Origin of the sequence: Nocardia sp. NPDC004860, assembly GCF_040609015.1 — a bacterium.
Lineage (GTDB): Bacteria > Actinomycetota > Actinomycetes > Mycobacteriales > Mycobacteriaceae > Nocardia.
Window position 1 is genome coordinate 56,059 of the sequence record NZ_JBEXJI010000010.1, and the last position, 56,683, is coordinate 112,741.

52 protein-coding genes, 1 pseudogene and 2 riboswitches (1 of these 55 cut by a window edge) are annotated in these 56,683 nt (G+C 68.4%); of the genes and pseudogenes, 26 read left to right on the plus strand and 27 right to left on the minus strand.

All coding sequences use genetic code 11. The annotated features are described in order from the left end of the window. The 3 genes in view from ABZV44_RS20015 to ABZV44_RS20025 are tightly spaced (at most 30 nt apart) and all read left to right on the plus strand, a layout consistent with a single transcriptional unit that may run on beyond the window. A protein-coding gene (locus tag ABZV44_RS20015; protein WP_354838098.1) for an MsnO8 family LLM class oxidoreductase crosses the window boundary here: on the plus strand, positions 1 to 926 show its 3' portion. The gene continues 100 nt to the left of window position 1, outside the view; 926 of the gene's 1,026 nt are visible here — the last part of the coding sequence; its start codon lies beyond the left edge, outside the window; its stop codon occupies positions 924 to 926. After that, positions 923 to 2,041: an LLM class flavin-dependent oxidoreductase gene (locus ABZV44_RS20020; RefSeq protein WP_354838100.1), complete on the plus strand. Its 1,119-nt coding sequence runs from the start codon at positions 923 to 925 to the stop codon at positions 2,039 to 2,041. The genes ABZV44_RS20015 and ABZV44_RS20020 overlap by 4 nt, the downstream gene beginning before the upstream one ends. A gap of 30 nt (positions 2,042 to 2,071) precedes the next feature. Beyond that, positions 2,072 to 2,371 (plus strand): muconolactone Delta-isomerase family protein, encoded by a 300-nt coding sequence (locus ABZV44_RS20025; protein WP_354838102.1) that lies wholly within the window; start codon positions 2,072 to 2,074, stop codon positions 2,369 to 2,371. Positions 2,372 to 2,428: 57 nt separating this feature from the next. Here the strand turns inward: ABZV44_RS20025 and ABZV44_RS20030 are convergent, their stop codons facing one another. From ABZV44_RS20030 to metE, 5 genes are all read right to left on the minus strand, one after another. Further along, a complete protein-coding gene (locus ABZV44_RS20030; protein WP_354838104.1) occupies positions 2,429 to 3,301 on the minus strand; it encodes an alpha/beta hydrolase in 873 nt (290 codons plus the stop codon). Positions 3,302 to 3,382: 81 nt separating this feature from the next. Beyond that, positions 3,383 to 4,507, minus strand: coding sequence for a bifunctional 2-methylcitrate synthase/citrate synthase (locus tag ABZV44_RS20035; RefSeq protein ID WP_354838106.1), 1,125 nt, complete (start codon positions 4,505 to 4,507; stop codon positions 3,383 to 3,385). Further along, a complete protein-coding gene (prpB, locus tag ABZV44_RS20040; RefSeq protein ID WP_354838108.1) occupies positions 4,507 to 5,421 on the minus strand; it encodes a methylisocitrate lyase in 915 nt (304 codons plus the stop codon). The genes ABZV44_RS20035 and prpB overlap by 1 nt, the downstream gene beginning before the upstream one ends. After that, on the minus strand, positions 5,421 to 6,923 hold the full coding sequence (gene prpD / locus ABZV44_RS20045; protein WP_354838110.1) for a 2-methylcitrate dehydratase PrpD: 1,503 nt from the start codon (positions 6,921 to 6,923) through the stop codon (positions 5,421 to 5,423). The genes prpB and prpD overlap by 1 nt, the downstream gene beginning before the upstream one ends. Before the next feature lie 214 nt (positions 6,924 to 7,137). Then, positions 7,138 to 9,396 carry a 5-methyltetrahydropteroyltriglutamate--homocysteine S-methyltransferase gene (gene metE, locus ABZV44_RS20050; RefSeq protein WP_354838112.1) on the minus strand — a complete coding sequence of 753 codons (2,259 nt, stop codon included), beginning with the start codon at positions 9,394 to 9,396 and terminating at the stop codon, positions 7,138 to 7,140. A gap of 137 nt (positions 9,397 to 9,533) precedes the next feature. Beyond that, a riboswitch (cobalamin riboswitch) is annotated at positions 9,534 to 9,751 on the minus strand. Positions 9,752 to 9,924: 173 nt separating this feature from the next. Further along, positions 9,925 to 10,041: riboswitch (cobalamin riboswitch) on the plus strand. A gap of 38 nt (positions 10,042 to 10,079) precedes the next feature. On the opposite strand from metE, the gene ABZV44_RS20055 reads away from it, so the two are divergent. The 4 genes from ABZV44_RS20055 to ABZV44_RS20070 all read left to right on the plus strand — a co-directional run bounded on the left by ABZV44_RS20055 (position 10,080) and on the right by ABZV44_RS20070 (position 12,451). Beyond that, a complete protein-coding gene (locus tag ABZV44_RS20055; protein ID WP_354838114.1) occupies positions 10,080 to 10,295 on the plus strand; it encodes a CbtB-domain containing protein in 216 nt (71 codons plus the stop codon). A gap of 22 nt (positions 10,296 to 10,317) precedes the next feature. After that, positions 10,318 to 11,157 (plus strand): CbtA family protein, encoded by an 840-nt coding sequence (locus ABZV44_RS20060; protein WP_354838116.1) that lies wholly within the window; start codon positions 10,318 to 10,320, stop codon positions 11,155 to 11,157. Continuing rightward, entirely contained in the window at positions 11,154 to 11,726 is a 573-nt protein-coding gene (locus ABZV44_RS20065; protein WP_354838118.1) for a histidine phosphatase family protein, read from the plus strand. Before ABZV44_RS20060 ends, ABZV44_RS20065 begins: the two co-directional genes overlap by 4 nt. A 521-nt stretch (positions 11,727 to 12,247) precedes the next feature. Beyond that, positions 12,248 to 12,451: a zinc transporter Slc39a7 gene (locus ABZV44_RS20070; protein WP_354838120.1), complete on the plus strand. Its 204-nt coding sequence runs from the start codon at positions 12,248 to 12,250 to the stop codon at positions 12,449 to 12,451. 48 nt (positions 12,452 to 12,499) lie between these two features. Here the strand turns inward: ABZV44_RS20070 and ABZV44_RS20075 are convergent, their stop codons facing one another. Further along, a complete protein-coding gene (locus ABZV44_RS20075) occupies positions 12,500 to 13,621 on the minus strand; it encodes a HoxN/HupN/NixA family nickel/cobalt transporter (RefSeq protein ID WP_354838122.1) in 1,122 nt (373 codons plus the stop codon). Between the two features lie 122 nt (positions 13,622 to 13,743). Here ABZV44_RS20075 and ABZV44_RS20080 point away from each other — a divergent pair, with 122 nt between their 5' ends. Continuing rightward, the gene (locus ABZV44_RS20080) at positions 13,744 to 14,220 is read left to right on the plus strand and encodes a transcriptional repressor (protein WP_354838124.1); all 477 of its coding nucleotides are present in this window, start codon (positions 13,744 to 13,746) and stop codon (positions 14,218 to 14,220) included. Positions 14,221 to 14,262: 42 nt separating this feature from the next. On the opposite strand, the gene ABZV44_RS20085 is transcribed toward ABZV44_RS20080, so the two are convergent. Next, positions 14,263 to 14,532, minus strand: a complete 270-nt coding sequence (locus ABZV44_RS20085) for a hypothetical protein (protein WP_354838126.1) — start codon at positions 14,530 to 14,532, stop codon at positions 14,263 to 14,265. 37 nt (positions 14,533 to 14,569) lie between these two features. Further along, on the minus strand, positions 14,570 to 15,049 hold the full coding sequence (locus tag ABZV44_RS20090; RefSeq protein ID WP_354838128.1) for a hypothetical protein: 480 nt from the start codon (positions 15,047 to 15,049) through the stop codon (positions 14,570 to 14,572). A gap of 89 nt (positions 15,050 to 15,138) precedes the next feature. Here ABZV44_RS20090 and ABZV44_RS20095 point away from each other — a divergent pair, with 89 nt between their 5' ends. Next, on the plus strand, positions 15,139 to 16,056 hold the full coding sequence (locus ABZV44_RS20095) for a helix-turn-helix transcriptional regulator (protein WP_354838130.1): 918 nt from the start codon (positions 15,139 to 15,141) through the stop codon (positions 16,054 to 16,056). Next, entirely contained in the window at positions 16,043 to 16,255 is a 213-nt protein-coding gene (locus ABZV44_RS20100; RefSeq protein ID WP_354838132.1) for a DUF397 domain-containing protein, read from the plus strand. Before ABZV44_RS20095 ends, ABZV44_RS20100 begins: the two co-directional genes overlap by 14 nt. A gap of 273 nt (positions 16,256 to 16,528) precedes the next feature. Here the strand turns inward: ABZV44_RS20100 and ABZV44_RS20105 are convergent, their stop codons facing one another. From ABZV44_RS20105 to ABZV44_RS20130, 6 genes are all read right to left on the minus strand, one after another. Then, on the minus strand, positions 16,529 to 16,972 hold the full coding sequence (locus ABZV44_RS20105) for a hypothetical protein (protein WP_354838134.1): 444 nt from the start codon (positions 16,970 to 16,972) through the stop codon (positions 16,529 to 16,531). A 154-nt stretch (positions 16,973 to 17,126) separates the two neighbouring features. Further along, positions 17,127 to 17,516: a peptidase inhibitor family I36 protein gene (locus tag ABZV44_RS20110; RefSeq protein WP_354838136.1), complete on the minus strand. Its 390-nt coding sequence runs from the start codon at positions 17,514 to 17,516 to the stop codon at positions 17,127 to 17,129. 83 nt (positions 17,517 to 17,599) lie between these two features. Further along, on the minus strand, positions 17,600 to 18,568 hold the full coding sequence (locus ABZV44_RS20115; RefSeq protein ID WP_354838138.1) for a short-chain dehydrogenase/reductase: 969 nt from the start codon (positions 18,566 to 18,568) through the stop codon (positions 17,600 to 17,602). Continuing rightward, positions 18,568 to 20,067, minus strand: coding sequence for an NAD(P)/FAD-dependent oxidoreductase (locus tag ABZV44_RS20120; protein ID WP_354838140.1), 1,500 nt, complete (start codon positions 20,065 to 20,067; stop codon positions 18,568 to 18,570). The genes ABZV44_RS20115 and ABZV44_RS20120 overlap by 1 nt, the downstream gene beginning before the upstream one ends. A 14-nt stretch (positions 20,068 to 20,081) precedes the next feature. Further along, complete coding sequence (locus ABZV44_RS20125; RefSeq protein ID WP_354838503.1) at positions 20,082 to 21,101, minus strand: PDR/VanB family oxidoreductase; 1,020 nt, start codon at positions 21,099 to 21,101, stop codon at positions 20,082 to 20,084. A 155-nt stretch (positions 21,102 to 21,256) separates the two neighbouring features. Next, entirely contained in the window at positions 21,257 to 22,150 is an 894-nt protein-coding gene (locus ABZV44_RS20130; protein WP_354838142.1) for a metal-dependent hydrolase, read from the minus strand. Between the two features lie 98 nt (positions 22,151 to 22,248). Between ABZV44_RS20130 and ABZV44_RS20135 the strand changes: the two genes are divergently transcribed. Then, a complete protein-coding gene (locus tag ABZV44_RS20135) occupies positions 22,249 to 22,863 on the plus strand; it encodes a helix-turn-helix domain-containing protein (RefSeq protein WP_354838144.1) in 615 nt (204 codons plus the stop codon). A 12-nt stretch (positions 22,864 to 22,875) separates the two neighbouring features. On the opposite strand, the gene ABZV44_RS20140 is transcribed toward ABZV44_RS20135, so the two are convergent. Beyond that, on the minus strand, positions 22,876 to 23,292 hold the full coding sequence (locus tag ABZV44_RS20140) for a PaaI family thioesterase (protein WP_354838146.1): 417 nt from the start codon (positions 23,290 to 23,292) through the stop codon (positions 22,876 to 22,878). 218 nt (positions 23,293 to 23,510) lie between these two features. Here ABZV44_RS20140 and ABZV44_RS20145 point away from each other — a divergent pair, with 218 nt between their 5' ends. From ABZV44_RS20145 to ABZV44_RS20160, 4 genes are all read left to right on the plus strand, one after another. Next, the gene (locus tag ABZV44_RS20145) at positions 23,511 to 26,648 is read left to right on the plus strand and encodes a BTAD domain-containing putative transcriptional regulator (RefSeq protein WP_354838148.1); all 3,138 of its coding nucleotides are present in this window, start codon (positions 23,511 to 23,513) and stop codon (positions 26,646 to 26,648) included. A 448-nt stretch (positions 26,649 to 27,096) separates the two neighbouring features. After that, on the plus strand, positions 27,097 to 27,723 hold the full coding sequence (locus ABZV44_RS20150; RefSeq protein ID WP_354838150.1) for an NAD(P)-binding domain-containing protein: 627 nt from the start codon (positions 27,097 to 27,099) through the stop codon (positions 27,721 to 27,723). Between the two features lie 163 nt (positions 27,724 to 27,886). Further along, entirely contained in the window at positions 27,887 to 28,780 is an 894-nt protein-coding gene (locus ABZV44_RS20155) for a class I SAM-dependent methyltransferase (RefSeq protein ID WP_354838152.1), read from the plus strand. 42 nt (positions 28,781 to 28,822) lie between these two features. Next, on the plus strand, positions 28,823 to 31,387 hold the full coding sequence (locus ABZV44_RS20160; RefSeq protein WP_354838154.1) for an FHA domain-containing protein: 2,565 nt from the start codon (positions 28,823 to 28,825) through the stop codon (positions 31,385 to 31,387). Between the two features lie 99 nt (positions 31,388 to 31,486). On the opposite strand, the gene ABZV44_RS20165 is transcribed toward ABZV44_RS20160, so the two are convergent. Next, positions 31,487 to 32,872, minus strand: coding sequence for a serine hydrolase domain-containing protein (locus ABZV44_RS20165; RefSeq protein WP_354838156.1), 1,386 nt, complete (start codon positions 32,870 to 32,872; stop codon positions 31,487 to 31,489). Between the two features lie 331 nt (positions 32,873 to 33,203). On the opposite strand from ABZV44_RS20165, the gene ABZV44_RS20170 reads away from it, so the two are divergent. Both ABZV44_RS20170 and ABZV44_RS20175 read left to right on the plus strand, forming a co-directional pair. Further along, complete coding sequence (locus ABZV44_RS20170) at positions 33,204 to 34,241, plus strand: alpha/beta hydrolase family protein (protein WP_354838158.1); 1,038 nt, start codon at positions 33,204 to 33,206, stop codon at positions 34,239 to 34,241. A gap of 215 nt (positions 34,242 to 34,456) precedes the next feature. Continuing rightward, a complete protein-coding gene (locus ABZV44_RS20175; protein ID WP_354838160.1) occupies positions 34,457 to 35,491 on the plus strand; it encodes an alpha/beta hydrolase family protein in 1,035 nt (344 codons plus the stop codon). Between the two features lie 65 nt (positions 35,492 to 35,556). Here the strand turns inward: ABZV44_RS20175 and ABZV44_RS20180 are convergent, their stop codons facing one another. The 3 genes from ABZV44_RS20180 to ABZV44_RS20190 form a co-directional block, all read right to left on the minus strand. Continuing rightward, positions 35,557 to 37,164: an NAD(P)/FAD-dependent oxidoreductase gene (locus ABZV44_RS20180; RefSeq protein ID WP_354838162.1), complete on the minus strand. Its 1,608-nt coding sequence runs from the start codon at positions 37,162 to 37,164 to the stop codon at positions 35,557 to 35,559. 118 nt (positions 37,165 to 37,282) lie between these two features. Continuing rightward, the gene (locus ABZV44_RS20185) at positions 37,283 to 37,606 is read right to left on the minus strand and encodes a metalloregulator ArsR/SmtB family transcription factor (RefSeq protein ID WP_354838506.1); all 324 of its coding nucleotides are present in this window, start codon (positions 37,604 to 37,606) and stop codon (positions 37,283 to 37,285) included. A 46-nt stretch (positions 37,607 to 37,652) separates the two neighbouring features. Beyond that, on the minus strand, positions 37,653 to 38,894 hold the full coding sequence (locus ABZV44_RS20190) for an MFS transporter (protein WP_354838164.1): 1,242 nt from the start codon (positions 38,892 to 38,894) through the stop codon (positions 37,653 to 37,655). Positions 38,895 to 39,003: 109 nt separating this feature from the next. Between ABZV44_RS20190 and ABZV44_RS20195 the strand changes: the two genes are divergently transcribed. After that, entirely contained in the window at positions 39,004 to 39,762 is a 759-nt protein-coding gene (locus ABZV44_RS20195) for a hypothetical protein (RefSeq protein WP_354838166.1), read from the plus strand. Between the two features lie 5 nt (positions 39,763 to 39,767). On the opposite strand, the gene ABZV44_RS20200 is transcribed toward ABZV44_RS20195, so the two are convergent. Both ABZV44_RS20200 and ABZV44_RS20205 read right to left on the minus strand, forming a co-directional pair. After that, on the minus strand, positions 39,768 to 40,550 hold the full coding sequence (locus tag ABZV44_RS20200) for an SDR family oxidoreductase (RefSeq protein WP_354838168.1): 783 nt from the start codon (positions 40,548 to 40,550) through the stop codon (positions 39,768 to 39,770). A gap of 212 nt (positions 40,551 to 40,762) precedes the next feature. Next, positions 40,763 to 42,373, minus strand: coding sequence for an HNH endonuclease (locus tag ABZV44_RS20205; protein ID WP_354838170.1), 1,611 nt, complete (start codon positions 42,371 to 42,373; stop codon positions 40,763 to 40,765). A gap of 87 nt (positions 42,374 to 42,460) precedes the next feature. Here ABZV44_RS20205 and ABZV44_RS20210 point away from each other — a divergent pair, with 87 nt between their 5' ends. Beyond that, positions 42,461 to 42,949: a hypothetical protein gene (locus ABZV44_RS20210; protein WP_354838172.1), complete on the plus strand. Its 489-nt coding sequence runs from the start codon at positions 42,461 to 42,463 to the stop codon at positions 42,947 to 42,949. A gap of 26 nt (positions 42,950 to 42,975) precedes the next feature. Here the strand turns inward: ABZV44_RS20210 and pabB are convergent, their stop codons facing one another. Continuing rightward, positions 42,976 to 45,108: an aminodeoxychorismate synthase gene (gene pabB, locus ABZV44_RS20215; protein ID WP_354838174.1), complete on the minus strand. Its 2,133-nt coding sequence runs from the start codon at positions 45,106 to 45,108 to the stop codon at positions 42,976 to 42,978. An 88-nt stretch (positions 45,109 to 45,196) separates the two neighbouring features. On the opposite strand from pabB, the gene ABZV44_RS20220 reads away from it, so the two are divergent. After that, positions 45,197 to 46,252 (plus strand): phosphotransferase family protein, encoded by a 1,056-nt coding sequence (locus ABZV44_RS20220; RefSeq protein ID WP_354838176.1) that lies wholly within the window; start codon positions 45,197 to 45,199, stop codon positions 46,250 to 46,252. 21 nt (positions 46,253 to 46,273) lie between these two features. Further along, a complete protein-coding gene (locus tag ABZV44_RS20225; protein ID WP_354838178.1) occupies positions 46,274 to 46,855 on the plus strand; it encodes a DinB family protein in 582 nt (193 codons plus the stop codon). A gap of 3 nt (positions 46,856 to 46,858) precedes the next feature. On the opposite strand, the pseudogene ABZV44_RS20230 reads toward ABZV44_RS20225, so the two are convergent. After that, positions 46,859 to 47,068 (minus strand): annotated as a pseudogene (locus tag ABZV44_RS20230) (agmatine deiminase family protein); the annotation flags it as partial. Continuing rightward, positions 47,067 to 48,257, minus strand: coding sequence for a serine hydrolase domain-containing protein (locus ABZV44_RS20235; RefSeq protein WP_354838180.1), 1,191 nt, complete (start codon positions 48,255 to 48,257; stop codon positions 47,067 to 47,069). The gene ABZV44_RS20235 and the pseudogene ABZV44_RS20230, both read right to left, overlap by 2 nt. A 162-nt stretch (positions 48,258 to 48,419) precedes the next feature. Between ABZV44_RS20235 and ABZV44_RS20240 the strand changes: the two genes are divergently transcribed. The 5 genes from ABZV44_RS20240 to ABZV44_RS20260 all read left to right on the plus strand — a co-directional run bounded on the left by ABZV44_RS20240 (position 48,420) and on the right by ABZV44_RS20260 (position 53,359). Further along, positions 48,420 to 49,847, plus strand: a complete 1,428-nt coding sequence (locus ABZV44_RS20240; RefSeq protein WP_354838182.1) for an amino acid permease — start codon at positions 48,420 to 48,422, stop codon at positions 49,845 to 49,847. Between the two features lie 74 nt (positions 49,848 to 49,921). Next, on the plus strand, positions 49,922 to 50,734 hold the full coding sequence (locus tag ABZV44_RS20245) for a serine hydrolase domain-containing protein (protein WP_354838184.1): 813 nt from the start codon (positions 49,922 to 49,924) through the stop codon (positions 50,732 to 50,734). A 120-nt stretch (positions 50,735 to 50,854) separates the two neighbouring features. Next, positions 50,855 to 51,388: a DUF3145 domain-containing protein gene (locus tag ABZV44_RS20250; protein WP_354838186.1), complete on the plus strand. Its 534-nt coding sequence runs from the start codon at positions 50,855 to 50,857 to the stop codon at positions 51,386 to 51,388. Positions 51,389 to 51,402: 14 nt separating this feature from the next. After that, positions 51,403 to 51,804, plus strand: a complete 402-nt coding sequence (locus tag ABZV44_RS20255; RefSeq protein ID WP_354838188.1) for a hypothetical protein — start codon at positions 51,403 to 51,405, stop codon at positions 51,802 to 51,804. A gap of 163 nt (positions 51,805 to 51,967) precedes the next feature. Next, a complete protein-coding gene (locus ABZV44_RS20260; protein ID WP_354838190.1) occupies positions 51,968 to 53,359 on the plus strand; it encodes an FAD-binding oxidoreductase in 1,392 nt (463 codons plus the stop codon). 79 nt (positions 53,360 to 53,438) lie between these two features. Here the strand turns inward: ABZV44_RS20260 and ABZV44_RS20265 are convergent, their stop codons facing one another. The 3 genes from ABZV44_RS20265 to acpM all read right to left on the minus strand — a co-directional run bounded on the left by ABZV44_RS20265 (position 53,439) and on the right by acpM (position 56,609). Then, the gene (locus ABZV44_RS20265) at positions 53,439 to 54,869 is read right to left on the minus strand and encodes a carboxyl transferase domain-containing protein (protein WP_354838192.1); all 1,431 of its coding nucleotides are present in this window, start codon (positions 54,867 to 54,869) and stop codon (positions 53,439 to 53,441) included. 172 nt (positions 54,870 to 55,041) lie between these two features. Next, positions 55,042 to 56,292 (minus strand): KasA/KasB family beta-ketoacyl-ACP synthase, encoded by a 1,251-nt coding sequence (locus ABZV44_RS20270; protein ID WP_354838194.1) that lies wholly within the window; start codon positions 56,290 to 56,292, stop codon positions 55,042 to 55,044. A gap of 11 nt (positions 56,293 to 56,303) precedes the next feature. Further along, entirely contained in the window at positions 56,304 to 56,609 is a 306-nt protein-coding gene (gene acpM, locus ABZV44_RS20275; protein WP_033086997.1) for a meromycolate extension acyl carrier protein AcpM, read from the minus strand. Between the last annotated feature and the right edge of the window lie 74 nt (positions 56,610 to 56,683).

Genomic DNA, 56,683 nt, shown 5'->3' on the forward strand with positions numbered 1-56,683 from the left:
AACGCTTCGGCTACACCCGCTACTGGGTCGCCGAACACCATGCCATGTACTCGCACGCCATCTCGGCGCCCGAGATCCTGGTGACCGCGATCGCCTCGGCGACCTCGACGCTGCGGGTCGGATCGGGCGGGGTGCTGCTCACACACTACAGCCCGTTCAAGGTCGCCGAGACGTTCCGGACGCTGACGGCCCTGCATCCGGGCCGCATCGACCTCGGCATCGGACGGTCCACGGGCGCCGACGAGGTCGAGACCCTCGCACTGCGCCCGTCGCCCGAGGCCGGACGCGGACCGTCGATCGACGCGAAGGTCGAACAGCTGCGCGCCCATCTGGCCGGCTCCCCGGCCGTCGACGGGGCGCGCCGCGCCCCACTCGCGGTCCCGCTCGACGCGCCCGCACCGGATGTCTGGCTGCTGGGCAGCAGCCCCGGGAGCGCCGTGTCGGCGGGCCGGGCCGACATCGACTACGCGTTCGCGCATTTCATCAATCCGGGGGCGACCCGGGAGTCCATCGAGGCATACCACCGGCTCGCGCCCGGACGGTCGCCGATCGTCGCGATCACGGCGGTGGTCGCTGATACCGAGGCCGAAGCCGCACGACTGTACTCGGCCCAGCGCGCGGTGCGTAATCGGTTGTTCCGCAACGATGTCCGGCCGATTCCGGAGCCGGACACCGCGCTGGCAGAGCTGGCCCGCTACGGCGACATCCTCGAAAACGAGAACTTCGAATGGCCCCGGTACTTCTGGGGCACGCCCGACCGGGTCGGTGACCGAATCCGTTCGCTCGCCGCGAGTCTCGACGTCGAGGAGATCATCGTCGTCACCACGGTGCACGACCATCAGGCGCGGGTGCGCAGTTACGAACTCCTGGCCGCCGAGTTCGCGCTGCCGGCTCCCACCTCTTCACTCCAGGACGTGACGCGATGAAGTTCGGCATCAACCTCTTTCCCACCGTCGGCCCGCACGACCAGGCCCCGGTCGACTACTACGATCACGCGCTGTCGATCGCCGTCTATGCCGAAGAGCTCGGCTACCACCACGTCAAGACCGTCGAGCACTACTTCTTCGAATACGGCGGCTACAGCCCGGATCCCACCACCTTCCTGACCGCAGTCGCCGCCCGGACGGAGCGGATCCGGCTGATCACCGGCGCTGTGGTGCCCGCGTTCGATCATCCGATCAAACTCGCAGCGCGGCTGGCGGTGCTGGACAACATCAGCCACGGGCGGCTCGATGTCGGTGTCGCACGGGGATTCCTGCCGGACGAGTTCGCGGCTTTCCAACTGCCCCTGGATGATTCGCGGCCACGGTTCGACGCCACCGTGGCGGCGATCGTGGAGCTGTGGACGGGATCCGACGTCACCGTCGACAACGGCTTCCACTCGTTCGGACCGGTGACGCTGCAGCCGCGTCCTTTTCAGAGTCCGCACCCGCGGATCCTGGTGGCCACGGCGATCACCCCGGAGTCCGCCGAGCGGGCCGGCGCGGCCGGGTACGGGCTGCTGCTGGTGCCGTCGATCAATCCGCGGGAGAAGGTGCAGGACATCATCGCCCGGTATCGGGCGGCCCGGGAAGCCGCCGGATTCGACCCCGCCACAGCCGAAGTGCATCTGAGCTATAGCTCGTTTCTCGCCGACGACGCGGGCGACGCGCGCAGCCTCGGCGAGCAGTTCGCGAACACCAACCACCGTGCGCTGGCCCGGGCCGTGTCCGGCTGGTCGACCGCCCGCAGCACCCAGTACGAGGGGTACGAGAAGATCGTCGACCGGGTCGCGGGCGGGACCTTCGCCGCCCAGCTCGCCGCCGACAAGACCATAGTCGGGACGCCGGCCCAGGTCGTCGATCAGATCGCTCGTATCAGAGAGGCGTTCGGCGACGTGACGATCAGCCTGCAGACGCCGCCCAGCACCGCGCCCGAGGCCGTCGTGCGGCGCTCGGTGCAACTCTTCGCCGAGGACGTGCTGCCGCATTTCTCGACGCCCGTCGCACTCGACGGCACAGCTCCCGGCGTCGCGGCCGCGGCCGTCGCGCCGGGCCGATAGAAAACACCCGCACCAGAAGGAGTTTCGAGCATGGCGCTCTTCGCCGTCTTCACCAAGCAGCACCCCATCGGCATCAGCGCCGACGAATTCCGGCACCGGCTGCCGGAGGGATTCGCACACCACGTCGATCTCGTGAAGCGTGGCATCATCAAGCACAGCTGGATCATTGCCGGACAGTCCGGCGGGCTGAATGTCTACGAGGTGGCCAGCCACGAGGAACTCACCGACGCGCTGTACGGCAACCCGCTGTCCTCGCACCTGGAGTTCGAGGTCTTCCCGCTGTCGGACCCGGGTGGGTTCGATGTCGACGAATTCGCCACGCGGGACTAGGACATGCGAAAGCGGGGTGGTCGCCGATCGGTGACCACCCCGCTCTCGTGCATGCGGCTAGCGGCCGCGGGCCAGGAACGTCTCGACGACGGAGCTGAACTCGGGCGCGTTGTCGACCCACGGATAGTGGCCCGCTCCCGCGATCGACACGTGCGTCGCGACCGGGAACAGGGCGGCGGCGGCGTTTCCGGCCTCCACACCGGTCAGCGCGTCCGCGGCACCCGTCACGACCAGGACGGGTGCGGTGACCTGCCCGAACGTCGGCAGGAAGCGTTCGGGCTCGGTGCGATCGCCATTGCCGTGGAAGTGCTTCCACGCCTCGAGCGAGAACTGTTCGCGCTGTGTCGCGGCATGCGCGCGCTGCCTCTCACCCCACCCGCCGTACGCGGCCGGGACGTAGCGGTCCAGGAGGTCGAGCACGGCCTCGGGCGGATCCTGCGGCCCGGCCGCCGCCAATTCCCCGGCAGCGGTAAGCACCTCGTCGAACCACGGCTCGTCCGCGCGGGCATTCAGCAGGCTCGCGATATCGCCACCCCCGCCGAAGAAGTCCGGTCCCGGCACGACCAGCACCAAGCGGGACACCCGATCCGGATGATGCCCGGCGTACACGGCCGCGACCACCGCCCCCGACGAGTGGCCGAGCACATCGATCGTCTCCACCCCGAGATGGGATCGCAGCGCGTCCACGTCCCGGGCGAGCGACGGATAGGCGTACTTGGCCGGATTATCCGGGGCCGCAGTGGATCCCGTGCCGCGTGCGTCGTACCGGATCAGGGTCCGGCTCGCGGCGAGCCCCCCGAGGTCCTCGAGATACCGCGAATCCCGCGGTCCGCCCGGCACCACGACCAACGGTGGCCCCGATCCGATCGCCTCGAACGCCAGCTCGGCCCCATCGAACGACACTGCGATGCCATGAGTCGAAGTAGTCATAGCCCGAACCTACGAACCCCGGGTCCACTCTCCCTACGCCCTCGCTACAGCCCCGCTGGAAGAGCCTCGTGGCGGGGTGTATCAGGCGACGACGGAACGTTGTGGGACGCCGACGTATTGGCTCAGGGGGCGGATCAGGGCGTTGGAGGCGCTCTGTTCGATGATGTGGGCGGTCCAGCCGGTGATGCGGCTCATGACGAAGATGGGGGTGAAGGCTTCGATGTCGAAGCCGAGTAGGTAATAGGCCGGGCCGGTGGGGAAGTCGAGGTTCGGCTTGATGCCGGTGGCCTCGTTCATCGTGCGTTCGAGGATGTCGTACATCCGCACCCAGGTGCCGCCGTCGGTGGCGGCGGCGATGTCGAGGAAGGCCTTTCGCATGGTGGGCACCCGGGAGTCGCCGTTCTTGTAGACCCGGTGGCCGAAGCCCATGACCTTTTCGTTTCGGGACAGCTTGGTGCGCATCCACTCCTCGGCCAGCGCCGGATCGCCGATCTCGAGCATGTCGTGCATGACCGCCTCGTTCGCCCCGCCGTGGAGCCGACCCTTGAGCGCGCCGATGGCGGCGGTGACGGCGCTGTAGATATCGGAGAGGGTCGAGGTGACCACGCGGGCGGCGAAGGTGGAGGCGTTGAAGCTGTGCTCCGCGTACAGGATCAGCGAGACCTCGAAGGCCTTCACCAGTCCGGGTGCCGGGATCTTGCCGAAGCACATGTTCAGGAAGTTCTCCGCGAAACCCAGATGTGAGTGCGGCGCAATGGGATCCAGGCCGTGGCGGCGGCGGTGATCGGCGGCCACGATGGTCGGCAGCACGGCCATCATGCGAAGTGCCTTGGCGCGGTTGGCTTTCGTCGAGTTGTCGTCCTCATCGGGATCTTCGGCGCCGAGATAACTGATGGCGGTGCGTACCACGTCCATGGGGTGGCAGTTGTCGGGCAGTTTGGCCACCAGCGACAGCAGCGAGCGGTCCGCGCGCCGCGAGGCACGTTCCTGCTGCAGGAACTGGGTCAACTGGGTGTCGTCGGGCAGTTCTCCGTACCAGAGCAGGTAGGCGACCTGTTCGAAGCTGCAGTGCGCGGCCAGATCCTGGACCGCGTAGCCGCGGTAGGTCAGAGAGTTGGTTTCCGGCACCACCTTGGAGATCGCGGTGGTGTCGACGACGACGCCGGCGAGACCCTTGTAAATGGTCGGTATCGCGGTCTCCGTCATTACTGATTCCTTCCAAGTGTGAAATTGAAGATGTCGGAATCGAATTCGTTGTAGCGCTCGTACTGCAGCAGCTCGTAGAGCCGGCTGCGGTGTTGCATGCGATCCAGCAGCCCGGACTGGGTACCGGTCGCCGCGATCTCCCGCAATCCGGTTTCGGTGGCGAACATCGCCAGCCGCAGCGTGGTCACCGGGTAGATGACGGCGTTGTAGCCGATCGATTCGAGCGTCCGGGCCGGAATCAGTTCGGACTTGCCGAACTCGGTCATGTTGGCCAGCAAGGGAATCGAGATCGCGGCGCGGAACTTCTCGAAGTCGGCCTCGGTGTGCAGCGCCTCGGTGAAGATCAGGTCGGCACCGGCGTCGGCGTAGGCCTTGGCCCGGTCGATGGCCGCGTCCATGCCCTCGATGCCCGCGGCGTCGGTGCGCGCACAGATCACGAAGTTCGGGTCCCGGCGGGCAGCCACGGCCGCCCGCAGGCGGCGCACCATGTCGGCGGTGGGCACCACCGCCTTGCCGTCGAGGTGGCCGCAGCGTTTGGGATTGACCTGGTCTTCGAGATGCAGTCCGGCGATGCCGGCATCCTCCATGACCGTGACGGTGCGCGCGGCGCTCATGGGTTCACCGAATCCGGTGTCGGCGTCGATGAGCACGGGCAGGTCGGTGACCCGGGCGATCTGCTGACCGCGCCCGGCCACCTCGGTCAGCGTGGTGAGCCCGATATCGGGCAAGCCCAGATCAGCGGAGAGCACCGCGCCGGAGACATAGACGCCCTCGAAGCCGATCTCCTGAATCAGCTTGGCCACCAACGGATTGAACGCACCCGGGAACCGCTGAATCGTGCCCGAGCTCAGCCCCGCTCTGAACGCTGCGCGCTTGTCTGCGGCCGAGGTGGCGGCGGCGAGCGGGCCGGTCATCAGAACAGCCCCTTCGGCAACCGGGGCGCGCGGGCGAGCACGTCCGACGAGACGGTGAACGTGAGCTCCGACAGCTCGTTCGCGGACAGCTCGCCCGCGCGCTGGGCCACCTCGAGGAAGCGATCCTGCTCGCCGGGCGCGATGACACCCTCGGCGAGAGTGCGGAACTTGGCGAGGTATTGATCCCGGGCGAAGGGACGCGCGCCGAGCGGATGCGCATCGGCGACGGCCAACTCGTCGATGATCACCTCACCGCTTTTCAGCGTGACCTCGGCGCGGGCGCCGAACGCCTTCTCGTTCGGGTCTGTCGAGTGGTAGCGCCGCGTCCACTCCGGATCCTCGGTGGTGGAGATCTTGTTCCACAGCTCGATCGTGTCCGGACGTTGCGCGCGCTCCGGCGCGTAGGAGCGCTCGTGATGCCAGGTGCCGTCCTGCAGCGCCACCGCGAAGATGTACATGACCGAGTGGTCGAGGGTTTCGCGAGAAGCCTTGGGGTCGAACTTCTGCGGATCGTTCGACCCGGTGCCGATCACGGAGTGGGTGTGATGGCTGGTGTGCAGCATGATCGACGCGATCTGATCGAGGTCACCGATCCGCCCCCGCATCCGCCGCGCGAGATCGATCGGTGCCTGGCTCTGGTATTCGGCCGAGTGCTCCTTGGTGTAAGTGTCGAGAATCCCGCGTTTGGGCTCACCCGGACCCGGCAGCGGCACCGAGTATTCCGCATTCGGGCCGCCCAGCAGCCAGGCGATCACACCGTCCTCGCCCTCCCAGATCGGTGCGGGCGCGCCCTCGCCGCGCATGGCGCGATCCACGGCCTCCACGGCCATCTTCCCGGCGAAGGCCGGTGCGTAGGCCTTCCAGCTCGAGATCTCACCCTTGCGGGACTGACGGGTCGCGGTGGTGGTGTGCAGCGCCTGACCGACGGCCTGGTAGATGGTCTCGGTGTCCAGGCCGAGGAGCGTGCCGATGCCGGCGGCCGCCGACGGTCCGAGGTGGGCGACATGGTCGATCTTGTGCTCGTGCAGGCAGATCGCGCGCACCAGGTCGACCTGGATCTCGTAACCCGTTGCGAAACCGCGGATCAGGTCGCGGCCGGTGCGTCCGGTGTGCTGCGCGACGGCCAGGATCGGCGGGATGTTGTCGCCCGGGTGCGAGTACTCGGCGGCCAGGAAGGTGTCGTGGAAGTCGAGTTCGCGCACCGCGACCCCATTGGCCCACGCCGCCCACTCCGGGGAGTACGAGCCCTCGACCCCGAACACGGTGGCGCCCGGCCGGTAGGGGTGGGCCAGCGCCTGCGCACGGGCATTGGCGACCGGGCGGCGGGCGATCGAGGCCGCCGCGACCGCCGCATTGTCGATGATCCGGTTGACGATCATCGCCTCCACCTCCGGAGCGACCTCCACGGCATCCGCGGCAACCTCGGCGATCCGCCAGGCGAGGTGTTCCTCTCGAGGGAAGGGCTCGGCGGAGCGGTGAGTGCGGACGAGATGGTGCTGCACGGGCGGGTCCTCCCAGACGTCGATTTCACCTGTACATTCCGGACGCTACCGAGCGCTGTATTCGGCTTGAATACCTCGCAATTGCCTACTTTTGCGGACCCGACCCTGCGAATCTGTGAAATTTGCGGGGACACCGTGTGTCGGCCGTGTCTTCAGCTGGGCCGTGAAAACGCCGCCGGGGCGCCCCCGTGGCACGGAGCGCCCCGGCGCGCGGTCAGCGCAGCGCCTGTGCCGCCGCGACCAGGTTGCGTAGCGAGGCGGTCACCTCATCGGTGTGACGCGTCTTCAGACCGCAGTCGGGGTTGACCCAGAGCCGTTCGGCCGGAACGGCTTTCAGTGCCAGGCTCAGCGACTGCTCGATCTCGTCCGGGCCCGGCACGCGCGGTGAGTGGATGTCGTACACGCCCGGTCCCACACCCAGGTCGAAGCCTGCGGCCGTGAGGTCGTCGAGCACCTCCATATGGGAGCGGGCGGCTTCGATCGAGGTGACGTCGGCGTCCAATTCCGCAATGGCGCCGATGATCTCGCCGAACTCCGAGTAGCACAGGTGCGTGTGGATCTGCGTGGCGTCCGCGACGCCGGAGGTCGCCAGCCGGAACGCGTCCACCGCCCAATCGAGGTAGGCGGGCTGGTCGGCGCGGCGCAGCGGCAGCAGTTCCCGCAGCGCGGGCTCGTCCACCTGGATGATGCCGATACCCGCGGCCTCGAGATCCACCGTCTCGTCCCGGATCGCCAGCGCTATCTGGCGTGCGGTGTCCGCGAGCGGCTGATCGTCGCGGATGTAGGACCACGCCAGGATGGTGACCGGCCCGGTGAGCATGCCCTTGACCGGCTTGGCGGTCAGCGACTGGGCGTAGGTGCTCCAGCCGACCGTCATCGCCGCCGGGCGCACCACGTCGCCGAACAGGATCGGGGGCCGCACGCATCGGGTGCCGTAGGACTGGACCCAGCCGTTCGCGGTGGCGGCGAATCCGTCGAGCTGCTCGGCGAAGTACTGCACCATGTCATTGCGCTCCGGCTCGCCGTGCACCAGCACGTCCAGGCCGATTTCTTCCTGCAGCGCAACGACTTCGGCGATCTCTGCTCGCATCCGCGCGTCGTACTCGGCCTGCTCGATCTCCCCGCGGGAGAGCTCCGCGCGCGCTACCCGGATCCGGCCGGTCTGCGGGAACGAGCCGATCGTCGTGGTCGGCAGCAGCGGCAGGTTCAGTCGTTGCCGCTGGAGCGTCCGGCGCTCTTCAGCCGGGGCGCGCCGGGCATCGGTCGCCCCGGCCAGGCGGGCCCGCACGGTCGCGTTGTGCAACCGGGTGTCGGATCGCCTGTCCCGCACGGCTGTTCGTGCGATCTCCAACTGCTCGCCGACCGCGTCCTGCCCCTCATGCAGGGCGCTCGCGAGCATCCGGATCTCCGCGATCTTCTCCGCGCCGAAGGCCAGCCACGAGCGCAGCCGCGGCTCCAGTGCGGTCTCGGTGTCCAGGCTGTACGGAACATGCAGCAGCGAGCAGGAGCTCGACACGGCGACCTGGGCGCCGCCCTCGCGCAGGGCGGCCAGCCGGGGCAGGGCACGATCGGGATCGACGCGCCACACGTTGTAGCCGTCGACGATGCCGGCCACGACGAGCGTGTCCCGAAGTGACTGCGCCGCAGCCACATCGGCGTCGTCGCCTGCGACCAGGTCGACGGCGATGCCCTCGACACCGGTCGCCGCCAGCACCGGCAGTGCCGCACCCAAACGGCCGAAATACGAGGCCACCAGCAGCGCGGGCCGCGCGGATACCTCGGCCAGCCTGCGATAGACGGTGTGCACCAGCGCCAGCTCGGTCTCGCTCAGGTCGGTGACCAGCACCGGTTCGTCGAGCTGCACCCACCGCGCGCCCGCCTCCGCCAGCAGGCCCAGCAGCCGCTCGTACAGCGGCAGCAGATCCGGCAGCCGGTCCAGTAGGTCGCTGCCGTCCACCGACTTCGCCAGTTTCAGGAACGTGATCGGTCCGACGATCACGGGACGGGCCGGGACACCCAGTGCCAGAGCCTCTTTCAGCTCGGCCAGCGGCTTGGCCGGATGCAGCGAGAACTCCGTCGCGGCCGAGAGCTCCGGCACCAGGTAGTGGTAGTTGGTGTCGAACCACTTGGTCATCTCCAAGGGCGCGACCTCGGCGGTGCCGCGCGCGGCGGCGAAGTACCGGTCCAGCTCGTCCTCGATGCCGCGCACCCGGCCGGGCAGCGCGCCCAGCAGCACCGCGGTGTCGAGCACATGGTCGTAGTACGAGAACGTCCCCACCGGAACCGAATCCAGACCGGTGTCGCGGATCCGCAGCAGCTGTGCGGCGCGCAGCCCCGCCGCGACATCGTGCAGCGTGGCGGCGTCGATCCGCCCCGCCCAGTACGACTCGACCGCGCGCTTGAGCTCGCGGTTGGGCCCGATGCGCGGCAATCCGAGCACCGTGGCGGTGAAAGTGTTGTCAGGGTTCAGCATTGATGAACTCCTTGGTCAGTAGCCGATGGCCGCCGCCCTCAAAGAACGCACGCTGACGGAGCCCGCAAAGCATCGATCCCGTGCCCAGGTCCCACTCGGCGTAGCGCCCAATCCACGAGGCGATGACCGCCGGATACGGCGTATCCGGCACAACGGGCAGGTCTTCGGACTCGTGGGCATCGACCCGGAAGGGTCGGCCCCGGCGCTCGAGGCCGGAGCTGGTCCTACTGGCCGTCGCTTCCCAGGCATCATTTCTCGCGCCCAGTGCGAATGACGGCTGTCGTTCCCACTCACCGCTGCGGGACAGTCCCGGATTCTCACCGGGTTCCCTCTCACCCGCTCGGCACGTGAATGCGCCGCCGGGCTTCGACGCCATCGGATGGATCAGGGGCTCCTCGACTCCACCTCCGGCGAACCAGCTGCGATGGCGAATATAGCGAAGGTTCTCACGACCCCGTTGCGCGGCCGGTGCGATCCCATCAGCTGGACGGTTACGCAGACCCGGATTGACCAGCGTGGATGTGCCCTCGTATGGTTGTTCGACGATGTCTCGAGGAATCCGGTGCAATTCCGGAGCGGTCGCGCCACTGTGAGCATCCCGGTAGGGGTGTGAGTCAGACCCTCGCATCGTGAATTCGATCGACTGTGGGGACGCGAAATCCCCCTGACTCAAAGGGGTCACCGTGGCTACGTCCTACGCTCCTCGTTCCGGTCTCGGCACCGGCGCTCTCGCCCTCCCCACCACCGCCCTGTGGCTGGTCGGCACCACCCTTCTCGCGCTGCTGGCGATCTACTTCATCGGCATCGACCAGGGTGCGGTGTCGATCTTCGGCAGTGACATGCACGTCCACGAGTTCGTGCACGACGGACGGCATTTCCTCGGGTTCCCCTGCCACTAGTCGCGGGAATCGAGTCACCACAATGGAAAAGCGAATCATCGGCCGAGGAGTCCTGCTGGGCGCACTCGGCGGATTGCTGGCGTTCGTCTTCGCCCGGATCCTGGCCGAGCCCATCATCAACCGGGCCATCGACTACGAATCCGGCCGCGACGACGCGCAGATGGCCCTCGACAAGGCCGCCGGAAAACCCATGGGCGACATGGGCGCCGAACTCTTCACCCGCTCCCAACAGGAGAACATCGGGCTGGGCTTCGGCGTGATCGTGTTCGGCGCGGCGCTGGGTGCGCTGTTCGCGGTCGTCTACTTCCTGGCGCTGCGCAAGGCCGGCAAGATCGCCCCCCGCACTCTTGCGCTGCTGGTGTCGGGCGGCATGTTCCTGGTGCTGTACGCGGTGCCGTTCCTGAAATACCCGGCCAACCCGCCCTCGATCGGGCATCCGGAGACCATCAAGGAACGAACGGCGCTGTTCGTGGGCATGATCGTGATCAGTGCGGTCGTCCTGTTCGCCGCCATCTGGCTGGGCCGCAAACTGGCGGCACGGCTGGGCAACTGGACCGCCGCCATCGCGGCTTCCGCCGCCTTCGTGGTGGTCATGGGTGCGGTCATGGCATTGCTCCCCTCCCTCGGGAAGCTTTCGGCCAATGAGGAGTACGGCGACTTCGCCACCGAAACCCCGCAGCCGCTGAAGGATCCGTCCGGAACGATCGTGTACCCCGGCTTCCCCGCCGACGATCTCTATCACTTCCGGCTGTATTCCTTCGCCGCCCAGTTGATCCTGTGGGCGGTCATCGGCGTCGGCTTCGCCTGGCTCGCCCCGCGTCTGCTCGGCGACCGCTCGACCACCACCGAACTGGCCGCATGAGCGCGGTCACCCGCCTCACCCTGGTGACGCACGCGATCACCGACGCCGTGCAGGCCGCCCGCTTCCCGGCCGACGAACCGCTCAACCCGCTCGGGTCGCGGTCGGCCGGGAAAGCGGGCGGCCTCCCCGGCCCCGAACCCGCCGTCGTCTACCACGCTCCGGAAATCCGTACGGCCCAAACCACTCACGGTCTGAGCTTGACCGGAACTCCTGAGCCGGCCCTCCGGGATATCGACCACGGCACCTGGAGCGGCCGGTCGATGGACGCACTCCCGCCCGACCAGCTGATGGCCTGGCTCACCGATCCCGCCTACCGCGCCCACGGCGGCGAATCCATCATCGGACTCCTCGACCGCGTCGGCTCCTGGCTGACCTCGCTGGCCGGCCGCGGTGATCGCATCGTCGCGATCACCCACCCCGCCGTGGTCCGAGCCGCGGTGCTGCTCACCTTGCACGCCCCCGCGGAGTCCTTCTGGCGCATCGACATCCCGCCGCTGACGGCCACCACGCTCCACCATCGCGCCCCCGCCTGGACCCTGCGGACCACCGCCCACGACCTCGTCGTTTGATCGTCGCCGGCGAGCGGACCTCCAGCGGCGGTCGATCGCGCGGGTTATCGGATCCCGACGATCACGCGGTCGTCGCCGTACTGCCACACGATTCCGGATTCGGCGAAGCCCGCCTCGCGGACGTCACCGATCACCTCGAACCGCTGTTCGTGATCGGGCATGTAGTGCTCCTGCTGACGATCCCATCGGCCAACCCAGTACCGTGCTCGCGACATATCGAGTTTGCTGGGCGTCACACGAATCCTCCTCGCAGGTAAGGTATTTCGCGCATTCTGCGACAACCGCGGCCTTCCCGGTCGACGCGCTTCGACGCTCCAGCATAAGTGTGTCGAACCCAATACAAGACCAATTCGTCCGGTTCGGGGCGAAAAGACATCTGCGGCCGCTTACGGACAGAGCCGCAAATGAGGGCACAACTCGTGCGCACCCGCCGATGGTCCGGGCATCCCGAATATCACCGCGGCGTGCTGGTATGCATGCAGTGCCGTAAAACTCACCCGATACAGAAAAGGAACCGGGATATGACCGACGAACACTCCCACGTCGAGCCCCATACCCACCCACACAGTCACGGCGCCCAGACCCATACTCATGCACACAGCACGCACGAGCATGACCACAGCGAACACGAACACACCCATACACACGAGGACGGGACCGTGCATTCGCATCGCCATGTACATCAAAGCGATCTACTCGACGATCACTCGCACACCCACGACTGAGCCGAACCGCACGGGAACACCGCTGCGGTGTGGCCGAGCGTCAGCCGGTCAGTCGTGGTGGTCGGTTCCGGGCTGGAGTCCGGCAGTCCATTTCTCTTCGATGCGTCCATAGCGCCAGGCGAGGATGGCGATGGCCCAGGTCGCGACGAACAGCCCGACGATGAGATAGCCGATCAGGTTGAGGTCCAGGGCGCTGATCCAGTCGAAGAAGCCCCCGGTCCAGCCGAATTGGTCGGCGAGCAGGCCGAGAAGTTCGATGGTGCCGATGATGAGGGCGACCGCGACCGAGAGCGCGGTGATGGTGATGTTGTAGTAGACCTTGCGTACCGGTTTGGCGAAGGCCCAGCCGTAGGCGAAGTTCATGAAGCTGCCGTCGATGGTGTCGAACAGGCTCATGCCGGCGGCGAACAGGATCGGCAGGCACAGGATCGCGTACCAGGGCAGGCCCGCCGCCGCGCTGGTGCCGGCCAGGACCAGCAGCGCGACTTCGGTGGCGGTGTCGAACCCGAGGCCGAACAGCAGCCCGATCGGGTACATCTGCCAGGGCTTGGTCACCGACTTCATCACCGGACCCAGCAGTCGGTTCACCAAACCACGTTGTGCGAGTTGGTTTTCCAGCTCGGCCTCGTCGAACTCGCCGCCGCGCATGCGCCGGAACACACGCAGGATGCCCACCAGCACAGCGATATTGATGATCGCGATGATGTAGAGGAACGTCCCCGAGATGGTCGTTCCGATCAGTCCGGTGTAGTGGTGCAGCGCCGAGGAGTCGTCCTCGACCGGCCCGACGATGGCCTGCACGCCGATCGAGAGCAGCAGGGCCAGACCGAAAACGACGCTGGAGTGGCCGAGGGAGAAGAAGAATCCGACCGACAGCGGTCGTTGCCCATCGTGCATGAGTTTGCGGGTGGTGTTGTCGATCGCGGCGATGTGGTCGGCGTCGAAGGCATGCCGCATGCCCAGCGTGTAGGCGGTCAAGCCGACGCCGACACCCAGGGTCCGGTCGCCCAGACTGAAATGTTGCGGAGCGACGAACGCGACCAGGGTGAACCAGCCCAGCACATGCAAGCCGATGATGACCCCGGCCATCGCGGCCAGCCGCAGCCATTCCGGGCGGGTCAACGCCAGCCGATCGGTGACCGCGCGAAAGGGTCTCAGGATTGCAGACATCACGATATGCCCTCTCCGCACGAGTCGAATTCATCGAAGGTAGAACGCATCCCGGCTTGTTGCAACTGATTGGCAAGACGGGGGTTGGCGGCTGAGCGGGTCGAAACGGCAGACTGGGGGCCATGGCGCGCGTTTCGCACCTCACTCACGCCCCGGCGCCGACCGGTGAGCACAACGCTCGCCATCTGCTGCGCAACCACGGACTGCGATGCACCGCACCGCGACTGGCTGTGCTGTCGATCCTGGACGGCTCGCGCGAGCAGGGACACCTGACCGTGGCCCAGATCCAGCAGGGCCTCGCCTCGGCCGGCCACGAGGTCGACCTCACCACCGTCTACCGGACCGTCGCGACCCTGGTCGACGCGGAAGTGCTGCACGCCTTGGTCATCGACGAACGGATCACCAGTTACGGACTCACCGACATCCCGCACCATCACGCGGTGTGCACCCGGTGTGGCGCGCTCGACGAGGTCCCCTCGGCACATCTCACCGTGGCCCTGGCCGAAGCACGCAACGGCAGCCGCTTCGCCCTGCCCGACACCGGCGGACTCACCTTGCACGGACTGTGCCCAGCCTGCCAGCAGGACACCGAGAACTGACCACGCAAGAGTCGCGGTCGAGTACTCGATGGTTTTGCGGGGTCAATTCATGTTCGCGATGTGGTGCCGGATGACGTCGTCGACCGGGTGACGAGCCGGGCCGGAATCCGGGGGATCGGCGCCGTCGAGAATGGAGTCGAGAATGGCGGCCCGGTCGAGAGTCGCCGGGACTCGGTGTGATTCACGCGCGCTGACAATGACCGCGTGCAACACCGTTGCATAGATCTGGGAGCGGGGCACGGTCAGTCGCCACCCGCACCTCTCACGCTCGCGCAAGCGGACCTCGACGATATCGAGAACATCCGTGATCACCTGAATCTCGACTCGGTCGTAGTCATCCCGGTCGCAGTCATCGCAGGGCATGGCGACCGCCGAGAAACACTGCACCCCAACCGGAGAGCGCGTCGCGTAGCACGGCGAACGGCGGTCTCCGGGCTGCTCGGGTTCGCGTAGCACGCGGGTCGTCCAGCACCATCCGTCCGGCCGCGACCAGCTCGGTCCGTGCCCGCCGCCGCACCCGGCAGGTATCCACCCCGCACCCGAGATGCAGCTGCATAGCCGCATGCGCTTGCGCGGCAGTGAGTTCACCGGGGTCCGAATAACACGACCACAACCCACGGATCGCATACCCGCCGCGAATGCGCTCGGCATTCATACGGTTGGACCCGGCAACCTTCCGCTCGCCTTCGATGCGGTCGATGATGGCCTGCACCGACCATTGGTTGTCGCTCGACATCTCGCTGCCTCCCTGCTGTCGTTGTGGTTCCAGCACACCACCAGCGATGCAGGGGATACAGTGATATTGGGTACCCGGCCCGAAGTCGTCCAAAGCTCCATGAGCCGACCCGTAAATCCTGTGGACCGCACCCGATTTCGTGCTCCGATCGACCCGATTTCACGTAGTGATGGGACGTCGACATGACCAATGCGTACGACGACGACACCGAGAACACTCCGAGTTCGACTCGGCCGAGGCGGCAATTAGGTCGGTTCCTACGCGAATGGCGCGAAGCCAATGGCTTTACCATCGCGAGCGCCGCGAAACTGGTCGATTTGTCCGCGTCGGCTCTGCAGCGTATCGAGGCGGGCCAGACCCAGAAGGTGCGCAAGCAAGACGTGCGTGCACTGTGTGAGATCTACGGGGTCGGCTCCGGTGATGCCGCTGCCGCAGCCGATTTGGCGGCCGTGGCCAGAATGCAAGGCTGGTATCACGCGTATGGCGGACTGTATTCGGACGCGTTCAACATGTATGTGGGGCTCGAAGCAGCTGCGCGGCGATTGACCACCTACCACGAGCACATTCCCGGACTGCTGCAGACGGCTGACTACGCCCGCGCCATCATCGGCGCGTATCCGGGATTCGCCGATTCCACCGACGTCGACCGCCGAGTCGAACATCGGCTGAGGCGACAGGCGATCGTTACTCGCAAGACCAATCCTGTTGTCCTGGAGGTGTTGCTGCACGAGTCGGCATTGCACCGGATGATCGGCAACCGGCAGACCATGGCCGCCCAGTTGCGCCACCTGGCCGAAGTATCGAAGCTGGACAACCTCATGGTGCGCATTCACCCGTTCGCGGCCGGGATGACCTGGGGAATGCCACGAGGATCGTTCACAGTCTTGGAGTTCGACGCCGGCGCCAGGCATGAACCAGTGGAACCGCCCATCGTGTATATCGAGGGCGGGCCGACCCAGGACGTGTATCTGGAAAAACCCGACGAAGTGCGACTCTATAGTGAGCTTGCGTCAGCGATTCGAAGCTCGGCACTGGACGATGGAACCACCCGGGAGTTGGTATGCCAGGTGACCAAGGAGTATGAGCGTGAGCAGCATTGATCCCTCCGAGCCCGAGTGGTTCAAAAGCAGCTACAGCGGCAGTCAAGGTGATTGCGTCGAGGTCGCGCATCTGGACGGCGGCATGGTCGGTGTCCGGGACTCCAAGAATCCGACCGGTCCGGCTCTGGTCTTCGGGCCGGGGGAGTGGGATGCCTTCACGTCCGGTGTGGTCGGCGGGAAGCTCGGTCATCCGGCCTGACCTGGATCGCCCTGATGCTGCGGTGACAGGTCAAGTAGATCATCGGGTTTCGGCCTGACGCGCAACTTCCGAGGCTCCGCACCGCGGCGACACCGATGTGGTCCGTGGCCGTGCGTGATGTCGATGGTGTGGATCATGGCGTGGCGGAGCTGGATTCGTTGATGGTCCGAGGCGCGTTCGAAGGCTCGGCCCGCTCCCCGTCGGAAACCAGGGAGCGGGCGTCTGACGATTCTTCTTGCCGGACCTAGGGTTCCGGGTCGGCCGAACCTTCGGCTAGCCGGAGATGCTGGGGAGCGGGCAGCCGAAACTGCCGGTGGAGCTGGCTGCGCCGACCTGAACGGTCAACGGCGTCAGGGGCATGGGGCTGTTGAAGCTGAAACCGGCTGTGGCGGTGAGGACGTGCTGGCCCGGGGTGGCCGGTGTCCACGAGACTTCGGCCGGGTTGCCGAGCAGGCTGGTGCCGACCTTGCCGGTGCCGATGGTGGCTCCGTTGTCGTAGAAGGTGACGGGCATCTCGTTGAACGCGCTGCTGCCGCCGCCGACCAGGTCGCCGCTGGTCAGCGTGTAGCTGCACCCGGTCTGCGGGTTCGAGCCCTTCAGTGTCACCTCGCCCATGCCGGCGGCCGCGGCGTCCGGAGCCGCGGCCAGCAGCAGCGCGCCCGTGCCCGCGACCGCCGTCACGGCGAGTTTCGCGTGGCGCACCCAGGGTGTTGTCATGACGTCCCTTTCACTACGAGATGTCCGCGCGGTCACGAACATCCGACGCGGTCCGCGACCACGCCGAGATAGTGAAATTAACATGCTTCAAAATTGATCGAGCCCGATTCGCGGCAGCCGGACCGGCAGCCGTCCGGCTGCGCGAAGCTCCTGGTCAGTCGCAGAGCTGAACCGCGTCGGTCTTCTTGTCGGCATAGCGCGAGAGAGTGCCACGCTCGTTGTCCTGAATGACCGCGAGGGTTTCCCAGTGGTCGCCCATCCAGTTGAGGAGGGTGACCTGCTGGCCGGTCCGGTTCCAGTACGAGGTGAGCAGATCGCCCTTGCCGGCATTCCCGATGTCGTGGAGGAAGCAGTCGGAGTTGGCCTGGACAACGAGGTTTCCGGTGCCGTCGCGACCCTCCCATCCGCAGAACCGGCCACCGGGGCAGTCGTAGGCGTAGGCGTGCGCGGGGGTGGCGGCGACCAGGGATGTGGCGGTGAGCGCGCCGAATGTCAAGGCGACGGCGGCGAGGGGCGCGAGACGCGCGGTGTTCGAGCGGGACACTGTTTCCTCCTCTGGCGGGACACCCAACTGCGGGTGCTGCCGGGAAGCGTATGGACAGCTGCCGGTTCCGGACGTCCGCCGAACTACTCACCGCGCCTACTCATTCGAAGCGGGCGGCCGGCACCTGGCTGGACCTGTATTCGCCGGACCTGCAATGGAATTGAACTCGGCGATGTCAGCCGGTTCTCGATACCGCGGCGCTCGACCTCCCGCAGCAGCGCGTGCACCCGCGGGTCACGGGCGAGGCGGGAATCGAGCACGGTATTGATCACGCCGCGCAGCAGCGAGTAGGGCATCCAGGCCAGCGGTGAAATGGCCTGCGGTGCGCGGTGCTCGATGGCGTCGGCGATGGTGCGCGCGGCGTGCTCGGCGGTGATGCGGGTGCTCAGCGGCCACGGCAGCAGCGCCTCGATGCGGCGGCCGAGTTCGTCCCGGTCGAGCGTCGAGTGGGTCATCTCGGTGTCGACGATCCCGAAATAGGCGACGCCCGCGGACGCCCCGTGCGGCGCCAGCTCGACCCGCAGCGCCCGGCCGAGCTGCTCCACCGCCGCCTTGCTGATCATGTACGGGGCGCCGCCCATCCCCGGAGCGAAAGCGGCGCACGAGGATACGACCTCGACATGCCCGCCTGCGGCGATGATGTGGCCCAGCGCCGGGTGCACGGTGTTGAACACACCGGTGAGGTTGATGCCGATGACCCGGTCGAACTCGGCGGGCTCCATGGTCCGCAGCGTCGCCGGCGGCGGCACCACGCCCGCGTTCGCCACCACGATGTCGAGATGCCCGAAGTAGGCGACCACCTGCGGAATCGCCTCGGCCATGGCGGCCCGGTCGGAGACATCCGCGATCACCGGCAGAGCCCGATCACCCAGGGCGGCGGCCAGCGAGGTGGCCGCCCTGGCATCGACATCGACGATGGCCACCGACGCGCCCCGCCGGTACAGCACCCCGGCGAGTTCGCGGCCGATACCCTGACCGGCCCCGGTGATGAGGGCGACCCGCCCTTCGGGACGGAAGGGGCCGGGGCCGGGGAGACAGCGCGGAGTGGACATCAGCGGCTCATTTCGTAGGAGTCGGAGTCGAAACGCCGGGTGCGCCGGCGGTATTCGAAGCTCCAGTTGGGGTACAGGCCGGCATTGCGGCCATCGGCGGTGGTGTAGTAGCTCTGGCAGCCGCCGGTCAGCCACACGGTGTCGGCGCTGCGGCGGTCCATCTCGTCGAGGAAGTCGTCCTGCACCTCGGGACGCAGCTCGATCCGGTCGATTCCCCTGTCGCGCATGGTCTTCACCGCATCCACGATGTAGGCGATCTGGGATTCGATCATGTAGACGGCCGATTGGTTCCCGGCCGCGCCGAACGGGCCCAGCGTGCAGAAGAAGTTGGGGAATCCTGCGACGGCCGCGCCCAGATAGCTCTGCGGCTCATGGTGATACAGGTCCGCGATGGACTGCCCGTGCCGTCCGATATAGCGGTGATACGCCGACGGAATCGAGGTGAAGCCGGTGCCGAAGATGATGGTGTCGACCGTGTGCTCGGTGCCGTCGCGCAGCACGATCGAATGCGGGCGCACCTCGGCGATGCCGTCGGTGACGACCTCGACATTCGGCTGATCCAGCGCGGGCAGATAGGCATCGGAGAAGATGGCGCGTTTGCATCCGATGACATAGTCCGGGGTCAGGGTCTTGCGCAGCGCGGGATCGCGCACCTGCCGTAGCAGCTGCAACCGGCCCAGCGCCTCGTATGGATGCCGGAACCGCCTGTCCACCAGCGAGATCAGGCCGAATCCCTCGATGGCGGCGTACCAGCCACCACGGATCGCCCTCTGGGCGAGAGGAATCCGCCGCAGCAGTGTTCGTTCCAACCCCAGCGTGCGCCGGTCCATTCGCGGCACGATCCACGGCGCGGAGCGCTGGAACAGCAGCAGCCGGTCGACCACCGGCTGGATCTCCGGCACGAACTGCACCGCCGACGCGCCCGTGCCGATCACGGCCACGCGCTCGCCGGTCAGGTCATGGTCGTGATCCCAGTGCAGCGAGTGGAAGGCCTTGCCCGCGAACCGATCCAGCCCCGGCAGCTCGGGATACTTGGCCTCCGCGAAGATGCCCGCCGCGGAGATCAGGACATCGGCGGTGAGCGCACCCCGGCTGGTCTCCACCCGCCACCGCGAGTGCGCCTCGTCCCAGCGGGCGTCCAGCAGCTCGGCACCGAATCGGATGTGCCGCACCACATCGTGGTCCGCGGCGACCCGGCGCAGATACTCCAGGATCTCGGCCTGCCGCCCATAGGTTCGCGACCAGTCCGGATTCGGGGCGAACGAATAGCTGTAGAGCTGTGAGGGGACATCGCAGGCGCAGCCGGGATAGGTGTTGGCCCGCCAGGTCCCGCCCAGATCCTCGGCGCGCTCGAGGATCACCAAGTCCTCGAAACCGGCCTCGCGCAGTTTGATCGCCAGGCCGATGCCCCCGAATCCCGCCCCGACGACAGCGATCCCGACATGCTCGGACGGTGCCGAATCTGGTTCGGCCACAGCTGTTTCCGTATCAATCGACATGAGTGTTCCCGCGTTCAGAGATCGAGCACGAGCGCGTCACCGCAGGCGCGGGACACGCAGAGCAACATCCGGTTCTCCCGCTCGGCCGCGGTGAGCAGCCGGTCGCGGTGGTCCACGTCGCCCGCGCGGACCCCGACCTTGCAGGTGCCGCAGAAGCCCTGACGGCAGGAGTAGTTCACATCGGGCAGCACCCGCCGCACCGCCGTGAGCGCCGTCTCCTCCGCGCCGACCCGGACCGTCCGGCCGCTGCGCGCCAGGGTGAGGTCGAAGGCTCGACCGTCGACCACGGGCGGCGCCGAAAAGCGTTCCGTGTGCAGCGATCCCGTCGGATCCAGCGTGAACCGGCAGCGCTGCGCCGCCGCCAGCATGGCGGGCGGACCGCACACGTACACGGCCGCACCGGGTGCCGCGCTCGCGATGATCGCGGCGACGTCGGGTGGTCCGAGTTCGTCGTCGGGCCGTATCTCCGCGTCGGGCAGCTCGTCCAGGAACGGCATCGTCGCCCGCGACCGCCCCGCGTACACCAGTCGCCCGCGCGACCCGGCGGCCCGCACCATCGGCAGGATCGGGGTGATGCCGATCCCGCCCGCCAGGAACAGATACGACGGCGCGTCCACCAGCGTGAAAGCATTGCGCGGCCCGCGAATTCGCATGCGGTCCCCGACCCGGAGCGACTCGTGCAGCTCGCGCGACCCGCCCTCGCCGTCCGGGATCAGCCGCACCGCGATCCGGTACCGCGTCCGATCCCGTGGATCTCCGCACAGCGAGTACTGCCGTTGCCGCCCCGACGGCAGGAACACGTCCACGTGCGCCCCGGGCCGCCAGCTCGGCAGGTCCCGCCCGTCCGGGGCCCGCAGCGCCACCGCGAGCACATCGGGCGCGGGCCGCTCCAGCCGCTCCACGGCCGTGGCCAACTCGAAACCGCTGCGGCGCACCGGATTCGACGGCGACAGCAGCCGTGCCGCGCGGCCGCTCACGAACAGCTGCTTGTAGGCGTCCATCATCCCGCCGAGCATCCGCAGGCTCGCGGGCATCGTCCCCGCATCCACCGGGTCGACCGCATGCGCCCGACCGGTCGCGCTCGCCTGGTCCGGGCTGCCGGACCGGTGCGCCGTGCCGACCCGTGCCGGGGCGGCCGTTCGGCTCCTGGCGCCCAATTGGATTCGCGTGCTCACGCTGTCCTCCGGGCTCACTCGGCAGCCGCCCGCGCCGCTGGAGAGTGCGCGAGATAGCGCAACGCCACATCCATCGGACCCAGCTGCGAGGGGTGGAAACCCGGCCGCAGATACCGCGGAATCTCGGTGAAGAACACCGTCCAGCTGGGAATCACGCCGCGCCGCGTCGCGCTCAGGAACTGCCGCGCCCAGAAGCGACCCTTCCGCGGCGACGGATCCTTCCGGTACAGATACCCGGCCGAAATGATGAACAACGGCAGCAGCGTCGCGCTGGCCAGTACCGCGGTGCGCGCCTTCCGCAGATACCCGCCGTCGAGGTACATGTACGCGTCGTAGACCACGCTGCGGTGCTCGACCTCCTCGGCTCCGTGCCAGCGCACCAGGTCCAGCATGGCCGGATGCATGCCCTCGGCCTCCAGAATGTCGGCATTGAGCAGCCATTCGCCGATGACGGCCGTGTAGTGCTCCATCCCGGCGAACAGGCCCAGCCGCTCCTTGAGCCATTCCTCCCGCGCCCGGCCGCTCAGTCCGTGATCGCCGAGAATCCGATCGACGAGCCAGGCGATGGCATCGACATAGGAGTCGACGTCCAGCCCGAGGGACTGCAGGTGCCGGCGCGCCGCCTCGTGACTGCTGGCGTGCATGGACTCCTGCCCGATGAACCCGGTCACCTCCTCCCGCAGCCGCTCGTCGTGGATGTGGGGGAGGGCCTCCGCCAGCGTCTGCGCCATGGCCCGTTCGCCCTCCGGCAGCACCAGGTGCATGACATCGACAATGTGGGTTGCCAGGACTTCGCCCGGAATGTAGTGCAGCGGAACGGAATCGAAATCGAACCGCACATCGCGGGCGGAGATGGCGTGCGCCTCGTCGCGGTAGTGGCGCTGCGCCGCGCCAGCCTTGTCAGCCATGATCGAACCGTACAGCGCAACAAATTCTATTGCAATGTTGCAGCTACAAATTATCTGAGATTGTTGCATCGGGGGTGGCGCCTGCTAGCGTGGATCCGGTGACGACCGCGTCGAAAAACCCGCTGACCCGCACGGATGCCGCCGATGACATCGAGACGCGCATTCTCGACGCGGCACTCGTGCAGTTCCAGAAGGTCGGGGTCAAGAAGACGACGATCGAGGACGTCGCCAAGCAGGCCGGCGTCGACCGGGTGACCGTCTACCGCCGGCTCGGCTCCCGCGACGATCTGGTGCAGGCCGTCGTCAGCCGCGAGGTCGGCAACCTGCTGGCCGAACTGTCGAGCATGCCGGACCGGCACGACGACCTACCCGGACTGGTTGCCGACATCTTCGTCACCGTCATCACCCGCTGGCGGGCCCATCCGCTGGTGGAGCGGCTGCTCGCGGTAGAGCCGGACCGAATCCTGGTGAAACTCACCGTCGAAGGCGCGACCACCTTCGCCATGTCGGTCGCGGCCACCATCCAGATCCTGGAGCGGGCCGCCGCCCAGGGCCTGTTCGAGGCCCCGGACGATCTGGCCGCGCGCACCGAAATCGGCTGCCGCATAGTGCATTCGCTGATTCTCGTGGGCGGCGGCGCGGCCACCCTCGAAACCCCGGACGAGCTGGGGGAATTCGCGCGCACGTATCTGGTGCCGATCCTCGTCGGGTAGGCGGATGCCCGACTACAGCACCGCCTGGGTCTGGGTCACCTTGGCGACGAGTTTGCCCGCGTCGTCCCGGATTTCGGTCTCCACCACGATGAAGCTGCGCCCGGCGTGCAGCGGACGGGCCGTGGCGGTGGCGTGACCGGAGCGCAGGGCCCGCAGGAAGTTCGTCTTCGACTCCACCGTGGTCGTGCCCTGCTTGCCCGCCGGCAGATTCAGGAAAGCGCACACCGCGGCGGTGGCGTCGGCGAGCGACATGAGCGCGCCGCCGTGCATCGATCCGCCCAGGGTGCACAGGTTCTCGCGCCACTCCAGGCGGCTGCGCACCAGCTCCGGGCCGCATTCGAGGACCTGGACGCCCAGACCCTCGGTGAACGGCATGGTGGCGAACAGCTGGGCGCCCGTCGGAGCGGTGGTGATCTCGGTGTCGGTCATGAGATCGACTGTGCCCGACGATGAGCCGTGAGTCGATTACCTTACGGGTAATCGGATTTGCGTATGCCGGCGTGACCGCTGATTTCGTGCCGGTCGGGGTAACTCACCAGGTACGTCCAGAAGTGGTTCGGCGCCGAACCGCCGGCACGGGTGCGCGACAGATAGCGGCTCTCAGCTGTCCGCTGAAGGCGCGGAGAGGTGGAGGAGTGGAGGTTGGTGTGCTCGGGCCCGTTCGGGTCCATGCGGAGGATGGGACGCCGGTGGAGATCCCCGGCGTGCGGGTGCGGATGCTGCTGGCGCGGCTGGCGCTGGAATCGGGGCGGGACGTGCCGGTGACCGCGCTCATCGACGGACTCTGGGGTGAGGAGCCGCCCGCCGAGGCGGCCGGAGCGCTGCAGGCCGCGGTGTCCCGGCTGCGGAAGGCATTGCGCGGCGTGGGCACGGTCGAATTCGGGACCGGCGGCTACCGGCTGCCCAGGGTGACGCTGGACGCCGATCGGTTCGAGGACCTGGTGCGGCAGGGCCGTCAGGACCTGGCCGCCGGGCGGGCGGAGGCCGCCACCCGCCGGCTGGGCGAGGCCCTCGCACTGTGGCGCGGACCCGCGCTCGGCGATGTGCAGGACGCACCGTTCGCCCAAGCCGCCGCGACCAGGCTGGATGATCTGCGGGCCGCGGCGGCCGAAGACCGGTTCGAGGCCGAGCTGCGGCTGGGCCGGTACGCCGATGTGCTCACCGATCTCGAGATCGCCGGAGAGGACAATCCGCTCAGCGAGCGGCTGGCCGCGCTGCGCATGCGGGCGCTGGCGGCGGCGGGGCGGCAGTCGGACGCACTGGCCGTATACGAGGAGATGCGGGAGCGGCTGGACGAGGAACTCGGCATCGACCCGGGGGCCACCCTGCGGGACACGCACCTCGCGCTGCTCCGGGGCGAACTCGAAATCCCCGCTCCGCGTTGGGAACCCGTGACGCGGACGCTGCCGGTACGGCTGACCGGATTCATCGGCCGCGAGGCGGAACTCACGGAACTGGCCGGGCTGCTGGCGGATTCGCGGCTGGTCACCATTGTCGGACCCGGCGGAGCGGGCAAGACCCGGCTCGCGCTGGAAGCCATGGACCGGCGGGTCACCGGGGCGGTGTTCTTCGTACCGCTGGCCGAACTGGGCGCGCCCGACCAGCTCGCGGACGCGGTGGCCGGGGCGCTCGACAGCGGCTCCGCCGAGCGGCCGGACAAGGCCGCCCGGCTGACCGAACTACTGGACGTCGGGCCCGCGGTGCTGGTGCTCGACAACTGCGAGCACGTCATCGCGGCCGCCGCGGCCCTCGCCGAACAGCTGCTGGATCGGCTGCCGCAGCTGTGCGTGCTGGCCACCAGCCGGGAACCCCTGGCCATCACCGGCGAGGCGCTGTGCCACCTGGGACCGCTCGGCGTTCCGGCCGAGACAGCGGATCCCGTTGTGGCCCGGAGTGCACCGGCCGTGCGGCTGTTCACGGACCGCGCTGCCGCCATCCGCCCCGGCTTCACCCTCGACGACGCCACCGTCGCCCCCGTGGTGGAGATCTGCCGCCGACTCGACGGTCTCCCACTGGCGCTGGAACTCGCCGCCGCCAAACTGCGCGCCATGAGTGTCGACCAGGTCGCCCGGCGGCTCGGCGACCGCTTCCGGCTGCTCACCTCCGGCAGCCGCACCGCCCTGCCCCGGCAGCGCACCCTGCTCGCCCTGGTCGAATGGAGCTGGGACCTCCTCGACGAGCCCGAAAAGATCCTGGCCCGAAGGCTTTCCGCCTTCCCCGGCGGTGCCACCACCGAGGCAATCGAAGCCATCTGCGCCGACGGCGACCTCCCCATCGAGGACGTCGTCTACCTCCTCGACGCCCTGGTCGAGAAATCCCTGGTCACCGTCACCCCCGACGACCCGCCGCGCTACCGCATGCTCGAAACCATCCGCGCCTACGCCGCCGACCAGCTCACCCGCTCACCCGACGACCTGATCCCGCCCTTCACCGACTACTACCTCGCCCTCGCCGAACACGCCGAACCCCACCTTCGCGGCACCGAACAGCTCACCGCCATCGCCCTTTTCGACGCCGAACACGCCAACCTCGCTGCGGCACTTCGTACCGCCCTCGGTACCAGCCCCGACCCGGAGACGGCGATGCGGCTCGTGCGGGCGATGTTCTGGTACTGGGGAATCCGGGGAATGAGCAGCCAGTTCGAGAGCTCGCTCGATGCGGTGCTGCGGTTCGGGGACGAGCTCCCGGCGGCCGCGCGGGCCGCCTTCCGAGTGATCGCGCTGATGGCCGGTTCGCCGCCCGCCGGGAGCTCGCTGACCGCGCTCATCGACGACTGCGTGCAGGCCGGCGGGCTGGAATTCCATGCGGCCGTACCACTGTGGACGGCGCTCCTGGCCGCGCGCGCCGACGACGAGAAGCTGGCCGAGCGGCAGCTCGAACAGGCGCTGACCTGGCCTGACCCGTGGGTGCGGGCCAGCGCGCAGCTCGCCCGCGACATCGCCCTGACAGGGCAGGGGCGCCTGCACGAGGGGGCCGTCGCGCGACGGGAAGCCTTGCGCGGCTTCGAAATCGTCGGCGACCGCTGGGGTCTGGGCATGGCGCTGCTCGCGGTCGGCCGCGCCCATTCGCTGCGGGGCGACCACGACCAGGCCCGCGCCGCCTACGCCCGCGCCGTCACCCTCGCCTCCGAACTCGGCACCGAGGACGACATCGTCGCCGCCCGCACCGCCCTCGCCGACGAACGCATGCGCGCCGGCGAACTCGCCGAAGCCGCCCACGACATCGACGCCGCCCAGCGCCTCGCCGCCGACCAGGGCTTCCCCCGCCTCGCCGCCGTCATCCTTCTCACCAGCGCCGAATTACACCGCCGCACCGGCGATATCACCCGCTCCGACCGAGAACTCGACCAACTCGAGCATCGCTTCCGCCACCTGCCCTATCCGGAAGCCATGGCCGCCAACCACATAACGGTCGCCCGCCTCCGCAACCGCCTCACCGAGGGATCGCCCTTCGCAGCCCGCGCCCTGCTACCCCACGCCATCGAAGGCGCCTTCACCTACGGCGATTCCGCCGCCACCGCGCAGGCCCAAGCCCACGCCGCCGAACTCCTCGCGAAACTCCTTCTCCTGGAAGACAACCCGTCCGCCGCCGCCACCGCCCTCGGCCTCAGCCAAGTCATCCGCGGCACCGCAGACCACGGCGAGCCCGAACTCACCGCCCTGACCGCCACCCTCACAAACCGGCTGGGCGACACCGAATACCACCGCGCCTACCACCTCGGCGCAGACCTCCCTCGACCAGAGGCCCTGGCCCGCCTCGCGACAGAGGCCGCCCCTGCTCCGTAACCGAAACCAAGAAGTCGGCCCGCGACTCTCCAAACGCTGGACGCTGTATTCTGATCACCAGAGCTCGCCGCCCCTCGATGAATTACGTCTTGCGGCATCAGGAAATTGGTAGAGACGTAACTGATAATCTCCATCCGGGTGGCGCCGATCAATTGACGCCGGGGCCCTGGAGCGATTCTCCGGCCATTACAAAAGTCAAGCTCATTCTTCATCGCGTACGACAGAGGAGTTGACTTCCATGCTCGCTGTTCAACTCACCCAATTCGGGGAGCCGGCACGGTCCTGGCCGTCGGACCGGACGTCACGCACATCCATCCGGGCGACACGGTCCTGCTTCCCCTCGGCACCTCTTTCTGGTCCGAACCGGTCCTGGCCGAAGCCGCGAAGCTGACTGCCGTCGACCGGTCCATCAGCCTCGACCAGGCAGGATGCTGACCATCAATCGAGGATGAGCGCCATGACCACATACAGCACCATCGGCATTATCGGAGCAGGAAATATCGGCCAGGCGGTCGCCGACAAGGCCGTCCGTCATGGCCATGAGGTACTCATCGGCAACAGCCGGGGCCCGGAGACGCTCCGGGCCGTCGTGGAGCAGTTGGGGCCGAAGGCCCACGCGGTGACAGCCGCGGAGGCGGCACAGCCGGAACTCGTGTTCCTCGCGGTGCCGTTCTTCGCCGTGCCGGATCTGACCGGGCTCACCGACTGGTCCGGGAAGATCGTCGTCGACACCACGAATCAGTTCGCCGCGGCGAACCCCTGGCGGGGTCGCTACGACGTCGGTGACCTCACGGGCAGCGAGTGGGTCGCCGAGCGCCTTCCCGGCGCGCGGATCGTGAAGGCGTTCAACACCCTGTTCGCCGCATTCATCGCCGCGGACCCGCAGCATGCCGAAGGCCGGCAGGTGATCTTCTACGCGGGCGACGATGCCGATGCGAAAGCCGCCGTGGCCGGATTGCTGGACGAGTTCGGATTCGCCGGGCTGGACCTCGGTGGTCTACGTGCGGGCGGACAGCTGATGCAGCTGGACGGTCCGCTCAACGCCCGGCACCTGCTGCTTCAGGACGTCGGCTGATGCCCGGGTCATCCCGACCGACTCGGCCAGAGCGTGATAACCAGTTAGTTGCCGAAAGGTTCTGTATGGGAGCAGAATCGAGCGGGTGGAAGCGGGGCGTCGGCTCCGGTCGAGATAGTGTCGAGATAGTTCAGGCGATCGATGACACCACGAGGTGACCTTGATGCGAATGGACGGGGATAGCTGGGACATCGTGACGAGCGTGGGCCTGACCGCCTTGGGCGTCGCCACGTTTCGCGCACTCGAGACGATCGATCCCGAGCCGATGATCCGCGACGACTACGCGGCGTGGTTCGTCGAGGCGGCGGGTGAACCGCACTTCACCCAGATGCTGGAGGACCCGGCGTCCGTGGGCAACATGACGCGGTTCGGGCGGTTCATGGGTGTCCGGACGAGGTTCTTCGACGAGTTCTTCGCCACGGCGTGGCAGCAGGGTGTGCGGCAGGCGGTGATCCTGGCATCGGGTCTGGATGTGCGTGCGTACCGGCTGGATTGGCCCGCGGGCACGGTCGTCTTCGAGATCGATCAGCCCCGGGTGCTGGAGTTCAAGGACCAGGTTCTCGCCGACCACGGTGCCGTGGCCAAGGCCGATCGGCGCGTGGTGGCGGTCGATCTGCGCGACGACTGGCCCGCTGCGCTCACCGCCGCGGGATTCGATCCGGAGCGGCCGACGGCATGGTCGGCCGAGGGGCTGTTGCCGTTCCTGCCGGGTTCGGCACACGACGCCCTGTTCGAACGCATCGACGCCCTGTCCGCGCCCGGCAGCAGCGTGGCCACCGACGACTTCGGCCGCGGCTTGGACCCGCAACGCTTCGAAGACACGGAGGAGAAGTTCTTCGGCAGCAACCCCTTCGGGAACCTGGACGTGAGCGACCTCTGGTACGACGACGCCCGCGCTGTTCCCGGCGACTGGCTGGCACGGCACGGCTGGTCGGTCCAGAGCACCGCCCCTGTCGACCTCGCCGCCGAATACGGCCACCCGATCACCGACATGCCCGCCGAATTGCTCGACCTCTTGCAGCAGGCGCACTATGTGAGCGCCGAAAAGCGCCGGTGAACTCGCATCTGGGATGTAACAAAATTCAGTACATGAAACAAATTGAGAAATATTCGGCTTCGATCTTGTGTCAGGTTCTGTCGGATTAGTATCTCGAAACCCATCAGCATTCACCGCGACAGTTCGGCATGGTCGTATACTCCCGTTATGGCGGATGAGCGGTCCTCCACGGAATTCCCCGAGTCGTCCGTTCTCGTGGTGCAGACGCGAGAACACGTCTATCGGCTACGCGCCGGGGGTGCATACAACATCGGCCGTGATCCGACCGCCGATATTGTCGTCACCGATCCGCGTGTTTCGGCCCTGCATGCTGTGCTGGAGCGCGGATCGGACGGTTGGGAAATCGAGGATGCGCACAGCCTGAACGGCACCTTCTTCGACGGTCAGCGCGTCGAGCGGATGCTGATAGACCACGACGAGACCTTCAAGCTGGGGCATGCCAAAGATGGTGCGCGGCTGTCCTGCTCGCTGGAAGCATCACCCGAGCCAGAGCCCGAGCCGGATGACGATTTCGGTGGGGACACGATGGTCGTCCCGAATCCTGGCTATGACCTGGACGATGAAACCACGGTCACCAAGTTCGAGCCGGGCCTGCCCCGGCGAGTGTCACGGTCGTCGCCTCGGGCTACCCAGCCCACCGCGGTGGTACGGATCGTCTCGGGCACGCTCCGCATCGGGCGCGCCGCCGACAACGACATCGTCGTGCCCGACCTCATGGTCTCTCGCCACCACGCCGAACTACAGGTGATCGCCGAAGGCAAATATCGAGTCGTCGACCTCGACAGCCACAACGGCACCTACGTCAACGGCCACCGGATCGAGACCGCGGATCTGTCCGAATCCGACCTGATCGGCATGGGGCACACCACCTACCGGCTCGTCGGCGATGAACTGCGCGAGTCCGTCGACACCGGTGACATCTCGGTCTGTGTCCAGAACCTCATCGTGCGGACACCGGAAGGCAAAGTGCTGCTCGACGACGTGACCTTCCCCATCGGGCAGCGCTCCCTCGTCGGGGTCATCGGACCCAGCGGAGCGGGCAAGTCGACGCTGTTGGGCGCGGTCACCGGGCTGCGGCCGGCGACCGAGGGGACCGTCCGCTACGACGGACGGGACCTGTACACCGATTACGACGAGCTGAGACACCGGATCGGGTTGGTTCCGCAGGAGGACATCCTGCACAAAGAGCTCGCGACGCGACGCGCCCTGCTCTACGCGGCCGAGCTGCGCTTCCCCGGTGACACGCAGAGCGAGGAGCGCGAGCAGCGAGTCGACGAAGTCCTCGACGAACTCGGCTTGTCGCGGCACGCCGACACCCGCATCGATCGGCTCTCCGGCGGGCAACGCAAACGGGTGAGCGTCGCATTGGAACTGCTGACCAAACCGTCGCTGTTGTTCCTCGACGAACCGACCTCCGGCCTGGATCCCGGCCTGGACAAGACGGTCATGGAGATGCTGTCCGAACTCGCCCACGACGGGCGGACCGTCATCGTCGTCACCCACAGCGTGGCGAATCTCGATTCCTGTGACCGCCTGCTGGTGCTGGTGCCCGGCGGCAAGCTTGCTTATTACGGGCCGCCCGCAGAGGGCTTGCAGGAGTTCGGGCAGCGCACCTGGGCCGAGGTGTTCCAGGCATTCGACCGGGAGGAGGACCGCGACTGGGCCGGTGAGTTCCGGAACTCCCCGCGCTTCGAGAACTACGTCGCTGTCGGCGAGACCGACGACATCGGACCGGCGGAGGTGCACACACCGGCGCCGCCGCCCGCGCCGCAGTCCAAGCTCAGCCAGCTCAGCACGCTGTGCCGGCGGTATCTGGCGGTGATCGCCTCGGACCGCAGTTATCTGGCGTTGCTCTGCGCGATGCCGCTGCTGCTGGGCGGCCTGATCGCCGCGGTGCCGTCGGGCGCCGGTTTCACCGGGGCGCCGGGAACCAACACCGATGCCTCGACCAAGCTCATGATCTTGATATTCGGTGCCTGCTTCATCGGTACCGGCAACGCGATTCGCGAGATCGTCAAGGAACAGACGATCTATCGCAGAGAACGCGCGGCAGGACTGTCGGCCGGGGTCTATTTGATGTCGAAACTGCTGGTCTTGGGCGTGATCACCGTCCTGCAGACGGCGGTGCTGTTCCTGATCGGCACCATCGGTGAGACTTTCCCGCCGACGGGGATATTCACCTCGGTCCAGCTGGAGTTGATCATGGCGATGGCGATGCTGGGCATCGCGTCGCTGACGTTGGGCTTGCTGGTGTCGGCCGCGGTGGACACCTCGGAAAAGACACTGCCGCTGCTGATCGTGCTGTCGATGGCGCAACTGGTGCTCACCGGCGGGCTGGTGCGGCTGCCCGGCACACCCGTCCTGCAACAGCTGTCCTTCCTGTCGCCGTCCCGTTGGGGCTACGGCGCTGCGGCGGCCAGCATCGACCTCGACACCCTCTCGCCGCACAATGGCGGGCCCGACCCGCTGTGGAAACACACCATCGGCACGTGGCTGCTCGATATGGGAGTCGTCGCCGGCCTGGCGGCGATCTTCCTCGCGCTGGCCTGGTATCGCCTGCATCAGATGCGGCCACGCCGCCGCGGCGCCCGCCCCGCCCGGATTTGAGCAGGGACGCACTCGGCGACCGGCAGCGTCCGCCGGCTCTCGACACGCCAATGAGAGGACGCCTGCCCGGTATCGGGGGCGCCCTCTCGTGCGGAGGTGTCAGAAGACCCGGGTGAAGACGCGGCCCGCGAGGTCGATGGCGGTGATGTCGCCGTTGGGGTTGCGGGTGAAGTAGCCGCGCTGACCCTTGAAAGAGCCGTCGGTGATGACGTACTCGTCGCTGCCGGCGAGGAGGCCGAAGGGGAAGGGTGGGTGGTCCTGGGGGATCTCGGCGCCGGCGGCGGCGCGGATTTCGGGCTTGACCCTGCAGTCGAGGTAGAGCTGGTCGCCGTCGGCGTAGCAGGTCATGGTCATGGCGTCGATGTCGTAGACGCCGAACAGTTCCGGGGCGCGCGCGGCGTCGAAGGGGGCCGGCTCGGGGTCCTGGTCGACGACGCCCAGGTAGTGCTCCAGGGCCCAGCGGATGATGGCCTGGTTGGCGGGGATGCCGTCGGGGCTGGCGTTCGAGAGCACGACCACCGCGAAATCGCGTTCGGGCACCAGCTGGAAATTGGCGAACTGGCCGAAGCCGGAACCGTCGTGGCCGACCGTGCGGACCCCGTCCACATCGCGCAGCATCCAGCACAGGCCGAAGGCGTCGGCGAGGGTGCTGGCCCGCAGCTCGACGGTCGGCTGCTGCATCCGGAGCATCAGCTCGGCCGGCAGCACCGGCGCGCCGCTGTCGGTGCGGCCGTCACCGAGGTGGAATCGGCCCCAGCGCAACAGATCCGACACCGTGGACCCGAGCCCGCCACCGGGGTTGTTGGCACGGCTGCCCTTCCAGGCCCGCGACACCTCGAGCTCGCCGTGCTGCTGCCGCTCGTGCCCGGCGGCGAAGCGGCGGGTCATGACATCGCCCTCGAAGTAGAAGCTCTCGGCCAGCCCCACCGGCTCCAGCACCGTGTCGGCGACGACCTTTTCGAACGACTCCCCGGTCACCTTCTCGATGACGCGGCCCAGCAGGTTGAACCCCGCCTGGCTGTAGGACGCCCGCTCGCCGGGCGCGCCGATCAGCGGCAGCTCGGCCAGCGTGGCCACGAAGGCGGTCAGCCCGTCCGCACCGTCGCCGGTGTCGTTGATGATGTTCCACTCCAGCCCGGCGGTGTGGTTGAGCAGCTGCCGCACGGTGATCGTCGCCGCGGACTTCTCGTCGATCAGTTCCAGCTCCGGCACATAGGTGCGCACCGGCGCGTCCAGATCCACCCGGCCCGCCGCGACCAGCCGCATCAGGGCGGTGGCGGTGAAGGTCTTGCTGGTCGAGCCGATCGCGAAGATCGTGTGCTCGGTGATCGGCACCGGGTTCTCGGTGCTGGTCACACCGACATTGGCGTGGATCTCCCGCCCGTCGACCCGGACGCCGACGGCGATGCCGGGCATCCCGTACTCGGCGGCGGTGGCCGCGACGAAATCGGTCAGGGCGGAATCGGTGTGCGCGTTCTCGGACATGGCGTTGCCTTTCGGTGATGGCTGTTCGTGCCCGGCTCGGGTGTTCCGGCCGGTGCCTCCGGTGTGTCCATGACGATGCCGACCTGCGCTGACAGCCCACCGACAGTGCGCTGACCGCCGCCCGTCAGTGGCGTGGATCCCGGTCAGCGGTGGATGTGAGTGAAGTCACCCGCGCCGATTTCCGGCTCCGACCGGGGTCTCGCCACCCTCTCAGGCGCAGCTCAGCTTCGAGTCAGCAATTGCTAAGAGGCTGTGGGCAGCGTGGGGGCCTGATTCGTGACACCTGCACAAACGACTCGTCACGCCAGAGAAAACTGCCGAAGGAGAAAGCGTGCGTTCAACGAAGACCTGGGGCAGCGCGGTATTGGCCTTGACCGCAACCGTTCTGCTACCGGTGGCCGCGAGTTCAGCCTCCGCCGACCCGGGAGCCTCGCTGAACTCCGCGGGCACCTCCGCCGACGGCTCTCGCATCGCCTCCAGCAAGGCCACCGACGCACGCACCCTGAACCTGCAGGTCTATTCGGCCGCGATGGACAAGAACATCGAGGTCGATGTGCAGCGCGCCGCCGATACCTCGGCGCCCACCCCGGTGCTGTACCTGCTCAACGGCGCGGGTGGCGGCACCGACTCCGCGACCTGGCAGAAGCAGACCGACGTCCTGAACTTCCTGTCCGACAAGAACGTCAACGTGGTGCAGCCGATCGGCGGCGGCTTCAGCTACTACACCGACTGGCGCGAGCCGGATCCCACACTGGGCGTGAACAAGTGGAAGACCTTCCTCACCGAGGAACTGCCGCCGCTCATCGACCGGGCGCTGAACACCAACGGCCGCAATGCCATTGCCGGTCTTTCCATGGCGGGCACCTCGGTGCTGCAGCTGCCCATCGCCGCGCCCGGCCTCTACCAGGCGGTGGCCGCCTACAGCGGCTGCGCCCAGATCAGCGATCTGCTCGGCTACAGCATGGTCAATACCGTGGTCGCCGCGGGCGGCGGCGACAGCGCGAACATGTACGGCCCGCACGCCGATCCCATGTGGGCCGCCAACGATCCCTACGTGCACGCCGACCAGCTGCGCGGCCTGAACATGTTCATTTCCAGCGGTTCCGGCCTGCCGGGCGAGTGGGACACCCTCGGCGGCACGCACACCCTGCCCGGCGCGGGTGGCTGGGCGAACCAGGTGGCCCTGGGCGGCACGCTCGAGGCCGCCACCAACTACTGCACCCACAACCTGAAGGCCAAGCTCGACGGCCTCGGCATTCCGGCCACCTACGACCTCACGCCCACCGGCACCCACTCGTGGGGGTACTGGCAGGACGCGCTGAAGAAGTCGTGGCCCGTCCTGGCTACCGGTCTGGGCCTGCCGGCCTGACCGGTACATCGACGAAACCGGCACGCCTTCAGGGGAAGCGAGCCGGTTTCGTCTTGTGTACACGTGTGGTAACGAGGGCGGGAATCGCGCCCTGACCCTACGGCCGGAAACGTACTCTCGGAGTCAGTTCAGTTCCGGGCCAGCATTTTCCGAAGCCGCTCGGCAACGCTGAAGTGCTGACTCGTGACAACCGGGAACCTGCCGGAGGAGACAGCGTGCGTTCCACAACGACCTTGGGCAGCGCGGTATCGGCCTTGACCGCAACCATTCTGGTGTCGATGGCCGCGGGCACGGTCTCCGCCCAACCGGACACCCCGGTGACCTACACCGGCACTTCCGCCGACGGCTCGCGCATCGTCTCCAGTACGACCACCGACACCCGTCTCGTGACTCTGCGGGTCTATTCGGCCGCCATGGACAAGAGCATTCAGGTCGATGTGCACCGTCCGGCCGGCACCTCCCAGCCCGCCCCGGTGCTGTACCTGCTCGGTGGCGCGGGCGCCGCCGACGCCGTGACCTGGCAGACGCAGACCGATGTGCTGGACTTTCTGGCCGAGAAGAACGTCGATGTGGTGCAGCCGATCGGCGGGGATTTCACCTACTACACCGATTGGCGCGCCCCGGATCCGGCTCTGGGCGTGAACAAGTGGAAGACCTTCCTGACCGAGGAATTGCCACCGCTCATCGACGGGGCGCTGAATGCCAACGGGCGCAACGCGATCGCGGGTCTGTCGATGGCGGGTACCTCGGCGCTGCAGCTGGCCATCGCCGCGCCCGGGTTGTATCGGTCGGTTGCGGTCTACAGCGGCTGTGCCCAGATCAGTGACCCCATCGGGCACCACTTCGCCAATGACGTGGTCACGAAGGGCGGCGGCGACAGCGCGAACATGTATGGCCCCGAGGGTGATCCCGAGTGGGCCGGCAACGATCCCTATGTGCACGCCGACCAGCTGCGCGGCCTGAATCTGTTCATCTCCAGTGGTTCCGGGCTGCCGGGCCGGTGGGACGCCCCCGGCGGCCCGCACACCCTGCCGGGCACGGACGGCTGGCTCCAGCAGTTGACCATCGGTGGCGGGATCGAGGCCGCCACCGACTTCTGCAGCCACAATCTGAAGGCCAAGCTCGACGGCCTCGGCATCGCGGCCACCTATGACTTCACGCCGACCGGCACCCACTCGTGGGGCTATTGGGAGGACGCGTTGAAGCGGTCGTGGCCCGTCCTGGCTGCCGGTCTGGGCCTGCCCGCCTGACCGCGGACGACGAAACCGGCTCGCCGCCAAGAGGAAGCGAACCGGTTTCGCCGGGTCCAGGCTGACTACGCGGTGAGCTCGAAGTTCGGGTACCCGTTGTCGCGCTCGTCGTCGCAGTAGCGGCGGTAGTTGCCGAAACCGCCGATGTAGGGCATGAATACGCGCTTCTTGCCCTCGATGTTCGCGCCCATGTACCAGGAATTGGCCTTCACGAACAGCGTGCCCTCGGCGACCTCGAGCAGGTGATCGGTCCATTTGACCGCCGCCTCCGCGCGGGCCTCGGCCTTGCGGATCCCGTTGGCGCGGCAGTGCTCCACCAGCGCCAGCACCCAGTCCAGCTGCTGCTCGGAGTGCAGCACCATGTTCGCCATCACCGACGGGGTGCCGACACTGTTGATGCTGAACATGTTCGGGAAGCCGGGGATGCCGAAGCCCAGGTAGGTGACCGGCCCGTCGGCCCACAGCTCCCCGAGGCGGGCATCCCGCGCACCGTGCATGTCGATGCGCAGCAGCGCACCGGTCATGGCGTCGAAACCCGTTGCGTAGACCAGGGCGTCGAGTTCGATGAACTTGTCGGCGGTCCGGATGCCGGTCGGGGTGACCTCCTCGATGGCCTCGCGGCGCAGGTTCACCAGCGACACGTTCGGCCGGTTGAACATCTCGTAGTAGCCGGAGTCGGTGCAGATGCGCTTGGTGCCGATGGGGTGGTCGGAGGGGATGAGGTCGTCGGCCACCGCCTGGTCGTCCACCTTGGCGCGGATCTTGGCGACCGCGAACTCGCGCACCAGCTCATTGGCGGCCAGATCGCTGTTCTGGTCGGGGAAGACCTTGTTGAACAGCACGCCGCCGCCGTCCCAGCGGTCCTGCATGGCCTGCTCGCGCTCCGCGGCGGTCAGGTCCAGGGCCTTGGCCTCCAGCGAGCGGTGCGGGGTGGCGGCCGGTGCGTAGTAGGAGTTCTCGCGCCGCTGCCGGTAGGTGGCGCGGATCTCGTCCTGCTCCTCGTCGGTCCACGGCCGGTTGGGCACCGGGACGCTGAAGTTGGCCGAGCGCTGGAAGACGGTGAGCGCCTCGGCCTCCCGCGCGATGATCGGCGCGACCTGGATGCCCGAGGAGCCGGTGCCGATGACGCCGACCCGCTTGCCCTCGAAGGACACGCCCTGCTCGGGCCACTGCGCGGTGAAAAGCTCCTCGCCCGCGAAGGTTTCGATGCCGGGGATGTTCGGCTTGATCGGCGCGGACAGGCAGCCGGTGGCGAAAACCACGAACTGCGAGCGGAATTCGTCGCCGGCCTCGGTGCGCAGCGTCCAGACGGCCGCCTCGTCGTCGAAGCGGGCGCCGACGACGCGCTGACCGAACCGGTAGCGCTGCTTCAGCTCGAAGCGGTCCGCCACATGGTTGATGTAGGCGAGGATCTCCGGCTGGGCGGCGAAACGCTCGGTCCAGGTCCAGCTCTGCTCCAGGTCCTCGTCGAACGAATAGGAGTAGTCGACGCTCTCCACGTCGCAGCGCGCACCCGGGTAGCGGTTCCAGAACCAGGTGCCGCCGACACCCTCGCCCGCCTCCAGGCCGAGCACGTTCAATCCGGCCTTCGCCGCCTGGTGGACGCCATAGAGTCCGGCGAATCCGGCACCGATGATGATCACATCGAATGGGCTGCCCTGCTCGGGATGCATGCGCGACCTCTCACTATTCGTCTCGAGATATTTCGAATAGGCATATCGTCACGGCGCATGCGGGCACTCGGCGATACCACGTCCCACTGACCAGGAGCCGAGTCCCGGGAAATGTTCGCTATTCGTGCGATGGTTCGCCGGTCACGATGTGATCGGCGTGGTTCAAGCCCTCGCGGACCAGGCGGGCCAGGTGGCCGTCGCGGATGCGGTAGATGATGCGGCGGCCCTCGCGGCGGGTGTCGACCAGGCCGCTGAAGCGGAGTTTGGCCAGATGCTGGCTGACCGCGGTGCGGGAGGCGCCGCAGGCCTCGGTGAGGGCGGTGACATCGGCCTCGTCGGAGGCGAGGATCCAGAGGATGTGCAGCCGGGTCGGATCCGACAGCATGCGGAAGGTGGCGGTGGCCACGTCGAGATGGGGCTGATCCGGACGGACCGGGTGGATGAGGCTGGGTGCGGCAGGCGCCGGTTCGGTCTCCTCGCTCACCAGTTCACCTTCCTGCCGCCGCCGTCACCGCCTCGGGGCCCGTGGGCACGTGTGCGGGCCAGGCGCGGGCCGCCGTCGTAGCTGCCAGTGTAGCGACGGCGGCCAGCACGATCGCCGTGGTCGGCAGGCCCGCCAGTGCGCCCAGCTTGCCCGCGACCGGGTAGGTCACCAGGAAGCATGCGTGCGAGAGGGAGAACTGCGCGGTGAAAACGGCTGTGCGGGTGTCGGGTTCGGACTGGGCGCGCAGCAGGCGGGCGGACGGAGTGTTGATCATCGAGGTGCCCGCGCCCAGCAGCACCCAGGTCACCGCCAGCACGAGCGCGCCGGCCCCGCGGGGGAGCAGGGTCGGCAGCGACGCCGCGATCAGGCCCAGTGGCAGCAGTACGCAGCCGGTCATCATGAAACTGCGGTCCGGCACCCGCGCCAGCAATCGCGGGGTCGACAGCGCGACCGCCATGGAGCCGAATCCGAAGCAACCCAGCGCCAGTGCCACCGCGGTATTGGAGCCGCCCAGCTGATCCCGCACGTATACAACGGTATTCACGATCACCAGCGCGGTGGCCGCGGCCACCGCCATGTTCATGGCCAGCAGCCCGCGCAGCACCGGCCGGTTCATCATGATCCGGGCGCCCTCGGTGATGCGCCGCAGCAGCGGGGCGGACCGCTCCGGCGCGGCGAGCCGGGGCAGCCGGGTGGTCACCACCAGCAGCGCCGAGGCCACGAAACCGGCCGCGGTGCCCACGAACAGCCAGTGATAGCTGATGATCGTCAGCAGCGCGGCCGCCAGCACCGGGCTCAGCAGCGACTCCATGTCGTAGGCCAGCCGCGACAGCGACAGGCCGCGGGTGTAGTCCTCCTCGTCGACCAGGATCGAGGGGATCAGCGACTGGAACGCCGGCGTGAAGGTGGCCGAGGCCGACTGCAGCAGCGCGATCAGCACATAGATCTGCCAGGTGTGCGTGACGAACGGCAGCATGAGCGCGATCCCCGCGCGCACCGCGTCCGCCGACACCAGTACCAGCTTCCGGGGCAGCCGCAGGGTGAGCGCCGAGATCACCGGCGCGACAGCCACATACGCCACCATCTTGATGGCCAGGGCGGTGCCCAGCACCGCACCCGCCTGGCCCCCGGCCACCTCGTAGGCGAGCAGGCCCAGGGCCACGGTGAGCAGTCCGGTGCCGATCAGGGCGACCACCTGGGCGGTGAACAGCTTGCGGAACCGGGGATCACGGAGCACGGTGAGCACACTGCCACTATAAGCCTATATGTGCGCAGTTGTGCACATGATGTCGGATATGTGTGCGGTCGGCCTCGCTCGGCCCGCTTGCCGCGCAATCGTCGCTATCCTCGCTTCCATGGGGAGGAATCTCGTGGCCGCCGTGCTGGCTGCCGCCACGCTCACGCTGGCCGCGTGCGCACAACACCCCGCCACCGCACCCATGGCCGGCAACCTCTCCCCGCACACCGGCGATCACGTCGTCCCCGGTCCGGTCACCCCCGTCTCCGCCCTCCCGCCCTGCGGCGATATCGCCTCGGCCGCCACGCCTCCCGACTGCTACCTGCAATCCCACGATGCCGCCGGGCTGACCTTCGAAGTGCGGCACCGCGGTACGGGACAGCAGGGGTCGGTCGCCATCACCGTGCTGGACCCCGTCGGCGCACAGCTGCAGACCCTCACCGAACAGGCCGTCGGCACCACCGAGCCACGACTGCGCGACCTCGACAACGACGGCCGCGACGAGCTGATCATCCCGATCATGCTGGCCAGCGCCAACACTCGCTACGTCATCTACCACGCGGCCGGCGAGGGGCAGCTGCAGCGCGCGGGCGAACTCGCGGGCATCGGCATCGACACCTCCGCGGCCGGCTACACCGTCGTGACCGCGCGCGACAGCTACGAACTCTGGAACATCGAATTCTGGACCTTCGATGCCGAGAAGCTGCAACCTCTGGTCACCGCCGAGGTCCGGCTCCTCGACGACGGGACCGGGCGCGTCGGCGGCAGCGAGTGCACGGTGATCGACAGCGGCGGGCTGAACCGTATCGGTCTCACCCTGGATCAGGCCACCGGGCAGTTCTGCGCCGAACCGACTGTGCTGCGGGTGAGGCGCTAAGCAGGTCAGCTCACCGGTTTCGAATACCGGCGGCGCAGCCACTCGGCGTAGTCGTACGACACGGTCTCGCCATCGGCGTCGAGACACAGTGCCGCGTCGCGCAACCGTCGCACGATCCGGCCGACCGGCGGCACCGGCAGCGGCAGCAGCGCCTGACCGAGGGCGTGGCGGCGGAGCTCGGCCAGCTCGCCGAGGGTCTGCACGACCGGACCGCCCAGATCGCGGACCCTGCCCGACGGGCCCGCCTCGACCGCGTCGGCCAGCCGGCCCGCCACCGCGACCACGTCGACCGGTTGGAACCGCATGCCGGTGCGCGGCGCGATGCGGAACTTCGAGGCCCCGCCGAGCATTTCGTCGACGAGTTCGTGGAACTGCGTGGCGCGCAACAGGGTCCACGGCACCGGGCCCTGGGTGACCACCCGTTCCTGCGCGACCTTGGTGCGGTAATAGCTGAACGGCACCCGCTCGCAGCCGACGATCGAGATCTCCACATGGTGGCCGACCCGGGCGCGCTGCTCGGCGGCCAGCAGGGTGCGCACACCGTCGACCATCACCCGCGCGCTGCGCAGGCCGCGATGGGAGGCCGCGTCCACCACCGCGTACACACCCTCCAGCGCCGCGTCCATCCCCGCACCGGTGACCAGATCCACCGCGTGATGCGTGGTCCCCGGCACCGGCTCGGCGGGCGCGGACCGGCTCAGCACCCGCACCGTATGCCCGCGCGCCACCAGATCCCGCACCACCGGCGCACCCAGCGTCCCGGTACCGCCCACAACCGCCACCTGCATGTCGGATCCCTTTCCTCGACCGGCCTTCCTCGGACGCTAGAGCCACACCGTGTGCCGCTCAACATGATTCATCGCACGGCGTCGGATTGCCCACATTCGCCCCTGCGCCGCGTGTTGATGCGGCCGGCCGCGTGGCCGGGTGGGTTCACGTCACCGAGGTCGAACGAGTCTGTCACGGGCCGGAATCCGGACGGTCCGACCGACGGCTCCGGTCAGATGTGCGCGCCCTTGGTGCGGTTGCAGGCGCGGCAGAGGATCTGCAGGTTGGCGGGGCTGGTCGCGCCGCCGCGGCTGATCGGGATGATGTGGTCGAACTCCAGGTAGTGGCTGTCGCCGCATTCGACGCATTTGCCGCCGTCGCGCTGCCACACCACGGCCTTGACATCCGGTGGGATGGAACGGGTGTCGCGGCGGCCCGGGGTGAGGGCCAGGCGCTTGGCGATGCGCAGTGCGCCCTCCATGGCGGCGGCCACGAAGTCGGGATCGGCGACCTCGAGGATCGCGCCGCCGCGCGAGGAGGTGGCCGAAACCTCGACCAGGCCATCGGCGGCGGTCACCGAAACCACGCGGGCCCAAGGCATTTCGGTGCCGGTGCCCGCGCCCGTGAAGCGCAGCTTGCGGTTGCTGACGATCAGCCGGCCCTCGGTGCGCTTGGGGCCGCGGGCCAGCTCCCGGATGTGCACGGCGGGGAGGTTCAGGTGGACCCGCTCGCCGGGATCCAGGTGCAGGCCCGTGGCAGACTGCTGCGGCAGCTCGCCGGACCGCAGCCGGGTGAGCAGGCGGCCGCGGTGCAGGCGGCGGCGCAGGTCCTCGATGACCGGGCCCGACAGGGACAGCTCCGCGACGGTGTCCTCGAAGTCGTCCACGTCGGACTCGTCCACCACGCCGTCGGCGAAGGTGAAGGCGACGAGGCGTTCCAGCTGATCGAGGGCGAGCGGGCGCAGCAGATCCAGGGCGGCGGCGCGGTCGACGCGCTGGAAGCGCAGCGCGGCCCAGAGCGTCTCCCAGTCGTCGTGCGGGGAAAGGCCACGCAGGGTGCGCTCGGCGCGGGGCCGCCAGGTGCGCAGGTATTCGGCTGTCTCGGTGGCGCATTCGCGGCACAGCGGCGTGGCGCCGAACAGCGCCGCGCCGAACAGGCGGCGGCGCGGCGCCCCGCAGCGCGGGCAGTGGCGGGCATCCTGCGGCGGCGCGGGGCGGGCCGACGCCGTCCAGGTCGTGCCGTCCCACCAGCGCAGGCGGGCCGGATCGCGGGGATCCGGATGCCATTCCGCCCGTTCGGGATCCGGGGGCGGCGGCGTGCGACGCGGCTCGGGCTCGAAGCCGTGCGCGGGATCGATCCGCACCCCGAACTCGCGCACCAGCCCGGCCAGGCTGACGCCGGCGTCGGCCAGCGCCCGGAACTCCCAGCCCTCCTCGGCGCGCGTGAACTCGCCCAGCACCAGGGCCGGTGCCGGGTCCGGTGTGTCGATGTCGTACCAAGCGACCGGATGGTCGTGGTCGAACACGGTCAGCCGCAGGCCCGCGACATCGGCGAAACCGCCTGGCACCGAACCGATGACCACGATCCCCGCCACCTCCGGCCCGGTGCGCGGGAGCGAGACCGACAGCCGTGCCGTCCCCGGCGCGGGCTCCCGATCCAGCGTCACCGCCTGCGAGACGTGCCGGGGCGCGTCGAACCAGACGAAGTCCCGATCCGACCGGGCCCGCCCGTGCTCGGCCACCAGCACGGCCTGCGCCCGCACCGCATGCTCCGACCGCCACGAAAGCACAAGCGTCAGAAGCGATGTCGGGACCGTCGTATGGCCACCCATGGTCAGTTTCATCGTCGTCGAACTATGCCACGACCCTCCGACAAAACCGCATGCCCGGCCCTCCCGGCGAATCTGAAAATCGTGCGGCACAGTAGAGGTATGACCAACCCCAAGGGGAGCGACCGTCAGCCCGCCAAACCCTCGACCTCGCGTGTCCCCACCGCCGGGGACATCCTGGCGGCGGCCCAGGCCGCGGTCGAAGCCGCCCAGAGCGCGGCCGGTCAGGCCCTGGATTCCGCCCAGGTGACCGCGTCGACCGCCTTCGACACCGCTGTCCGCCTCCCGCCCGCCTCCATTCAGCTCGCCGCCCAGCTGCCCGACCTGATCCAGAGCCTCACCATCGCCGTCGAACGCCTCAACTCCACCATCGACCGCCTCGATCGCACCCTCGCCCTGGCCGAGCCCGCCTTCGTCGCCTACGACAAGATCCTCACCCGGCTCGAGGCGGTCACCGCCCTCGGCGAGGAGGTCTTCACCCGCCTCGACAGGCTCCCCGGCGTCTCCCTGCTCGGCCGTCTCACCGGAACCCGCGAGAACCCGGAACCCGAACCGCCCGAAGACAAGTCCCGCCGCTCCCGCCGCAAGTGACACCGCAGGACGCCATCGCGCCGGATCTATCTGGCCGAGGGAATGCGGGCGCGGGGCGGGACGCCCAATCCGGGGAGAGCGCGCAGCGCGGCGGCGGCCTTCCAGACCATTTCGAGATACTCGTCGGCCGGGTCGGAGTCGAGGACGACCGCGCCGCCCGCGCCGACTCGCCAGCGATTGTCGTGGCGGACGGCGGTGCGGATGACGATGTTCAGGTCGGCGGTGCCGCCGAGGCCGAGGAAGCCGATGGTGCCGGAATAGATGCCCCGGGCCTCGGTTTCGAGGGAGTCGATGATTTCGAGGGTGCGGAGTTTGGGGGCGCCGGTCATGGAACCGCCGGGGAAACAGGCTCGGAGACAGTCGATGACGTCCAGGTCGGCGCGGAGGGTGCCGCGCACGGTGGAGACCAGCTGGTGCAGGGTCGTGTAGGTCTCGACGGCCATGAGCTTGGGGACGTGCACCGAGCCGATCTCGCAGACCCGGCCCAGGTCGTTGCGGAGCAGATCCACGATCATGAGGTTCTCGGCGCGGGTCTTGGGGCTGCGGGCCAGCTCGGCTCTCAGCTCTTCATCCTCGGCGGCGGTGCCACCGCGGAGGGCGGTGCCCTTGATCGGCTTGCTCTCCACCGTGCGGGAGCGATCCACCTTGAGGAAGCGCTCCGGCGAGGAACACGCCACCTCCAGCCCGGCGAAACGCAGGAAGGCCGCATAGGGGGCCGGATTGCACCGGCGCAGCGTGCGATACACGGAGAGGCCGTCGGCGCCGCCCGGGGGATGGGCGCTGTCGGTGATGCAGATTTCGTACGACTCGCCGGCGAGCAGCTGCTCCCGGCAGGCCGCCACATCGGCGAGATAGCGCTCCCGGCCGCGCGTGAGGAACGGCGCGACCGTGCCCTCGTCGGCGCGCAGCTCGAGGTCCGGCGGATTCTCCCAGGTCGGAAGGGTTTCCACCACGGCCCGGGTGGCGGCCAGCCAATCCTGTGCGGCGGCAGCGGCATCCGGCTCGGCCAGCGCCAGCAGATGGGTGCGGCCCGCCTCGTGATCGACCACGATCAGCCGGTCCGCGAAGATCCACTGGGCGTCGGGCGTGGCCGCGCGATGCACGGCCTCGGCACCGCAGTCGGCCTTCATCTCATAGCCGAGATAGCCGACATAGCCACCGGCGAAATCGAAAGGCACATCCGGGAATTCGATCGCCCGGCGGCGTAGCTCGGCGGATAGATAGTCGAGCACCCCGCCCGGCACCGTACGCGGCCCGGCCGCCGACTCGATCTCGACCCGGCCGCTGCCGACCCGATACCGCACCACCTCCGCCAGCGGCCCGGACGCGTCACCCAGGAACGAGAAGCGATCCAGCCCCGGCTCCACATGCTCGCTGTCGAGCCAGAAGGCATGCGGGGAACCGGCATACAGCGCGTCGAAGGCCGCCTCGGCATCGACGGCCCGCTCCACGACCGTCTGCTCGACCCGATAGCGGACGGGCGCGCCGACGGCGGGCGGTGTCGAAATCTCGGCTCCGATCCGGGTGCGCGCCGGCGTCGTTCGTGTGGTCTTTCGGGAAATGCCCTGCCGCCGTTGATAGTCGGCGGTCAACGCCGCGAAATTGCGCAGCAGCAGTTCCCCGTGCTCGCTGGAGATCGACTCGGGATGGAACTGCACGCCCCACTGCGGCCGGGTGCGGTGCCGCACGCCCATGATCACCCCGTCCGGCGTGGTCGCCGTGACCTCGAGGTCCTCCGGCAATGGTCGAGCCGCACACAGCGAGTGATAGCGCACCGCCGAGAAGCCCTGCGGCACACCGGCGAACAGGTCCCGCCCGTCATGGCTGATCAGATCCGGGTACCCGTGCCGGGCCTGCGGCGCCGTGACCACCTGCCCACCCGCCGCGATCACGATGCCCTGATGCCCCAGGCACACTCCCAGCACCGGCAGCTCGGCTCCGGCGATCAGGGCCGCCGAAATGCCGAAATCGCGCGGGACATCCGGCCGTCCGGGCCCGGGGGAGATGACGATGTTGTCGAACTCCCCGAGCCCGAGCTCCTCGATCGGGGCCGCCTCGTCATTGCGCACGACCACGGGTTCGACCCCGTTCACCTCGCTGATCAGCTGATACAGGTTGTAGGTGAACGAGTCGTAGTTATCGATCAACAGGGTGCGCATTTGACCACGCACATTACGCTCCGCCCATCACGGTTACTGCTGGCGACTGCCTTCAGTTCGTGTGGACCGCTACGGCAGAATAGGCGGCATGTCTGTTGCGCAGCCGGTCGAAGTGGATCGTGACGTCGTCGATTTCGCCATCGTCGGAAAGTGGATGGAAGAGCAGGGCCTGCCCGGCGGGGAGTTCGAGGAGGTGAAGCCGCTCGGCGGCGGCACTCAGAACATCATGCTCCGCTTCCGCCGCGGCGGCCGCGAGTACGTGCTGCGCCGCGGGCCCAAGCATCTGCGGTCCGCCAGCAATACCGTCATCCAGCGCGAATCCCGCATCCTCGGCGCCCTCGGCGACACCGAGATCCGCGCCCCCAAGGTGATCGCCGCCTGCCCCGACGAATCCGTGCTCGGCGCGTCCTTCTACCTGATGGAACCGATCGTCGGCTTCAACCCGCAGAACGAACTGCCCGAACCGCACGCCTCCGACCCCGAGGTGCGCCGGCAGATGGGCCTGTCCGCGGTCGAGGCCATCGCCCGCCTCGGCTCGCTCGACCACGAGGCGCTCGGCCTCGCCGACTACGGCAAGCCGGAGGGCTTCCTGGAGCGCCAGGTGCCGCGCTGGCTCAAGGAACTCGACTCCTACAGCGTCAACGACGGCTACCCCGGCCCGGAGATCCCCGGCGTCGCCCAGGTCGGCGACTGGCTCGACCGCAACCGCCCCGCCCAGCCGAAAGCCGGCATCCTGCACGGCGACTGCCACCTCGCCAACATGATGTTCTCCTACGACGGCCCCGAGGTGGTGGCCATGGTCGACTGGGAGATGTCCACCATCGGTGACCCGCTGCTGGACCTGGGCTGGCAGATCGCCACCCGCCCGGTCCCCGGCACCACCGGCGCGGCGCTGGTCGGCTCCCTCGGCGCGGTCGGCGGCCTGCCCACACCCGAGGAGATGATCGCCCACTACGCGAAGTTCTCCGACCGCGACCTGACCCATGTCACCTGGTACACGGTGCTGGCCTGCTTCAAGCTCGGCATCGTGCTCGAGGGCACGCACGCCCGGGCCTGTGCCGGCAAGGCCCCCAAGCAGGTCGGCGACTTCCTGCACGCCATCACCCTCGAACTGCTCGAGAAGGCACACCAGCTGATGGAGTGACGGCACCGTAAGTTGGTCGTCATGCCGATCGTTCCCGATGCCAAGGACTGGACGTGGGTGCTCGAACGCGCCTGCGCCGAGTGCGGATTCGACCCCGCCGCCACCGCCTTCGCGGCGGTGCCGGGGTCGGCCCGCGCCAGTGCCGCCCGCCTCGCCGCCGCGCTGGAGCGACCCGGCGCCCGGCATCGGCCCGATGAATCGACCTGGTCGCCGCTCGAGTACGCGGCCCACGTCCGCGACGTGTGCCTCATCTTCACCCACCGCCTCGACATCGCCCGCACCGGCGGGCCCCGCACCGGCCCGGTGATCCCCGCCTACGACACCGCGGTCACCGTGGGGGACAACGGCATTCCCATGTTCGCCAACTGGGACCAGGATGCCACCGCCATCGCCGCGGACTACACCGCCGCCGAAACGGCCACCGTCGCAGTCGAACTCACGGCCGCCGCCGAGACCGCCGCCCGCGCCTTCGAAGCCGTGCCGGTCACCGAACTCGACCGGGCCGCACTGCGCAGCAACGGTTCCGCGTTCACCATCGACTCCATGGCGCGGTACTTCCTGCACGACCTCGTGCACCACGTGCACGACGTGGAACACGGCTGAGGTCTACGCCGGCTCCTGCTGGGTCGTGCAGTGGATGCCGCCACAGCCCGCGTCGATATCGATCTGCACCACCCGGCGGCCCGGAAACAGCCGCGCCAGCGTGGCTTCGGCGAAGGCGTCGGCCTCCGGATCCCCGAACTCGGGGGCCACGACCGCGCCGTTGCAGACAGAGAAGTTCATGTAACCGGCCGCGAACTCGGACCTGTTTTTGTCAGCGACAGCGGAGCAGGGCCTCACGGAGATTGCGCGAACGGACATCGTCGAGCACCGCCATACCCAGGCGGTTCATCACATAGCCGAACCCCAGACCCGTTGCCGGATCGGCGAATCCGAACGAGCCGCCATAGCCGGTGGTGCCGTAGGCGCGCTTGTCGGAGCCGAACCGGAAACCGCCGCGCGACCGGCGGAAGCCCAGGTGGTAGCGGCTCGGCGTGAGCAGCACCAGGTCCTCGGCCGGGACATCGTCGGCGGTGTCGGGGGAGCCCAGGCGGTCCAGCAGGCTCGGCTCGATGGGCAGCTCACCGGTCCGCCCCGCCGCCGCGCCGTACACCCGCGCGAGTGCCCGCGCGGTGCCGACACCACCGGCGGCCGGGCTCTCCACCGCGAGGAATTCGCGCCGGGCGGCCCGGGCGGGCGCACCGACCTGCGGGCTGTTCAGCGCGCGGAAGGACAGGCCGCGCTTGCTGTAGAGCTGAATGCCGATGCGCACCGGCAGATCTCGCTCATAGCGCAGAATGTCGAGGCCCGCGGTCGCCGACAGCGCGGCCACCCGATCCAGCGAAACCTCGTCCGGCAGGCCGATATAGAACTCCGCGCCCAGCGGTCCGGCAATGTCCTCGGCGAAGATGCGGCCCAGCGTGCGATGCTCCGGATCGACCCGCCGCAGCAGCTCGCCCTGATACAGCCCGGCCGTGATCGGGTGATAGCCGTGCCGGGTTCCCGGCCGCCACAATGGCTTCTGCTCGGCCAGCACCACCGCCATCCGATCCAGATCGGCCATATCCGCGAGCCGGAAGGGCCGATCCAGCGCCGCCAGCCCGGCCTGATGGTCCAGCAGCTGCCGCACGGTGATGGACTCCTTGCCGTGCGCGGCGAACTCCGGCCAGTGCAGCGCCACCGGATCCTCGTAGTCCAGCAGTCCCCGCGACACCACCGACGCCACCGCGAACGCGGTCATGCCCTTGGTCGAGGACCACACCGGGGCCATGGTGTCGCGCTCCCACATCACCCGGCGCTTGCGATCGCGATGCCCCGCCCACAGATCCACCACCGGCCGATCCCCGTCGTAGACCGCCACCGCCGCACCGATCTCCCCGTGCCGGTCGAAGTTGCGGCGGAACGCGTCGGCGACCGGGCCGAAACCCGCGTCCACCTCGCCATGGATCGTGACCTGCTCACTCATGATGGGTCCGATCGTAACCGGGCATACGGTCTGTGCGGGGTCGCAGTGACGATGGTGAACACCACTGCGACGCCAGTACATAGCTGTGAGCAGTGCGGATCCCCGGCGGGCGCGCCACCCTGATGCCATTTCGACCGGTCCGACCCGGTAGCGTGGCCGCACATGCCCGGACTCCCTCGGATTACCGCATCATTGCTGCGGACCAAGCCCGTCGAACAGCTCACCTCCGATGGAGAACACACCACGCTGCGGCGCAGCATGGGCCTGATCTCGCTGATCGCCCTGTCGGTCGGCGCCACCCTCGGCACCGGCATCTTCGTGGTGCTGGGCGAGGCCGCGCCGCTGGCCGGGCCCGCCGTCGTCGTCTCCTTCGTCATCGCCGCGCTGGCCGCGCTGTTCTCGGCCCTGTCCTACGCGGAACTGGCCGGCGCGGTGCCGGTGTCCGGATCGGCCTACTCGTACACCTATGCGACGCTGGGCGAGATCATCGCCTGGATCTGCGGGTGGTGCCTGCTGCTGGAGTACGGCGTGTCGGTGGCGGCGGTCGCGGTCGGCTGGGGCGCGTACCTCAACGAGTTCCTGGGATCGACCATCGGCTGGCGGATTCCGGACGCACTGGCACAGCCGCCGGGCGACGGCGGGGTGATCAACCTGCCCGCCGCCATCGTGGTGGTGCTGGCCACCGTGGTGCTGCTCGGCGGCATCCGGGAAAGCGCGCGGGTCACCACCGTCACCACCATGATCAAGATCGCGGTGCTGGTGTTCTTCGTGGCCGTGGCGGTCACCGCCTTCCACTCCTCGAACCTGCACCCCTTCGCGCCGGCCGGCGTCTCTGGCATCGGGGCGGCGGCCTCGATGGTGTTCTTCTCCTTCATCGGCTTCGACGCCGCCTCCACCGCCGGCGAGGAGGCCAAGAATCCGCAGCGAGATCTGCCGCGCGCCATCATCATTTCGCTCGGCATCGTGACGCTGGTCTACGTGCTGGTGGCGCTGACCGCCGTCGGCGCGGTCGGCGTGGACGCCGTCAGCAGCTCGGGCGCGTCGCTGGCCACCGTGCTGGAACAGGTCACCGGGCGCGGCTGGCCCGCCACCATCCTCGCGGGCGGCGCGGTCATCGCCATCGCCTCGGTGGTGCTGACCGTGCTCTACGGGCAGACCCGCATCCTGGTCTCCATGTCCCGTGACGGGCTCATGCCCGCCGTGCTGTCGCGGGTCGGGGAGAAGCGCGTGCCGACGGTCAACACGCTCATCGTGGGCGGCGTGGTGGCGGTGCTGTCGGCGCTGGTGCCGCTGGGCGAACTGGTGAACGCCACCAATATCGGCACGCTGGTGTCCTTCGGGCTGGTGAACATCGGCGTGCTGGTGCTGCGCCGCACCAAACCCGAGCTGCCGCGGTCGTTCCGGACCCTGGTGCCGCTGGTACCGGTCATCGGCGTGGCCATGTGCGTATGGCTGCTGATCCACCTGCCGGGAGTGACCTGGCTGGCGTTCACACTGTGGTCGGCGGTCGGGCTGGTGGTGTACTTCGGCTACGGGCGGCGGCGTTCGGCGTTGAGCCGGGCGGCGGCGGTCGAAACCGTCTCGCCCTAGCCATTTTTCGAACCAACCGGTTGGTGATGTAGCCCCGATCGGACGCGTCCGGCACGGGCTCGTACCCTCGATGTGTGCGAGCGCTGGAGCAGATTCGACAGTGGCCGGTCCGGAACGCGGCGGCGGGCGTCGTCGTCCGCGGCAAGGGTGTGGTGGACGCCGAGGGTGACACCGCGCACGTCTTCCCGCTCGCCTCGGTGACCAAACCGCTTGTGGCATACGGGGTTCTGGTGGCCGTCGAGGAGGGTGCGATCGAGCTGGACCAGCCCGCCGGGCCGCCGGGATCGACGGTGCGGCACCTGCTCGCCCATACCTCCGGCCTGGCCTTCGACACCACCGTGGTGCTGGCCCGGCCCGGCGTGAAGCGGATCTACTCCAGCGCCGGGTTCGAGGTGCTCGCGGATTTCGTTGCGGCGCAGACCGGTATCCCGTTCGACCAGTACCTGCGCGAGGCCGTCTTCGAGCCGCTGGGCATGAACTCCTCGGCGCTGGTCGGTTCGGCCGGACATGCCGGCCGCTCCTCGGTCGCAGATCTCTTGCGATTCGCCGAGGAATTGCTGGAACCTGCTGTCGTGAGTGCCGAATTGGTTTCCGAAGCAAGCACAGTGCAATTCCCGGGATGCAATGGTGTCCTTCCCGGTTACGGGTCGCAGCGCCCCAACGACTGGGGATTGGGTTTCGAAATCCGCGACCACAAATCGCCGCACTGGACCGGTGGTGCGAACTCGCCGCGGACCTTCGGGCACTTCGGGCAGTCCGGCACATTTCTCTGGGTGGATCCGGAAGTCGGCATAGCGTGTCTCGCGCTGGCGGACGAAAATTTCGGGGACTGGGCCCGAGCGGCGTGGCCGCCTCTCAGCGACGCCGTCATCGCGGAGTTCGCGTAGCGGCCGACACAGGCATCAAGTAACACACGCAACACCGGGCACTCCAGTAAACTCGGGCAACGCCGAGCTCAGAAGGGGCCGTTGGGGAAGACGTCCCTCGTCGAGCCGGAGGTGTCAGTGGTGCACGCGTCTAGTCAGTTCGCGGAGGCGACGTCTGGAGTCGTCTATATCCATTCGTCGCCGGCGGCGCTGTGCCCGCATGTCGAATGGGCTCTCACCTCCACTCTCAAGGCCCCCGCGAAACTGCGCTGGACCGCGCAGCCGGCCGATCCCGGACAGCTGCGCGCCACCACCGATTGGTGCGGCCCGGTTGGTACCGGAGCGAAATTAGCCAGAGCGTTGCGGGATTGGCCCGTGCTGTATTTCGAAGTCACCGAGGATCCCAGCGAGGGCGTCGACGGCGCCCGCTTCAGCTTCGTCCCCGGCCTCGGCCTCTGGAGCGGCGCCACCGGCGCCTGCGGCGACGTCATGGTCGGTGAGATGCGCCTGCGCGCCATCGTCGCCGAGGTCCGCGCCCACGGCCGCGGCTCCGCCGCCGAGATCGCCGCGGAGATCGACCGCGCCCTCGGCACCGCCTGGGACGATATCCTCGAGCCCTACCGCCTCGGCGGCGAGGGCGCGGAAGTCACCTGGCTGCGCCGCGACGTCGGCTGATACGAGGAGGATTCGTGCGGACCACAGCGATCGCGGGTACTGCCCTGGCCATGGCGGCGGCCTTCGCCCTCACCGCCTGCAACGACAGCCCCACCGTCGCCTCCGGCCCCTCGTCCCAGCCCGCCAGCTCCGCCGCCGCCTTCCCGGCCGCGGGCCACGAGGCCGTGCAGTGCGGCGCCGGCCCCTGGGGCCTGGCGGTCGTGGTCTCCACCGCCAAGGGCGCCGGCTTCTGCCCCACCGCGCTCTCCGTCGTCACCGCCTACGCCGATCAGCGCGCGAAACAATCCACCGGCGACATCGCCGTCACCGTGGGCACCGTCCGCTGGGTCTGCGGCGAACGCCCCGCCAACCCCAATCCCTATCAGGAATGCGCCAGCCAGAACGAGTCCGCCGAGAAGGTCCGCCTCCAGTCCTGACGCGGGATCCGCGATGAACCCCCGGCGTCTCCCGTGCGTAACGCCGGGGTAGCGGCAGGACACCGATGGCTGTCGATACGGTGCGGCGCCGATGGTCCGGTGCCGTCACGGGACATGGCCCAAGGTTCGCCGTGGCGGCGGAAACCATCGGAGGAGCGGGACCATGACCATTGTCGGGATCGATATAGAAGGCTTGCGGACGAGCGTAGACGGCGAGGTCATCGCCCCTGGAGAGCCGGAATACGATGTGGCGCGGCAGGTTTGGAACGGATGCTTCGATCGCAGGCCGGCGGTGATCGTCCGGCCGGCCAGTCCGGCCGGAGTGGCGGCCGCGGTGCTGGCAGCACGCACGGGCAACCTGGATCTGACGGTGCGCGGCGGCGGCCACAATTACGCGGGGCACGCGGTGGCCGACGGCGCCATGATGATCGACCTGCGCGCACTGGATTCGGTCGCGGTGGACCCGGTCACCAAGCTCGCCCGCTGCGGCGGCGGCTGCACCTGGGCGCAGGTCGACGCCGCCACCACCGAGCACGCGCTCGCGGTCACGGGCGGGTTCATCAGCAGCACCGGCATCGGCGGGCTGACCCTCGGCGGTGGCATGGGCTGGCTCACCATGCGCGCCGGATTGACCTGCGACAGTGTGGCTTCCGCCGAGGTGGTCACCGCCGACGGCTGTGTCGTGACCGCCGCTCCGGACGAGAATCCCGATCTGTACTGGGCGCTGCGCGGCGGCGGCGGAAACTTCGGCATCGTCACCGCCTTCACCTTCGCACTGCACGACCTGCCGCCGATCGGGCAACTGGCCATGCTCTGCTGGACGCCCGCCGACGCCGTCGCCGGGCTCGCCACCGGACGCGATCTGATCGCGTCCCTCCCCACCGGCTACTGCGCCGCGATCCTGGCGGTCAGCGGCCCGCCCGAGCCCTTCGTGCCCGAAGAGCACCAGGGCCGCCCCGGATTCGTGGTGGTCGTGATCGGATTCGGGGAGCCACAGGAATTGGAGGCGGTTGTCGCACCCCTGCGAGCCGTGGCTCCCACTCCGGCCTGGGAACTCGTCACACCGATCCCGTACACCGCCCTGCAGCAGATGTTCGACGAATCCTCCCCGCCGGGCCTGTTCGCCTACGAGAAGTCGCTCTACGTGGACGAGCTCACCGACGAGGTGCTCGCCACCCTCGTCGACCACTTCCCGCGCCGCAGCCTCGTCGACTCCCTGGTCCCGATCTTCCCGCTCCGCGGTGCCTACTGCGGAATCCCCAACGCCAACACCGCATTCGGCGGTTCCCGCCAACCGTGCTGGGCGATCAACATCAACGCCCTCAGCACCGAGCTCGACGACTTCCCGGCCGAACGTGAGTGGGCCCGTGACTTCTGGGCCGCCCTGCGCCCCCACGCGCGCTCCGACGCCGGATACGTCAACTTCCTCGTCGACCACGACGAGCACCGTATCCGGGAATCCTACGGCGACAAGTACTCCCGCCTGGTCGCCCTCAAGTCCGCCTGGGACCCCGACAACGTCTTCCACCACAACGCCAACATTCCCCCCGCCTGACAGCGAAACCTGTTCCCGGCCAACGAAAAGCGGGCGGTCTCCGAGGAGACCGCCCGCTATCGCGTTGCCGTGTAACCGATTACAGCGGAATGTTCTTGTTGTGCTGCGGCCGCGCCGGGGCGGCGGCCAGGGCGGCGGCGATGGTGGAGCGGGTCTTGGCGGGCTCGATGACCTCGTCCACGACACCGATCGAGATGGCGCGCTGGACGCCACCGGCGATGCGCTCGTGCTCCTCGGTCAGGCGCTCCAGCAGGGCCTCGCGCTCGTCCTCCGGGGCGGCCGCGAGAGCCTTCTTGTGCAGGATGCCGACCGCGGCCTTGGCGCCCATGACGGCGACCTCGGAACCCGGCCAGGCGTACACGGCGGTGGCGCCCAGCGAGCGGGCGTTCATCGCGATGTAGGCGCCGCCGTAGATCTTGCGGGTGACCAGGGTGACGCGGGGGACACGGGCCTCGGCGAAGGCGTGCAGCAGCTTGGCGCCACGGCGCACCACGCCGTCGAACTCCTGCGAGACGCCCGGCAGGTAGCCCGGCACGTCGGTGACGACGATCAGCGGGATACCGAAGGCGTTGCACAGGCGCACGAAACGCGAAGCCTTCTCGGCACTTTCGGAGTTGAGGCAGCCACCCAGGCGGATCGGGTTGTTGGCCAGCACACCGACGGTGCGGCCGCCGAGCCGGCCCAGACCGACCACCATGGAGCGGGCGTAGCCGCCCTGCAGCTCCTCGAAGGTGCTCTCGCCGTCGACGTTGTCGAGCAGCTCGTGGATGATCGGCTTGACGTCGTAGGCGCGCTTGGCCGACTCCGGCATCATGGCCTTGAGGTCGACGTCGCCGTGTGCGGCCGCGGCCAGATCGAACTCGCCCTGCTCGGCGAACATCGAGACCAGGCGGCGGGCGCGGTGCATGGCATCGGACTCGTCGTCGGCGACGATGTGGCAGACGCCGGACTTCTTGCCGTGGGTGATCGGGCCACCGAGGGTCGCCATGTCCACGCTCTCACCGGTCACCGTCTTCACGATGTCCGGGCCGGTCACGAAGACGCGGCCTTCCGGAGCCATGATGACGATGTCGGTCAGCGCGGGGCCGTAGGCGGCGCCGCCGGCGGCGAAGCCGAGCACCACGGAAATCTGGGGGACCTGGCCGGACGCGCGGACCATGGCCTCGAAGACCAGACCGACGGCGTGCAGGGCCTCGACGCCCTCTGCCAGCCGGGCGCCACCCGAATGCCACAGGCCCACAACGGGAACCTTGGAATCGATGGCGGTGTCGATCGCGTCGACGATGTGCTTGCACCCCTCCACGCCCATGGCGCCGCCCATCACGGTGGCGTCGGAGCAGTAGGCGACGGTGCGGACGCCGTCGACCTCACCGATGGCGGCGAGCACACCGGACTTGTCGCGCGGGTGGAGCGGGAGAACGGTTCCGGGATCGAAGAAGCGCTGCAACCGACCCAGCGGGTCACGGGGATCGGTAGCGGTGTCGGCGTGAGCGGGGGCCATTATGGTCATCGCAAACTCTCCTCATGGGGGAAAGGCGGTCGCTGAGAGCGGCTGCGAATGTCTAAGTCCCGGGGGGATTTTCGGGTGCGGGATCGTCCATCCGAAAACCCCCGCCGGGACCGCTTGTCTTACTGACCGGTAAAGCTGAGCCGGATTTCCGGTTTACCGGGATGAATCCGTGTCAGTACCGGCCGAAGGCGAGCGCGACATTGTGCCCACCGAAACCGAAGGAGTTGTTGATCGCGTACTGGATGTCCTGCTGGCGCGCCGCGCCATGCACGACATCCAGGTCGATCGCCGGATCCTGGTTCTCGAGGTTCAGCGTCGGGGGGACGATGCCGTCCCGGATGCTGAGCACCGTGAGTACCGACTCGAGGGCGCCGACGGCACCGATCGAGTGGCCCAGGGCCGACTTGGGTGCGTAGACCGAGGCATGCTTGACGCCGGCCTTGTGAATCGCGTTGGCCTCCGCGGTGTCACCGACGGGGGTGGCAGTCGCGTGGGCGTTGATGTGGGTGATGTCCTGGGGGGACAACCCGGCGGTCTGCATCGCGCGCTGCATGGCGCGAGCCGCACCACTGCCCTCCGGATCGGGGGCCACCAGGTGGAACCCGTCGGAGGTGATACCCGCGCCCATGAGCCGGGCGTGGATGGTGGCGCCACGAGCCTTGGCGTGCTCCTCGGTCTCGATGACCATGAGCGCGCCCGCTTCGCCGAAGACGAAGCCGTCGCGATCCTTGTCGAAGGGGCGCGAGGCCGCCTTCGGATCGTCGTTGCGGGTCGACATGGCCCGCATCATGGAGAACGCGGCGATCGGCACCGAGTCGATGAAGCCCTCGACGCCGCCGGTGACGACCATGTCGGCGTCGCCCATGACGATCATTCGCCATGCGTTGGCGATGGCCTCCGAACCCGACGAGCATGCCGAGACCGGAGTGACCACTCCCGCCCGGGCCTTGAGCTCGAGTCCGACCACGGCGGACGGGCCGTTCGGCATGACCATCTGAACAGCGAGCGGCGAGATCTTGCGATAGCCGCCGTTCTTCAGCTTGTCCACCGAATCGATCAGCGCGTCGCCGCCGCCGAGACCGGTGCCGATGGCCACGGCGAGCCGCAGCGGGTCGACCTCGGGAGAGCCGGCGTTCTTCCACACCTCGCGACCGAGCACGGTCGCCAGTCGCTCGACGTACGCCATGCGACGGATCTCGACCCGATCGAGCAGCGTGTCCGGCGACACCTTCAGGTGGCCGCCGATTCGAACTGGAAGGTCGTACTCCGCAATGAAGTCGTCCTCGAGAGTGTCGATGCCGCTCTCGCCATTGAGGAGGCCCTTCCACGTCGCATCGACGTCACCGGCGATCGACGTGGTCGCCGCCATGCTCGTTACGACGACGTTGGGAAAGTTCCCGTTCAAGGTGGAAGGAGTGGTCACGGTGTCGGTTCCTACTCGCCCTCGGCGCCGAACTTGGCCTTCAGCTCAGCGGCCGCGTCGGAGTTCTCGGCCTCGAGCTTCTGGATGTACGCCACCGCGTCGCCAACGGTCTTCAGGCTCGCCAGGTCCTCGTCGGGGATCTTGACGCCGTACTTGTCCTCGGTCTGGACGGCGATCTCGACCATCGACAGCGAGTCGATGTCCAGGTCGTCGACGAAGGACTTCTCGATGGTCACCTCGGAGGGCTCGATACCGGTCACCTCTTCGATGATCTTCCCGAGCTCTTCGACGATCTGTTCCTGGGTCAGAGCGGCCACTGTGGTGGCTCCCTTCTTATTTCCTGTAGAGGGTGGATTCTTCAATTGTTTGCGACCCGGTTGCTCCATCGCCG

Bases quoted from the DNA above. Each gene is read 5' to 3' on its own strand.
- ABZV44_RS20150 (WP_354838150.1), top strand. From the start codon at position 27,097: ATGAGCGCCATGACCACATACAGCACCATCGGCATTATCGGAGCAGGA.
- prpB (WP_354838108.1), bottom strand. From the start codon at position 5,421: ATGACCGGCCCGCTCGCCGCCGCCACCTCGGCCGCAGACAAGCGCGCA.
- ABZV44_RS20075 (WP_354838122.1), bottom strand. From the start codon at position 13,621: ATGTCTGCAATCCTGAGACCCTTTCGCGCGGTCACCGATCGGCTGGCG.
- ABZV44_RS20035 (WP_354838106.1), bottom strand. From the start codon at position 4,507: ATGACGGAGACCGCGATACCGACCATTTACAAGGGTCTCGCCGGCGTC.
- ABZV44_RS20105 (WP_354838134.1), bottom strand. From the start codon at position 16,972: ATGACAACACCCTGGGTGCGCCACGCGAAACTCGCCGTGACGGCGGTC.
- ABZV44_RS20260 (WP_354838190.1), top strand. From the start codon at position 51,968: ATGACCATTGTCGGGATCGATATAGAAGGCTTGCGGACGAGCGTAGAC.
- ABZV44_RS20080 (WP_354838124.1), top strand. From the start codon at position 13,744: ATGGCGCGCGTTTCGCACCTCACTCACGCCCCGGCGCCGACCGGTGAG.
- ABZV44_RS20130 (WP_354838142.1), bottom strand. From the start codon at position 22,150: ATGGCTGACAAGGCTGGCGCGGCGCAGCGCCACTACCGCGACGAGGCG.
- ABZV44_RS20125 (WP_354838503.1), bottom strand. From the start codon at position 21,101: ATGCCCGCGAGCCTGCGGATGCTCGGCGGGATGATGGACGCCTACAAG.
- ABZV44_RS20220 (WP_354838176.1), top strand. From the start codon at position 45,197: ATGTCTGTTGCGCAGCCGGTCGAAGTGGATCGTGACGTCGTCGATTTC.
- ABZV44_RS20025 (WP_354838102.1), top strand. From the start codon at position 2,072: ATGGCGCTCTTCGCCGTCTTCACCAAGCAGCACCCCATCGGCATCAGC.
- ABZV44_RS20095 (WP_354838130.1), top strand. From the start codon at position 15,139: ATGACCAATGCGTACGACGACGACACCGAGAACACTCCGAGTTCGACT.
- ABZV44_RS20205 (WP_354838170.1), bottom strand. From the start codon at position 42,373: ATGAAACTGACCATGGGTGGCCATACGACGGTCCCGACATCGCTTCTG.
- ABZV44_RS20140 (WP_354838146.1), bottom strand. From the start codon at position 23,292: ATGACCGACACCGAGATCACCACCGCTCCGACGGGCGCCCAGCTGTTC.
- ABZV44_RS20210 (WP_354838172.1), top strand. From the start codon at position 42,461: ATGACCAACCCCAAGGGGAGCGACCGTCAGCCCGCCAAACCCTCGACC.
- ABZV44_RS20120 (WP_354838140.1), bottom strand. From the start codon at position 20,067: ATGTCGATTGATACGGAAACAGCTGTGGCCGAACCAGATTCGGCACCG.
- ABZV44_RS20200 (WP_354838168.1), bottom strand. From the start codon at position 40,550: ATGCAGGTGGCGGTTGTGGGCGGTACCGGGACGCTGGGTGCGCCGGTG.
- ABZV44_RS20020 (WP_354838100.1), top strand. From the start codon at position 923: ATGAAGTTCGGCATCAACCTCTTTCCCACCGTCGGCCCGCACGACCAG.
- ABZV44_RS20180 (WP_354838162.1), bottom strand. From the start codon at position 37,164: ATGCATCCCGAGCAGGGCAGCCCATTCGATGTGATCATCATCGGTGCC.
- ABZV44_RS20070 (WP_354838120.1), top strand. From the start codon at position 12,248: ATGACCGACGAACACTCCCACGTCGAGCCCCATACCCACCCACACAGT.
- ABZV44_RS20165 (WP_354838156.1), bottom strand. From the start codon at position 32,872: ATGTCCGAGAACGCGCACACCGATTCCGCCCTGACCGATTTCGTCGCG.
- ABZV44_RS20265 (WP_354838192.1), bottom strand. From the start codon at position 54,869: ATGACCATAATGGCCCCCGCTCACGCCGACACCGCTACCGATCCCCGT.
- ABZV44_RS20060 (WP_354838116.1), top strand. From the start codon at position 10,318: ATGGAAAAGCGAATCATCGGCCGAGGAGTCCTGCTGGGCGCACTCGGC.
- ABZV44_RS20240 (WP_354838182.1), top strand. From the start codon at position 48,420: ATGCCCGGACTCCCTCGGATTACCGCATCATTGCTGCGGACCAAGCCC.
- ABZV44_RS20195 (WP_354838166.1), top strand. From the start codon at position 39,004: ATGGGGAGGAATCTCGTGGCCGCCGTGCTGGCTGCCGCCACGCTCACG.
- ABZV44_RS20115 (WP_354838138.1), bottom strand. From the start codon at position 18,568: ATGTCCACTCCGCGCTGTCTCCCCGGCCCCGGCCCCTTCCGTCCCGAA.
- metE (WP_354838112.1), bottom strand. From the start codon at position 9,396: ATGCTGAACCCTGACAACACTTTCACCGCCACGGTGCTCGGATTGCCG.
- ABZV44_RS20235 (WP_354838180.1), bottom strand. From the start codon at position 48,257: ATGAGTGAGCAGGTCACGATCCATGGCGAGGTGGACGCGGGTTTCGGC.
- ABZV44_RS20225 (WP_354838178.1), top strand. From the start codon at position 46,274: ATGCCGATCGTTCCCGATGCCAAGGACTGGACGTGGGTGCTCGAACGC.
- pabB (WP_354838174.1), bottom strand. From the start codon at position 45,108: ATGCGCACCCTGTTGATCGATAACTACGACTCGTTCACCTACAACCTG.
- ABZV44_RS20030 (WP_354838104.1), bottom strand. From the start codon at position 3,301: ATGACTACTTCGACTCATGGCATCGCAGTGTCGTTCGATGGGGCCGAG.
- ABZV44_RS20065 (WP_354838118.1), top strand. From the start codon at position 11,154: ATGAGCGCGGTCACCCGCCTCACCCTGGTGACGCACGCGATCACCGAC.
- ABZV44_RS20155 (WP_354838152.1), top strand. From the start codon at position 27,887: ATGCGAATGGACGGGGATAGCTGGGACATCGTGACGAGCGTGGGCCTG.